This is a genomic window from Calditrichia bacterium (assembly GCA_020634975.1).
GTDB lineage: Bacteria > Calditrichota > Calditrichia > RBG-13-44-9 > J075 > JACKAQ01.
In genome coordinates this window covers 576715-634385 of the sequence record JACKAQ010000001.1, presented here as the reverse complement: position 1 = coordinate 634385, position 57671 = coordinate 576715, and the positions used below count along the sequence as shown (strand labels likewise).

41 protein-coding genes, 2 tRNA genes and 1 riboswitch (2 of these 44 only partly in view) are annotated in these 57671 nt (G+C 46.9%); of the genes, 22 read left to right on the top strand and 21 right to left on the bottom strand.

What is annotated here, in order from left to right; all coding sequences use genetic code 11:
- The 7 genes from H6629_02525 to H6629_02495 form a co-directional block, all read left to right on the top strand.
- Positions 1–525, top strand: partial view of an energy transducer TonB gene (locus H6629_02525; GenBank protein MCB9066672.1) — the 3' portion only. The gene continues 123 nt to the left of window position 1, outside the view; the window shows 525 of its 648 coding nt (coding positions 124–648); the start codon falls outside the window, past its left edge; the stop codon is at positions 523–525.
- A 101-nt stretch (positions 526–626) separates the two neighbouring features.
- The gene (locus H6629_02520; protein MCB9066671.1) at positions 627–1049 is read left to right on the top strand and encodes an energy transducer TonB; all 423 of its coding nucleotides are present in this window, start codon (positions 627–629) and stop codon (positions 1047–1049) included.
- A 245-nt stretch (positions 1050–1294) separates the two neighbouring features.
- On the top strand, positions 1295–2482 hold the full coding sequence (locus H6629_02515) for a hypothetical protein (protein MCB9066670.1): 1188 nt from the start codon (positions 1295–1297) through the stop codon (positions 2480–2482).
- Positions 2483–3252: 770 nt separating this feature from the next.
- Positions 3253–4758 carry a response regulator gene (locus tag H6629_02510; GenBank protein MCB9066669.1) on the top strand — a complete coding sequence of 502 codons (1506 nt, stop codon included), beginning with the start codon at positions 3253–3255 and terminating at the stop codon, positions 4756–4758.
- A gap of 19 nt (positions 4759–4777) precedes the next feature.
- Positions 4778–6514 carry a sigma 54-interacting transcriptional regulator gene (locus H6629_02505; GenBank protein ID MCB9066668.1) on the top strand — a complete coding sequence of 579 codons (1737 nt, stop codon included), beginning with the start codon at positions 4778–4780 and terminating at the stop codon, positions 6512–6514.
- 198 nt (positions 6515–6712) lie between these two features.
- Positions 6713–9199 (top strand): response regulator, encoded by a 2487-nt coding sequence (locus H6629_02500; GenBank protein ID MCB9066667.1) that lies wholly within the window; start codon positions 6713–6715, stop codon positions 9197–9199.
- On the top strand, positions 9192–9554 hold the full coding sequence (locus tag H6629_02495; protein ID MCB9066666.1) for a response regulator: 363 nt from the start codon (positions 9192–9194) through the stop codon (positions 9552–9554). Before H6629_02500 ends, H6629_02495 begins: the two co-directional genes overlap by 8 nt.
- A gap of 103 nt (positions 9555–9657) precedes the next feature.
- On the opposite strand, the gene H6629_02490 is transcribed toward H6629_02495, so the two are convergent.
- A complete protein-coding gene (locus H6629_02490) occupies positions 9658–10737 on the bottom strand; it encodes a P-loop NTPase (protein MCB9066665.1) in 1080 nt (359 codons plus the stop codon).
- A gap of 70 nt (positions 10738–10807) precedes the next feature.
- On the bottom strand, positions 10808–11926 hold the full coding sequence (locus H6629_02485) for a hypothetical protein (protein MCB9066664.1): 1119 nt from the start codon (positions 11924–11926) through the stop codon (positions 10808–10810).
- A gap of 380 nt (positions 11927–12306) precedes the next feature.
- Here H6629_02485 and H6629_02480 point away from each other — a divergent pair, with 380 nt between their 5' ends.
- From H6629_02480 to H6629_02465, 4 genes are all read left to right on the top strand, one after another.
- On the top strand, positions 12307–15885 hold the full coding sequence (locus H6629_02480) for a response regulator (protein ID MCB9066663.1): 3579 nt from the start codon (positions 12307–12309) through the stop codon (positions 15883–15885).
- Between the two features lie 395 nt (positions 15886–16280).
- On the top strand, positions 16281–17795 hold the full coding sequence (locus H6629_02475) for a PAS domain-containing protein (GenBank protein ID MCB9066662.1): 1515 nt from the start codon (positions 16281–16283) through the stop codon (positions 17793–17795).
- Between the two features lie 150 nt (positions 17796–17945).
- Positions 17946–19307 (top strand): sigma-54-dependent Fis family transcriptional regulator, encoded by a 1362-nt coding sequence (locus H6629_02470; protein MCB9066661.1) that lies wholly within the window; start codon positions 17946–17948, stop codon positions 19305–19307.
- A 108-nt stretch (positions 19308–19415) separates the two neighbouring features.
- Positions 19416–19490: transfer RNA gene (locus tag H6629_02465), tRNA-Asp, on the top strand.
- 51 nt (positions 19491–19541) lie between these two features.
- Here H6629_02465 and H6629_02460 read toward each other — a convergent pair.
- A complete protein-coding gene (locus tag H6629_02460) occupies positions 19542–20672 on the bottom strand; it encodes a glycosyltransferase family 4 protein (GenBank protein ID MCB9066660.1) in 1131 nt (376 codons plus the stop codon).
- Between the two features lie 268 nt (positions 20673–20940).
- Here H6629_02460 and H6629_02455 point away from each other — a divergent pair, with 268 nt between their 5' ends.
- The 4 genes from H6629_02455 to H6629_02440 are packed head-to-tail and all read left to right on the top strand — an operon-like array spanning position 20941 to position 27196.
- Positions 20941–21543: a TetR/AcrR family transcriptional regulator gene (locus tag H6629_02455; GenBank protein ID MCB9066659.1), complete on the top strand. Its 603-nt coding sequence runs from the start codon at positions 20941–20943 to the stop codon at positions 21541–21543.
- Entirely contained in the window at positions 21544–22863 is a 1320-nt protein-coding gene (locus H6629_02450; protein ID MCB9066658.1) for a TolC family protein, read from the top strand.
- 56 nt (positions 22864–22919) lie between these two features.
- Positions 22920–23963 carry an efflux RND transporter periplasmic adaptor subunit gene (locus H6629_02445; protein ID MCB9066657.1) on the top strand — a complete coding sequence of 348 codons (1044 nt, stop codon included), beginning with the start codon at positions 22920–22922 and terminating at the stop codon, positions 23961–23963.
- A 59-nt stretch (positions 23964–24022) separates the two neighbouring features.
- Positions 24023–27196: an efflux RND transporter permease subunit gene (locus H6629_02440; protein MCB9066656.1), complete on the top strand. Its 3174-nt coding sequence runs from the start codon at positions 24023–24025 to the stop codon at positions 27194–27196.
- Positions 27197–27267: 71 nt separating this feature from the next.
- Here the strand turns inward: H6629_02440 and H6629_02435 are convergent, their stop codons facing one another.
- The 5 genes from H6629_02435 to cysC form a co-directional block, all read right to left on the bottom strand.
- On the bottom strand, positions 27268–29718 hold the full coding sequence (locus H6629_02435) for a response regulator (GenBank protein MCB9066655.1): 2451 nt from the start codon (positions 29716–29718) through the stop codon (positions 27268–27270).
- A gap of 360 nt (positions 29719–30078) precedes the next feature.
- A complete protein-coding gene (locus H6629_02430) occupies positions 30079–31167 on the bottom strand; it encodes an alginate lyase family protein (GenBank protein MCB9066654.1) in 1089 nt (362 codons plus the stop codon).
- 196 nt (positions 31168–31363) lie between these two features.
- Positions 31364–33136, bottom strand: coding sequence for an SLC13 family permease (locus H6629_02425; protein MCB9066653.1), 1773 nt, complete (start codon positions 33134–33136; stop codon positions 31364–31366).
- 87 nt (positions 33137–33223) lie between these two features.
- Positions 33224–34384 (bottom strand): sulfate adenylyltransferase, encoded by a 1161-nt coding sequence (gene sat / locus H6629_02420; GenBank protein MCB9066652.1) that lies wholly within the window; start codon positions 34382–34384, stop codon positions 33224–33226.
- A 36-nt stretch (positions 34385–34420) separates the two neighbouring features.
- Positions 34421–35026 carry an adenylyl-sulfate kinase gene (gene cysC, locus H6629_02415; protein MCB9066651.1) on the bottom strand — a complete coding sequence of 202 codons (606 nt, stop codon included), beginning with the start codon at positions 35024–35026 and terminating at the stop codon, positions 34421–34423.
- Between the two features lie 310 nt (positions 35027–35336).
- Here cysC and H6629_02410 point away from each other — a divergent pair, with 310 nt between their 5' ends.
- Entirely contained in the window at positions 35337–37319 is a 1983-nt protein-coding gene (locus H6629_02410) for a tetratricopeptide repeat protein (GenBank protein MCB9066650.1), read from the top strand.
- A 38-nt stretch (positions 37320–37357) separates the two neighbouring features.
- A complete protein-coding gene (locus H6629_02405) occupies positions 37358–38548 on the top strand; it encodes an MFS transporter (GenBank protein ID MCB9066649.1) in 1191 nt (396 codons plus the stop codon).
- Here H6629_02405 and H6629_02400 read toward each other — a convergent pair whose 3' ends face one another.
- Together H6629_02400 and H6629_02395 are read right to left on the bottom strand one after the other, a co-directional pair.
- Positions 38549–40537, bottom strand: a complete 1989-nt coding sequence (locus H6629_02400; GenBank protein ID MCB9066648.1) for a DUF3857 domain-containing protein — start codon at positions 40535–40537, stop codon at positions 38549–38551.
- Between the two features lie 24 nt (positions 40538–40561).
- On the bottom strand, positions 40562–42484 hold the full coding sequence (locus H6629_02395) for a DUF3857 domain-containing protein (GenBank protein MCB9066647.1): 1923 nt from the start codon (positions 42482–42484) through the stop codon (positions 40562–40564).
- 238 nt (positions 42485–42722) lie between these two features.
- Between H6629_02395 and H6629_02390 the strand changes: the two genes are divergently transcribed.
- The 3 genes from H6629_02390 (at position 42723) to H6629_02380 (ending at position 44340) form a co-directional block, all read left to right on the top strand.
- Complete coding sequence (locus H6629_02390) at positions 42723–43835, top strand: phytase (GenBank protein ID MCB9066646.1); 1113 nt, start codon at positions 42723–42725, stop codon at positions 43833–43835.
- A gap of 112 nt (positions 43836–43947) precedes the next feature.
- Positions 43948–44033: transfer RNA gene (locus H6629_02385), tRNA-Ser, on the top strand.
- Between the two features lie 61 nt (positions 44034–44094).
- The gene (locus tag H6629_02380; protein MCB9066645.1) at positions 44095–44340 is read left to right on the top strand and encodes a GIY-YIG nuclease family protein; all 246 of its coding nucleotides are present in this window, start codon (positions 44095–44097) and stop codon (positions 44338–44340) included.
- Between the two features lie 649 nt (positions 44341–44989).
- Here the strand turns inward: H6629_02380 and H6629_02375 are convergent.
- From H6629_02375 to H6629_02325, 11 genes are all read right to left on the bottom strand, one after another.
- On the bottom strand, positions 44990–45385 hold the full coding sequence (locus tag H6629_02375) for a VOC family protein (GenBank protein MCB9066644.1): 396 nt from the start codon (positions 45383–45385) through the stop codon (positions 44990–44992).
- Between the two features lie 31 nt (positions 45386–45416).
- A complete protein-coding gene (locus tag H6629_02370; protein ID MCB9066643.1) occupies positions 45417–45989 on the bottom strand; it encodes a uracil-DNA glycosylase family protein in 573 nt (190 codons plus the stop codon).
- Entirely contained in the window at positions 45986–46546 is a 561-nt protein-coding gene (locus H6629_02365) for an adenylate kinase (GenBank protein ID MCB9066642.1), read from the bottom strand. The genes H6629_02370 and H6629_02365 overlap by 4 nt, the downstream gene beginning before the upstream one ends.
- A gap of 17 nt (positions 46547–46563) precedes the next feature.
- On the bottom strand, positions 46564–47109 hold the full coding sequence (locus H6629_02360) for a DUF1697 domain-containing protein (GenBank protein ID MCB9066641.1): 546 nt from the start codon (positions 47107–47109) through the stop codon (positions 46564–46566).
- Positions 47110–47241: 132 nt separating this feature from the next.
- Entirely contained in the window at positions 47242–48054 is an 813-nt protein-coding gene (locus tag H6629_02355) for an ankyrin repeat domain-containing protein (GenBank protein MCB9066640.1), read from the bottom strand.
- A 109-nt stretch (positions 48055–48163) separates the two neighbouring features.
- Positions 48164–48652: a hypothetical protein gene (locus H6629_02350; protein ID MCB9066639.1), complete on the bottom strand. Its 489-nt coding sequence runs from the start codon at positions 48650–48652 to the stop codon at positions 48164–48166.
- A 109-nt stretch (positions 48653–48761) separates the two neighbouring features.
- Positions 48762–49196 (bottom strand): GNAT family N-acetyltransferase, encoded by a 435-nt coding sequence (locus tag H6629_02345; GenBank protein MCB9066638.1) that lies wholly within the window; start codon positions 49194–49196, stop codon positions 48762–48764.
- 35 nt (positions 49197–49231) lie between these two features.
- On the bottom strand, positions 49232–51406 hold the full coding sequence (locus H6629_02340; GenBank protein MCB9066637.1) for a serine hydrolase: 2175 nt from the start codon (positions 51404–51406) through the stop codon (positions 49232–49234).
- A 237-nt stretch (positions 51407–51643) separates the two neighbouring features.
- Entirely contained in the window at positions 51644–52918 is a 1275-nt protein-coding gene (locus H6629_02335; GenBank protein ID MCB9066636.1) for a T9SS type A sorting domain-containing protein, read from the bottom strand.
- Between the two features lie 93 nt (positions 52919–53011).
- Positions 53012–53665 carry a response regulator transcription factor gene (locus H6629_02330; GenBank protein ID MCB9066635.1) on the bottom strand — a complete coding sequence of 218 codons (654 nt, stop codon included), beginning with the start codon at positions 53663–53665 and terminating at the stop codon, positions 53012–53014.
- Between the two features lie 111 nt (positions 53666–53776).
- Positions 53777–55522, bottom strand: coding sequence for a sensor histidine kinase (locus H6629_02325; GenBank protein MCB9066634.1), 1746 nt, complete (start codon positions 55520–55522; stop codon positions 53777–53779).
- A 242-nt stretch (positions 55523–55764) separates the two neighbouring features.
- A riboswitch (molybdenum cofactor riboswitch) is annotated at positions 55765–55919 on the top strand.
- 37 nt (positions 55920–55956) lie between these two features.
- Between H6629_02325 and moaA the strand changes: the two genes are divergently transcribed.
- Together moaA and H6629_02315 are read left to right on the top strand one after the other, a co-directional pair.
- Positions 55957–56943 carry a GTP 3',8-cyclase MoaA gene (moaA, locus tag H6629_02320; GenBank protein ID MCB9066633.1) on the top strand — a complete coding sequence of 329 codons (987 nt, stop codon included), beginning with the start codon at positions 55957–55959 and terminating at the stop codon, positions 56941–56943.
- Positions 56944–57002: 59 nt separating this feature from the next.
- Positions 57003–57671 carry the 5' portion of a bifunctional molybdenum cofactor biosynthesis protein MoaC/MoaB gene (locus H6629_02315; GenBank protein MCB9066632.1) on the top strand. 240 nt of this gene lie beyond the right edge of the window, so only the first 669 of its 909 coding nucleotides appear in the window; its start codon is at positions 57003–57005; its stop codon lies beyond the right edge, outside the window.

Here is a 57671-nt window from a genome sequence, read left to right as displayed (position 1 = left end):
CAGCGATTCGAAAACAGCGTTCCGGTGCAGAAAAAAATTGATATCGTGATAGAAGCGGTAGAAATCCCGCCGACAGAACAGCACAAACCGCCGCCAAAACCGCAGCGTCCGGTAATCCCTGTGGAATCGGACTCGGATGAAGATATCCCGGATGATTTGACCATCGAGGAAACGAGTTGGGTGGAAAATTCCGGTTTGGCTGATGTGCCGCCGCCACCGGCAGAAGATCCGGAACCGACCGTGCCGTTTTATGCACTTTCTGAACGACCGGAAGTGCTGCACCAGGTAACACCGGACTATCCGGAATTGGCCAAACGCGCCGGAATTGAAGGGCAGGTTGTGGTGAAAGTGTTGATAAATACGGTCGGTAACGTGGAGAAGGTCGAAATTCTAAAATCGCACCCGTTGCTGGATGAGGCTGCGCTGGCTGCTGCGCGACAATTCAAATTTTCGCCCGGCAAACAACGTGATCGGGTTGTAAAAGTGTGGACGCAAATCCCCTTCCATTTTCGATTAAAAAATTGAGAAACGCGCGAGGAGGCGCATTAACGGATCGTCGCAATTCGTTGCGGCGGTCCTTTTTTTAATTCAATAAAAACAACACTATAACGATTTTCGGAGGATAAATGAAACAGACAATCGTGAATGGGAAGTATCAAAAAATCAACAAAACTTTGCGACATTTCAAACCCGTTTTTGCCGGAATGCTGGCTGTTTTTGCCATCGTTTTTCTGATTGTTGCGCAAAATGCAGTCGCGTTTTCTGCGGCGTCGGAAGAAAAACCGATGCCGAAATTGATCAAACAAGTGGCACCCGAATACCCGGATTCGCTGCGCAAAGCGGGTATTTCCGGACGCGTCATCATCAAAGCAATGGTGGATACCACCGGGAAAGTGATTGAAACAGAAGTTGTGAAATCGGTATCGGGGCTGGACAAGCCCGCGCTGGATGCTGCACGTTTATTTCTGTTCGAGCCCGCAATTGATCGCGGAAAAAAAGTGCAATCAACTGTGATCATTCCATTCCAGTTTAAATTGAAAAATAAATAACGCATGCCAACAGTTGGCGATATTTGAATTGGCTCGACAAAACGAATGTCGAAAACGGGTCAGCTGTTAACCTGGTTAACAGTTGGTCCGTTGTTTTTTACCTGATTATCCCACATAAAAAATTTCATAAACTTATATTTATCAGCTGTTTACAATCTGCAATTTTCACCCGGATTCGGGTGATTGTCCAAAGTGGTACCAATTTTGAACAATACTGGCATGAAAGAAACTGAAAGGGATTTGTTATGAGTACGTTAACCAGATTTGCCGCAATCACAGGTGCCATTTTATTCTTCGTGCTGATCCAGACAAAAGTTCACGCGCAGGATTACGATACGGGCATTTATTACAGCGACGATTACGAATATCAAGATTATGATGATTATGATGAATATCCGCCAATTGTGGTTTACCGCTATGGCGTCTTTTTTAATTCGCCGGAAATGCTTGCGCTGCAATACCGCGATGACCGTTTGCCCATCAGCGTTTCGGTGTATTTCGGGGATCTGTTTTGGCATCCGCGTCGGGTGATTTACACACCGGTTCGCTATCGCTACGTCATTTACGATCCGTATGATTACGATCCGTATCCGGTGGTTGTTGTTCACAAAAAATACCGCCAGTGGTGTGAAGTGCCATATTGGCCGGGCTACCGTTTTGCCGGACATTATTACAAACATCCGCGCTATCACAACTATTATTATCCGCGCTACGGACATCATAAACACAAAAAATATTCTGATAACGGGCATCGCTATGGTTACGGTTATGGCAACAAAAACGGTAATCGTTACAACAAAAATCATCGCGATGACGATTACAATGACCGGAAGAATCGCAGCCAGAACAAACCGCGTGACTGGGATCGCCGGGACGGGAATCGCAACGACAATCGCAATCGCGGTCGCGGGGATAACCGGGCGGTTCGCATCGAGAACAGCAATGAAATCGCCGAACGTGCCATTCGCAAAGCGGATTCGCGCAACCGATTTGGCAACGATCGCGATGAAGCCAAACGTGAACGTAATGCGGATAGACGAACAGTGGTCCGCACAGTTGAAAAACGCAACGATCGCACCGAAATTCAGCGTCGCGAAAACGAAACCAAACGGAATACGACGGTAACGGCAAAGCGTAATGAAGCCGCAAAATCGCAGCGGAACGTTTTTAGCCGCAATGAACGCGAAACCCAAAACCGCGAAAACAGTCGCAAAACCGTTCAGCAAAACCGGGAAAGAACATCTCGCAGCGTGACTGAACGAAATAAAAAAGTGGATAATAGTACGGATGCCGAAGCAAAAAAACAGACCGTAAAGCAGGAGCGCACGGTTCGTAAATCATCCGCTCGCACGGCGTCGAACGCCAAAAGTACCAAATCGAATCAATCAAAATCTGCCAAACGAGAGAAAACAAAACGTTCTCGCGACGAGTAAATTCTGCGAAACGCATAACCTGTTTCTACATTTTTTCCGCACCCTCACCACACTCCCCGGTAGCTTCGGTTGCCGGGGATGTTTTTTGTAATAATTAACAAGCGAAATTTCCTACGCAGGAAAATTTTTAGATTCACAAAACCGGAAAAAATTAAAAAAATATAGAGCAAATAAATTCAACTGTTTACGTACTGAAAATTTTGGCTCACCGATTATCACAATCCTTATTTCCTCTCCAACATTTTTGGGTTTTTGCAGAAAAGCGAATCGTCGACCCGCATGTTCTGTAGTATAAAAGCGACACAAGAAAATGCTTTTTTATCGTATTGTGAATATTTGTTTGGATTTATCAATCGATTATCCTTACTTTCAAATGAATGGCCAGACAGGTATTTTGCGTTGTGATTCTACTTAACCAAACCGGTTACCCGTTATTTTTAAAATCCTGATTTCAATGTAGATTTTTTATAAAAAGATCTTTCGAATGAAGGTATGTTTCAATCCAAAATTCTCAAAAATAGCTGAGATTGTTGTGTGAAATGGGTTTTCTCCCTTTTCCGGTATCAACTACAATTAAGCATAAGTATTTGATTTAAATTAATTTGCACGAACAAAAAAACTGACGATTCCGACAATATTCGTCTATTCAATTTTCTGATTTATATTCGAATATTTTTTCTCACTGTTATGATCACTGTTACAACTATACTGAAGCGGACGCAGATTATTCTGAATCGATAAAAAGTATTATTCGAAAGCAGGGGTGCTTTATGAGCACAAATCGGGTGAGAACTAGCGAAAAACAATCCATCTTGATTGTGGATGATGATATCGATTTTGCTGAAGGCTTTAGCGAAATTCTGGAATCACGCGGTTATCGCGTTGCTCAGGCAAACAGTATCTCTGCCGCCCAAGCCCAATTGGAGGATGAAGAAATTGGGTTGGCACTGTTGGATATCCGACTCGGACGGCAAAGCGGGTTAGATTTGCTGTCGTATATCCGGGAAAATTATTCGGAAATTCCCTGTATTATGATGACCGCATACTCCGCTGAAGATGTGGCTGTACAGGCATTAAAAGAAGGTGCGTACGACTATCTCCGAAAGCCGATCAGCCCGCAGGAACTGCTTACCACGCTGGATCGTTGTTTTCAGAATGTGTTGTTACAGCGGGAGAAAGCAGCAGCAGAAGCCGCGCTGCGCGCCAGTGAAGAACGGTTGAAAGCTGTTTTGAATGCGCTGCCCGGAATTTTTCTTTTACTGGATGAAACCGGGGTATTTGAAGAGGTTTGGTGCTCTGAAACCGAGTTGCTTTTTGCACCCAAATCGGAAATTGTCGGTAAGAATGTTGCTGAAATGTTTTCGAAAGAAGAAGCTGAGCGGTTTATCGGGGTTGTTTTGAAAACGCTGGAAACCGGCGAAACCCAACAGATCGAATATTTTCTCAATGTCATAAAAGGGGAATGCTGGTTCGATGCACGGTGCACCCGTTTATACCTGCCAGATGGTCGTCGAAAAGTGTTGATTCTGGTTTTTGATGTCACAGAAAAGAAACGGTTTGAAGCGGAAGCCATGCGCAACAGCCAGCTATCCAGTCTTGGCGAGTTGGCATCTGGTGTGGCGCATGAAATCAATAATCCGATAACCGGCATCATTAATTACAGCCAAATACTCTGCGACCAGACGCCGGAAACCAGCGATGAACACGATATCGCCCGACGGATCAACCGGGAAGGCGAGCGAATCGCGGCAATCGTTAAAAACCTGCTCACTTTTGGCAGGGAAGCGCCAAAAGAATACACAACTGTTCATGTCCAGCAATTGGTGGATGATTGTTTTTCGTTGGCAAAACAACAGTTGCGGCAAGATGCTATAAAAATCGAAATCAATATTCCTAACGATTTGCCATTGGTTTTGGTTAACGTCAACGAAATGCAGCAAGTTTTGGTAAATCTGCTGAACAACGCCCGTTATGCATTAAACAGGAAATATCTTGGTTTCCATCCGGAAAAAAAGTTATCGATTACGGCGGAAAAATATATGGAAAATTCCCGGAAAATGATTCGTATTGTCTGCAAAGACAACGGCATCGGGATTCCGCAAAATATTTTGGATAAAATTATGCAGCCGTTTTACACCACAAAACCGCCCGGCGAAGGCACTGGATTAGGATTGAGCATCAGTTTTAATATCATCAAAACCCACGGCGGCGTGTTGCGTTTCGAAAGCGTTGAAGGGCAGTTTACCCGTGCAATCATCGAGCTGCCGGTTATTTGAAAATTTAACTTGACGGGATATGGAAGCAGTCAAAGGAAATATTTTGATCGTTGATGACGAAGAAAGCATTCGTCGAACGTTTATGATGTTTTTGAAACAGGAACAATACAATGTTTCGCTTGCGGCCAACTATTCGGAAGCGCTTGAACATATAAATAAAACACCTTTAGATGTTGTTTTTGCTGATATTATGCTCGGGGAAAAAAACGGTATCGATGTTCTTCACGCGGTTCGCCAATCCGGGCTGGATTGTCCGGTAATCATGATCACCGGTGACCCGAATGTAACCACAGCCTCTGCCGCATTACGGTTGGGCGCGTTCGATTATTTGCCCAAACCGATCCGGAAAGACCGGCTGCTGCAAACTACCCAACTGGCACTACAACACAAAAAACTGAACGAAGAGAAGCAACGGATCGTTGCTGAAAACGACAAATATCGCAAACATCTGGATGCGATATTTCGCAGCGTTAAGGACGGTATTTTAACAACGGATGAAAATTTTCGGATAACCGCAGCAAACGAGAAAGCGCGTTTGCTGTGCGAGCTCAACCCATTGGATATTGAAAATAACCTTCCGTTGACAGATGACAATCCGTTAAAAAAAACGTGTCTGGAGATATTGTCGGATGTTATCCGGCACAATAAAACCATGCCGGAATTGGACTACCGATATAAATCGCCGGACCGAAAGCTCTACTCTTTGCAGCTTTCCGGAATGCCATTACTGGATAATAAACATAAATCCATGGGCGCAGTGCTGTTAATTCGCGACCAAACCCGGTTGGTAGAGCTGGAAAACGCGTTGCTGGAACAGCACAAATTTTATCAGATAATCGGGAAATCGCCGCAAATGCAAAGCGTTTTCGAACTGATTAATTATCTTGCAGATGTTGATTCTACCGTTCTGATTCGCGGAGAAAGCGGTACCGGCAAAGAAATGGTTGCACGGGCGATTCATCAGGCCGGCTCGAAAAAAAACGAACCGTTTATTTCGGTAAATTGTGCGGCAATTCCGGAAACATTGCTGGAAAGCGAGCTGTTCGGTTATGTGAAAGGCGCATTTACCGGTGCGAACACGAATCGCATCGGGCGATTTGAAGCCGCAGATGGCGGCACACTATTTTTAGATGAAATAGGTGATATGCCACTGCAAATTCAGGCAAAACTGCTCCGTGTAATTCAGGAAAAAACCATCGAACGACTTGGTGAAAACCGGAAAATTGAAGTGGATGTCCGGATTTTGGCGGCAACTAACGCAAATTTGGAAGACTGTGTCGCCAAAAAAACATTTCGCGAGGATTTGTATTACCGGCTTCAGGTGATGGAAATAAATATCAGCCCATTGCGGGAACGAATGGAAGATATCCCACTACTGATTTCCCATTTCTGTGAGATATTTTCTGCAAAATTTGGAAAAGACATTCAGGGTGTAGCGCCTGAGGCGATGGAAAAATTAATAAATTATCAATGGCCCGGAAACGTTCGGGAGCTTAAACATGCGCTTGAACGAGCATTTATTGTATGCCAGGAAAACAGAATCCGTTTAGAGCATTTACCACCGGCAATCACTCGCAGCAAAAAAATACATCATCTAAATGATAGTTCTGGTGTGCAGGAAATACCGCCGGAAGTAATTGAAGATGCACTGCGAAAAACAGGTGGAAATAAAGCCAAAGCCGCGCGGTTACTCGGCATCAGCCGACAAACGGTTTATCGCAAAATTGAGAAAATGGATTTTTCTGACGAAGGATAGCGGTGCAGAATTTTTTGTAACATGTAACATGTTCGTAACATGATACATGTTACATGTTACAGTTTTTGTTGTAAATTGTCATTTAACAATCTCTCCTAAGTTCAATAAAAACAATGAGTTTTGCAGTGTCGTAAAAACTGGCATTGTTTTCGCATTCCCTTTGTGAACTAACGGATTTAATCCATGCTTGGAAGGGAAATGGGAACAACTGATAAGAATGTCAAACCAATCGCATCTGTCTTGGTTGTGGATGATGAAGAATCTATCCGGTTTTCATTGTCGCGGTTTTTGCAAATGGAAAATTATCAGGTTTTTACAGCTTCGAATATTGATGAGGCTGTGAAGATACTGCAAGAAGAAAACGTAAACCTTGCAATACTTGATCTTGCGTTGTCAAACGCCCAAAATGGCGAAGAACTTGTCCGGTATATTTACAGCACTCACCTGGACTGCGAAATTATTATGATGTCCGGGTATTGGTTTGCAACCAGCGAGTTGACCCGTGGAATATTGCGGCTGCAGAAACCGTTTACCCGAAAAGATATTATTGAGCTTGTCGAGCAATCGCTGACGTTACGAGATAACCGGCTCTCGAAAGTCCGGGAAAAAATTTTGCTGCAGGGCATTCATCTTGAATCTGAGGGCGGTAAGGCATTTTTGTCAAACGTGCTCAAGCTCATTATTAATATAACCCAGGCACAAGCCGGAATTATCACTTGCAAAAATAACGCGCAAAAAACGGCCACGGCTTTTTTACCTTTTTGTCAATCACCAGATGACGTTCAATTGCCAGATCCTGAATTTGTTCAATCCATTATCGAAACGACTTCAGAGCCGGGTTTTCATTTTGAACCGATTGTATCGGACAAAAACATGCCATTCAGCCGTTGGTGGAGTTCACAAATTTACGATTCGGGACAACAACCGATTGGACATTTAATTTTACTGATTAACGAAAATCATTTTGACAAAACGACAGCTACGGTTGTTTTCAATTATTTTGCAAAAAAAATCTCTGCGGAGTTGGATAAAGAGCAACATCGTGCTGGGAGAGTGAGCGGAGAAGCATTCCCCGAAACAGTAAAGTCGGAGGTTACATCGGGGATTTCGAATGCAACTGAGCAGTTTCAACTGTTTGAACATGCCCGCGATCTGGTTGTGATTCTTTCAGAAAACGGGCGGATTGAACAGTTGAATACTGCATTCGAAACGGTAACCGGGTTGCAACGCAACCGTTTTCTCAACAAATCTTTTGGGACAGTTGTTCACGAAGATGACCGGGAAACTGCGATGCAGCTTATCCGACAGACGGCAACCGGAATAAATCCCCCGACGCAGAATTTACGATTTATAACATCTGGCGATGCCGTTTGTTTTGGGGAATGCTGTTTTACACGGATCAAAAAGGGAGGGCAACACTCGCCCGTACTGGCAATTATCCGGGATGTTACGAACCGGCAGGAAATCGAATTGCAGCTTCGGGAAACGGAAGATAAATTGATGCATTCCCACAAATTAAAAGAGTTGGGACGGTTAGCCGGTGTTATCGCACATGATTTTAACAACATCCTGACGGCGATTAACGGGCACGCGGAATTGATGTTGCACCGGATGAACAAAACAACGGAAATTCGCGAAGGCATTTTGCAAATTAGCAAAGCCGGCAGAAAAGCTGCTGCGCTAACCCGCCAATTACTGTCTTTTAGCAGGCATCAATCCGCAGGGCCAAAATTTATGGATGTCAACCAGATGTTGGAAGATATTCACAAATTGCTGCAACGGTTGATCCGGGAAGATGTGCAGCAAATTTGGCGTTTGTATGACCAGCCGCTGACGATATTCGCGGATAGCAGCATGATTGAGCAAGTGGTAATGAACCTGATGGTTAATGCCCGGGATGCGGTTGGCAACAATGGCGTCATCGAAATTGATACGGGTTTGATGGTTATCACCAACGCCAATCAACCCAATGTGATACCGGTTTCACCGGGAAAATACGTCTATATTTCTGTAAAAGATAATGGTTCAGGCATTCCGGAAGAGATTCGCAAAAAAATATTTGATCCGTTTTTTACCACAAAATCGGACAATCAGGGTACCGGATTGGGGCTATCGATCATTTATGATGTCGCAAATCGGAATTCGGGTGGCATTCATTTGGAAACAGTTGAAGGCGAATTCACCCAATTGATGGTGTGTTTTCCATACATGAAAGCCCCACCGCTGCAAGTTCAGGACGAAATTACAGTGGAAAATATGCCCAAAGGCACAGAAACCATTTTGCTCGTTGAAGATGAAAGTTACGTCCGGAACCTGATTAGCGACATTTTATCGGTTTGTGGATACAATGTTTTGGTCAGTAACGATGTATATGACGCATTAAATATTTTCGAAGAAAATGCCCGGAAAATAGATTTGTTGATTACAGATATGGTTATGCCCGGCATGAACGGAAAGGAATTATCGCAGGTGTTGGCTAAAATACGCCCGGAATTGAAAATTTTATTTATCACAGGTTACTCTATCGATGATCCGGTTTTTTCCCGAAAAAACGACAACATAAATTTTTTACTGAAGCCTTTTTCTGCTAAAGATTTATCTGTAAGTGTCAGAAAAACAATAGATTCCGGCAGGTCCGGTAACAATATTAAAACTAATCATATAGAGGCAATGCAGCATGGCTAAAATATTGGTCGTGGATGATAGCGAATCAGCAAGAAGAGCCATTTGCAAAATGCTAATGCAGTACAATCATTCTGCGATGAATGCTGAAAATGGCAAAAGAGCGTTAGCAATTTTAGATGAAAATTTAGATATCGAATTAATTATTACCGATGTGCTGATGCCAGAGATGGATGGCATTGAATTGATTCGCGAGCTTACTGAAAAATACCCCGATGTGCCGGTTGTGGCAATGTCCGGTACAAACAATGTGCCGTATTTACAAATTGCCGAAAAACTGGGTGCAATTGAAACCCTGGAAAAACCTTTCGAAAGCGAACAGCTTTTTTCGCTGATCAACAAAATTTTATATGATTGAAAATAAAAACTGAAAACCCCCACTCATACATCCTACCAACTGCCGCATCGTTTTATACGATGCGGCTTTTTTTTTGTCAAACGCATAAGTTCAAAAATAACAATTATTTGGCAACGCGTTCCAGCAGTCCTTCGCCGATCAGTTGGCGGGCAACATCCCGGAATGCTTTTGTGGTTTCGCTGTCTGCGTTTCGGGCGACCAGCGGCGTTCCGGCGTCGCCGGCTTCGGCAACCGCGGGATCGATGGGAATTTCACCCAAAAACGGCGCACCCAGTTCGTATGCGGCTTTGGCGCCACCGCCTTTTCCAAAAATATACACCGGTTCGCCATTTGCCGGGTTCAAATAATAGCTCATGTTTTCAATAATGCCGAACGTATGGATGCTCAATTTTTTGAACATCTGGAAACCGCGGCGGGCGTCCACCAGCGCAACTTCCTGCGGCGTAGTGACCACAACTGCTCCGGTGATCGGTGTTTTCTGCACGAGGCTCAGCTGTGCGTCGCCGGTTCCGGGCGGTAAATCGATAATCAGCACATCCAGTTCGCCCCATTCTACATCATTCAAAAATTGATCCAGCGCTTTGATGACCATCGGTCCCCGCCAAATCACCGGTGTATCGCGATCCAGAATAAAGCCCATCGACATCATTTTGATGTTGAATTTTTCGATCGGCACCAGCTTTTGGTGTTCGCTAACCATCGGTTTGTCTTCTACACCCATCATGATGTGCACGCTGGGACCGTAAATATCGCTGTCCAGCAGCCCGATTTTCAGCCCTTCTTCAGCCAGCGCAATTGCCAGGTTGGTTGCCACGGTGGATTTTCCCACACCGCCTTTTCCGGAGGCGACCGCCAAAATGCTGCCGATGCCCGGGATTTCCGCCCGTCCCGCCCAGGGATCATTTTGTTTGGGCGCCGCGCCCAGTGGATTCATCGTGGGAATGCCTTCAACAACCATTATCTTGGTATCCGGCAAATCGGCTTTCAATTTTTCCTGAACTGCCTGTTTGACAGCCTGTTTTTTTTGGGGATCTTTCGTTTTGAATTTGAGGTTGACGGTAATCCGGTTCCCCTGAATTTTAATGTCATCCACAATGCCAAATTCTACAATATTTTTGGTAAACCCCGGATATTCAATTCGCTCCAAAAGAGCGCTCACCGAGGCTTCTGTCAGGTTTTCCATTATTAACCTTTCTATTTATACAAATCGAAAATACATCGTTTATGTTTAACAAAAACAACAGCTAAGGCGATTAGCTTTCCTGAATTTCTTCTTCAAATTCATTGCGGATATCTTCAATACATTCGAGCATCGGGGCGATGTCGTCAACCAGTTCCAACGCGTTCAAGAATGTCCAGAACTGTTTGAAGCCATCGAGCAAATAGGCATCGCTGTCTGCTGATCGCGAAACTTTACGAATGTAATAATCCATCAAATATTCTTCAAATTGATCGGGTTGAGTGTTCAGCAAACTGCTTTGGTGATATTCGCCCAAAAAATCCCGGTGGAACGGCGTGATACCGTTTTTCAGCGATTTTACGACTGCCGCCGGTGCACCGTTTTTGGCGATTGTATCCAAAAATTGTTTGCCGGCCTGCTGTTGAAATTCAGCCAGTTGTTTCAGCAACGGATTTTCTGAATCGATAAAATCGATTTTCTGATAATCCGCTTTCAGCGATTTGCCCAATGTTTGCAGCGTCTCGATGGCTTTCGCATCTGCTGTTGCAAAAATAACGTCGTGTGAAAGCGCGCTCTCCAACGGAATTTCACGGGAAAGCGGCTCGATATCGGATGTTGGTTTTTCGGCAGCAACCGTCTCGGTTTCGACGTCAACAACCTCGGCGATTTCAGCTTCCGTCGCATCTTCTGCTGTTTCATCGCTGAAAGAAATATTCATCGCAGCTTCCAGCTCTTCAGGCGAGAAACGGCTCAATTCTTCTTCTGTGTGCGATTTCGGCACCAGCGAAATGTGGCGTTTGAGCAAAATTTCGGTCAATTCATCAAATGGCAATTTTGCCCACGGCTGGCTGAGGTAAGCCGGTTCCAGGGTTGCCAGCATTTTGGCGCGTTCTTCGGTATCCTGCACCTCAAATGCCGCCCACCAGTTTTGGATAATAGCTGCCAGCGCATTGATTTGTCCGGGCGTTTGCGGCTGTGCCAATTCAAAAATCGGCATCGAAAATGTCATCAAATGTTCTGCAACAGCGCGCATTTGCGGTGGAATTCCGCCGGGAACGCCGGGCATCCCGGGCGTTTTGCGCTTCGCTTTCATCAGGTTGCTCACTTTTTTATTCTCTTTTTGAACAGCCCTGCGTTTTAATGCTTTTGCCTGCTGCTTTTTTTGCGTTTGTTTTTTATTCTTTTTTCCCATCGATGAATTTCCTCTGTTCGTTCTGCCCGGTTATTGGCGTTGTCGCTGAAAAATCAATTGTTAAACGGTAAATTTAAGCGAATTTCCATCTAAATCAAAGCTTCCAATAATTCCACATCCGCAATACAAACAGGTGTTTGGCAACTGGGAATCGCGAAATCATTCGCAGGGCATCTTGTCTGCGAAGCGGTTTTATTTCAAATGTTAATTTATTGTTATAAAAGTTAAGAAATTCAGGTTTTTAACGATGCTTTAGATATCCTGTAAGAGATGTTGCAGGTGTAAAGCTGGTTGTTATAAATGTATTCAGTGGTTCGATTGTGTTTAACAACTTTCTGTTTTTAATAACGATTACTTCAATAAGTTGATGAAATGATTTTATGAAAAAAATCAACGTAAATGTTTATAAATACAGCGTTTCCTTCACTGTGTTTCTGAGGCGGGCGATATTTTCTGTCATTTGCATTTCCGGTTTCAGTTCGTTGGTTGCGCAACAATATACATTTCGGCGTTTTGGTGGGGATGAAGGTCTTTCGCAAATGGTGGTGGAAAGCATCCTTCAGGATGATGACGGTTATTTATGGATTGGCACCCAGGCCGGATTGAACCGTTTTAACGGCAGGCATTTCAAAGCGTTTAACATTGCCGACGGGCTTCACAATGATTTTATTAATGCGCTTGCTAAAGGTGCAGACGGTAAAATTTGGATCGGCAATTTTATGGGGTTGGCTTCCTGGGATGCTACCAATGGTTTTGTTAACTATTCTGAGCCCAAATCATCACCAACAGTTATCGAATCGATTGTAGTGGATCGTGCCGGTCAGGTTTGGTTTGGCGGGTATAGCGGGCTGGCAATGTGGGACGGCAATCAATTTAAATATTACGATGAAAATGACGGCATTCCTAATTTGGGAATTCGGAAACTGATGCTGGACGAACACCAGCGAGTGTGGGTAGTCTGCAAATCCGGGTTGTATTATTTAAACTTCAATCGCTTTAAAAAATTCAAAAATGAGGCTATCCCGGATAGCGCGGTTATCAGCAATATTTGTCAGGATAAACAGCATAATTTCTGGATTAGTTTTGATGAAAAGATCGCGGTACTCAGCGAAGATTTTTCGGATAGCGAAAATCATAAACCCATTAAAATTATCACTTTAGATTCTGAAATAAATACAATGTATCCCGATAATCAAAGTGGGATTTGGGTGGGAACATACAATGGCATCGCTCATGCGACGATGGATTCAGTTTACCGCATCCGGCAGGAAAACGGATTTCCTTTTATGGATGTCCGGGCAATTTGGCAGGATATCGACGGGATAATGTGGTTCGGCGGATTTGGCGGTTTGGCACAATTTACCGGACGAGCGTTTACCAATTACACCATGAAAGATGGTTTGGGTGCGCAAATCGTTCGCCCGGTGTTGCGGGATAAAAATAATTTGTTGTGGGTGGGTACCATCGAAGGGCTAAACACTTTTGACGGAAACAACTGGCAAGTCTACGGCAAAAAAAACGGGCTGAACAACGAACGTATTTACGACCTTTACGAAGATGAAAAAGGGGTGATATGGATTGGCGCCCATCGAGGTGTCAGCCAGTTTGCAAATGGCAAATTTCAGAATCCGGAAATTTTTCAACATCTCGGGCGGGTAAACCGAATTGTAGGAGATCAATCCGGGAATATCTGGATTGCAAGTTTGCACAATGGCGTTGTCCGATATACCGGTTCGGAAGTTGAGAGAATCGAAGTGCCAAATCAGATTTTTACGAACAGTCGAATTTGTATCGATTATCTCGGGAATGTTTGGATCAGCGGCAAAAATGGCCTTTCCCGGTGGGATGGCAACCAATGGAAAACTTACACAGTCAACGATGGGCTGGCATCGGATAACGTTTATTTTATTGCAGAAGGCGCGCCCGGCGAAATTTGGTTTGGTTATCACGGCTCGTACGGCGTCACCCGATTCGACGGCGAAATTTTCAAAACATATTCAACCGCAAACGGGCTTAACAACAATGCCGTTTACTCGATCGGTCGCGATGCGAAAGGAAATATGTGGTTTGGCACTGCCCGTGGCGTCGATTGTTTTGATAGCACTAATTTCTTTAATTACAGTCCTTTAGAGGGATTTGCCAGTTATGAATCTAATGCCGGTGGGTTTTATCTGGATCACGATGGCAGCATTTGGATGGCAACCATAGAAGGGCTGAGCCATTATCATCCTGATTTGGATAATTGGCAAGATCCGACACCGCCAAATATCAAGATTGAATCTGCAACCTTGGGCGATCAGCCAATTTTTAGTGGCAAACCCAACGAAATTTTTTATCAGAATAATGAGCTGAATGTAAAAATTGCAGTGTTGACATTTGTGCACCAACGGCATTTCGAGATCCGTTACCGACTCGTCGGTTATGGTGACAAATGGAAACCGCTATTCGGATCGGAGTTGAAATATACCAATTTATCACCGGGAAAATATACGTTGGAAGTGCAGGCGCGCCGCAAAACCGGCGACTGGGCGAAAACCGAAACCGTCAACTTTGAGCTGATGCCGCCATTTTGGAAAACCGCATGGTTTAGCCTGGTGGTTTTGTTGCTCATAATTAGTGGTATTTATTCAATTTATCGCTATCGATTGTATTCCATTCAAACATTGAACAGCCGGTTGGAGAAGCTGGTTCATGCCCGCACGGCTATGCTGGAAAAGCAAAATCATGAGTTGGAAAAAGTAATTGATGAGCGCGATAAAAACGCCCACGAATTGGAAGAAGCACGAATAGCGGCGGAAAGTGCATCGCGATTGAAATCCGAATTTCTGGCAAATATGAGCCACGAAATCCGTACACCGATGAACGGTGTAATCGGGATGACAACCCTGCTTTCCGAAACGGATTTGTCCGAAGAACAGCACGAATATCTGCAAGTTATCCGCAGCAGCGGCGACAGCTTGCTGACGATCATCAACGATATTCTGGATTTTTCAAAAATAGAAGCCGGCAAATTGCGACTGGAAAAAATAACGTTCGATTTGTCCGAGCTGCTCAACAGCATCATGGCTATTTTTGAACCGATTACCCACAATAAAGAACTGGTTTTGATGCACCAGATGGCTGCGGAAGTGCCGTGGCAGCTTTCCGGCGATCCGGTCCGGCTTCGTCAAATCATCACCAACTTAATTGGAAATGCGGTAAAATTTACCGAAAAAGGCTACATCAGCCTCACCATCACGCGCTACCGGGAAGTGGAGAACTCCGTTACAATTAAATTTAGCATCTCCGATTCAGGTATCGGTATTTCAAAAGAAGTGCAGAGAAAGCTGTTTAGCGCATTTGTGCAGGCCGATGGCTCGACAACCCGTAAACACGGTGGAACAGGTTTGGGATTGTCCATTTCCAAATACCTTGTTGAAATGATGGGCGGAAAAATCGGGGTGACCAGCGAACCCGGAAAAGGCAGCACATTCTGGTTCACCGCAACTTTCGAAACGGTGAAGCAAGTCTCAGGTGGATCTGCGAAAACCGCTTCAGCTATTAAATCGTCTGAAGATTTGTTAACATCGGTATCGAGCCTGAAAATGTTGATTGTTGACGACAACGCCGTCAATCGCCGGGTTGCCCAGCGCATGCTTCAGAAAATGGGATTCCGGCCCGATTTGGTTAACAACGGCATGGAAGCTTTGGAAACTGTGCTAAATAACGATTACCGGATTATTTTTATGGATTGCCAAATGCCAGTAATGGATGGCTACGAAGCCACACGCCAGATTCGCACCGAGCTTTCACCGCAAAAGCAGCAGCCCACAATTATCGCGATGACAGCCAACGCCCTGCAGGGAGATCGCGAAAAATGCATCGCATCTGGAATGGATGACTACCTCAGCAAACCCCTCAATACAAACGATCTGAAAGATATTATCCTACGTTGGTTGCCTAACTCACTCCCCATATAATTTATTGACACTTGGTGTGCGATTTTCGACATTTTCTGAAAAAAAACGAAAGTTTTTATAACAAGTGTCGATAAATAAGATAAATGTTGATATTTTAGACACCTCAGCAGTTGGCGGGATTTTTTCATCAAAGATGATTTGAAAAAAGCTCCCGACACAGGAATTCCTTGGGTCTAGAATCAACAGATCTTTTTAAATTGTATAAATAGCAATATTCTGACACATAATAGTGTCGAAAAATTCTTCACCGTACAGGTTTTCTTGCGAGTTGGCGGCAATGGCAAAAATTAGGTTGTAACCGGAGTCATCATTCTTCGGTTTGCGTTGTATTGCATGGTTTTTGCTGCAAGCTCGTTGATTCAATTATTATTTCAGGATAGACTGTTGGAGGTTGTATGATTTCAAAAACGCTGATGCTGATAGACAGCGATACCAGTCAGCATCAAATGCTTGAGGAGCAGCTCTCGGAACGTCATTATCAATTTCTGAACTGTGCATCTTTGCAGGAAGCTGTTGTCAAAAGCCGCCATTTTAGTGTTGATATTTTGTTTATTTCCAGTGAATGGCTAACGGAAAGCAGTCTGCCGACATTCTACCAGTTAAAAACGCATCTGCCGGATTTATTTACAGTACTGATGATTCCCGCGACACAATCTACAGAAAGTCTGAACATACCTGTCGAAGATATCGACAGTTATATTGGTAAGCCGCTGCTACCGGAAATGGTAAAAATAACCCTTCGGCAAGCCGAAACGCTGCTGCGCAGACAGCAGGATGCCGATCGCGCCGTGCGAGAATTGCGTCGCCAGAAATCATTTTATCAACACCTGCTGAACGGATTCCCTGAAGCAGTGGTCGTTATCGACGAAAACTCATCAATTTTGTACTGTAACAACGCGTTTGAAAGTTTGATCGAGCAACCTTCTGAAGTGTTGTTTGATCAGCATTTATACGATTTTTTAGAAGATGGCTATAAAATTTTGCACCATTTGCGCCAGCAACTCAAAAGCCAGCCTTCCGTTGATGGCTACATGGTAACCATCCGGACGAATGACGGCGATGACGGGATTGCCGCAAATATGAACGCCAGTGTGTTGCCGGTCGATTCGGATAATAACACCCTGATTTTGGTGAAACTTGAACATTATTCCATCTCGCAGGAGCGATTTATGCTTTCTGTGCGAAAGGAAAAATTGAGCACAATTCAATATTTGTCCAATGCGCTGGCGCATGAAATCCAGAATCCCATGAATATTTTATCCGGCAGGGTGCAATTGCTGGAGCAACAATATTCGGATCCCGGCGCTGCCAAATCGATTTCGATTATTAATCAACAGTTGGAGCGGATTTCCGGAATTATCGGGCAGTTGCGCAAATTTAATGTCAACAAATCCGATACCGTGCCGGAATCATTCCCGCTGATCCCGTTTCTGGAAGCATACATCGCGCAAAACGAAGGCGAAAACGCTGCTCAGTTTCAGTTGCACTATCTTCCGGAATACGGAAATTTGCGCGTAAAAGGCAACCGGCTGCAAATCGGCGATGCGTTGGGATATCTGTTTCGCACGGTCAAACGGCTGGTCGATCCAAAATCACCGTTATCGATCGATTTTCAGTTGTTGAATGCGCCGTCACAATCGCCACATCTCGAATTGCAAATCGATTTGCCCAAATCGAACATCCCGGAAACGCTGTTTCGCGATTTCAACAGTCTGGATCTGGAGCCGAATGACCGCTATTCGGTGTTGGATATTGCCTTGCTGCACTCCATTCTCACATCGCACAGCGGCGAAATTTCCATCGCCCGGCGATCCAATCAGCAAACCCGGATCAGAATTTTATTTACCGTTGCCAGCTCACCGGTAGTTGACGAAACGGAGTCACGAAAAAAAGTCAAAAAGAAATCATGATCGCGCCATTTTCCGGTAAAAAAACAGGTTGACCGGAAATGGTGTTTGATGAAATCCAATAAATTATTTTTTTTAACCAGTTATAATTACCGCAGCTCTGCTGTGGAGCAGGTTTCTGAGTTACGGAGGTATTGAATGATGGAAAAGTCAATGGGTAAAAATGTACTGGTTGTTGATGATGAGTCCGAAGCGCTCGATTTGATGGAAGAGCTGTTCGTCAAAAACGGTTACGAAACCATTACCGCAGAAGATGGAGAGCAGGCGCTGGAATCGGTACATGAACATTCGCCGGACATTATTGTTTCGGATATTATTATGCCCAAAATGGATGGGATGGAGCTGTTAGAACGGGTTCGAAAGGATTTCCCGGATATTGCCGTGATAATGGTAACGGCGCACGGCACCATCGAAACCGCCGTCGAAGCGATGAAAATGGGTGCAAAAGATTACATTTTAAAACCCTTCCGGCTGGACGAAGTGTTGACCAAAGTGCATAATCTGGCGCGACTGCGCTCACTGGAACGCGAAAATCATGAGTTGCGCAGGGAAGTGCGCAAAAAATATAATTTCGATAAAATCATCGGCAAAACTGCCGTGATGACAGAAATGTTTGACCGGATTAACGCGGTTGCCCAAACGTCCTCAACCGTGCTCATCCGGGGCGATAACGGCACCGGAAAAGAGCTGATTGCCCATGCCATTCACTATAATTCCGATCGCAGCAAAGGCCCGTTTGTTAAAGTGAATTGCGGTGTGCTCTCCGATAGTTTACTGGAAAGCGAATTGTTCGGGCATGTGAAAGGTGCATACACCGGCGCAATTAAAGATAAAATGGGGCGATTTGAATTAGCCAATGGCGGCACGCTGTTTTTGGATGAAATTGGTGACATTACACCGAATATGCAAATCAAGTTATTGCGTGTCTTGCAAGAAAAGGAATTTGAGCGGGTTGGCGGAAATGATACCATCAAAGTTGATGTGCGGATTATTGCTGCAACCAACCGCAACCTCGAAGAAGCCATTTTGTTAAAAGAATTCCGGCAGGATTTGTATTACCGGTTAAATGTTATTCCGGTGCTCGTACCGCCATTAAAAGATCGGAAAGATGATATTCCACTGCTGATCAGTCATTTTATCAATAAATTTAACACTGAATTCGGCAAAAAAATTGTTGGTGTGGATGATGATGCAATGAGCGCACTAATGAATTACGAATGGCCGGGAAATATCCGTGAATTGGAAAATGTGCTGGAGCGGGCAACGGTGTTGAGCCGTACGGAGATGCTCACGATTAAAGATTTCCCGGAAACAATTGGAATGAATAATGACAAATTTCCGACAGTTGATATCAACGAAGATGATACATTGGTAGAATTAGTTGAAGAATTTGAAAAAGCATTAATATTGAAAGCATTGAGCGATTTCGGCCATAACAAATTGCGAACAGCCGAAAAACTGGGAATCCATCGGAGTACATTTATGTCTAAATTGAAGAAATACGGGATAAATTAATTGGCATTAAAAGTAGTTCAAATTTTTTTAAAATTATCTTGATTTGCCACATCTGAAAATCTATATTAAGCCCGCTTTGATGATGACAGCATCAAACACAAAACATACGGGGTCGTAGTTCAGCCCGGTTAGAACGCCGGCCTGTCACGCCGGAGGTCGCGAGTTCGATTCTCGTCGGCCCCGCAAGTTGAAAAGGGAAGCCAAAAGCTTCCCTTTTGTGTTTTCGGGCAAATGTTATTTTTCTGCCAATTTACTTTTTGGAACATCGGACTCATATATTTTTGCCAAATTGGCAATATAATTTTTAAGATCAAACTGCTGCTCAACCCGAATTCGCCCGCTCAGCCCGTAATGCTGGCGCAGCCTTTGGTTGTGAACCAGTTTAATTACGGCATCCGCCAAATTGTCAAAATCTCCCGGCAACACCCACAAACCGGTTTGGTGATTTTCCATTATATCCGGAATTCCCGCAAAGTTGTAAGCAACAACCGGTAAGCGCATTGCCATTGCCGCCAAAACCGTCATTTCGTTGCCGGTTTGGTGGGTCGGGACCATCAGGATGTCGCTGGCTTTCATCAACTCTGGCGTATTTTCCCGGTAACCTGCCCAAATAATATCCTGCTCCAAATCCAGTTCTGTCAGCGTTTGCCTGTGCAATTCTTTTTCGTAATCTGCATTTTTGGGGTTTGCTGCTCCGACAATCAAAAACATGACTTTTTTTCGGGATTTCCTTTTGATGATTGCTGCCGCTTTCAAAAAATCCAACTGTCCGTTTGCCGGACAAATTTCACCAAAAATGCTGATAAGTAAAGTTTCGGGGTCCAGCAGCAGCGTCTCACGGATATCCAATCTGCGATAAAAATCGGGGTTAAATCTTTGTAAATCAACGCTATGTGGAAGCACTTCGACAGGGCAGGGGAGCGTGGGGCCGTTCGCTTGCAAATTTTGCCGGTGCATGTGCGAAATCGCAAAAACCCGGTTTAGCGGTGCAACTACTCGTCGCCAAATCGTATCGGTCATCCGTTCCTGAAACAAGGTTTGGTGCGTATAAAACAGTTTTCCCTGCCATTTATTTAATTTTATCGCCAGCGAAAGATGGTTCAAATCTGTCCAGGAATAGGCGTGAATTACCGCAAAATCGGTTGAATTGAGCAACCGGGCAATTTTTAGCGGTGCCCGCCACCGGGAATCGGGAAATGAAACTACGGTTAGCGGCAGCTCTCTGGCTTTCTTTTCCAGAATGGATTCTGCGCGACACAGCAGGGTTACACCACAGCCATGCTTTTCCTGCTCAAGTGATATTTTGAGCACTTGCCGTTCCAGGTCGCTCCAATCCGATGAATCGCATATGTTCAATAAGTTCATTGTTATCATATGTTTAGTTGTAAAAACAAACCGATGAATCGAACCGAATTTGAGATATTCAATAGTTGTTATCGGCAAAATCGGTATTCAATTAACATATTGAACCTAAAGCATTTCATTTTTCTTTGATTAAAGACTCGTAAAAAAATAAATTTTTGAGTAACAAAAAAATTATAGTTGCGTTTAAAATAATTCGAGGTTATAATTTCGACCGATTTCGAAATTAGTCGAAAATAATAATTGTGAAAAAAGTGGTAAATCTGTAAAAATGAAAGATGCAATGCACAACAACGGCGATAACGATAAAAAAAATTATATCAAAAAAGCTGCAAGAGAGCTTTTTTTTCGGTTCGGATTCAGCAAAACATCGATGAGTGATATTGCCAGACAATGCGATATCGCAAAACCAACGTTGTATTACTATTATAAAAGTAAAGAAGATATTTTCAATGAAATCGTGCTCGATGAAGCCATCGAATTTGTTGATCTTATTGAATCTAAAATTCCCAAAGAAATCCCGGCGGATCAACGTATTCTGAGATTTTTCGAGGCGATTTATGAAGGGAAAAAAATGTATGCCGAAAAGCTGGCGGATTGTCCGCAATACATGTGGGAGCATTCGCCGTTGGGGCATCCGATTATCGGGAAAATCAGAACGATTGTAATGGAAAAACTGAAAACGATTTTGGTGGACGGTCAAAACGAAGGTATTTTCGAATTCGAAAATGTGGATACAGTGGTTTCTGCTATCGCGCTGATGCGGGAATTTGTGAATCTCAACTGGATTGAAGTGTTTAATCCCGACGAGCGCGAAGCGATTATGCATACAGTTAACGAAATTATTATCAAAGGAATTTCAAGGAGAATATAGATGGCAAGCCGTACCTGGAGCCTGTTGATTGCGGCGATCGTTTTGATCGGCGGTGCACAGGCGGAATCATACGATCTGACCCAAATTTTGAAATTGGCAGAACAAAACAATAAACAAATACAGTTAGCCAAAGCTGATTTGAAAACAGCTTCTGCTGAAAAACTGGGCGCTTTTTCCCGCGCATTGCCGGAAATTAGCCTGAATGCCGGATACAATCGCAATTTACAGGAAAATCTGTTCTTCTTTGAAGCACCTGATCCGCTAACCGGCGAAACAGTCCGTCAGAGTTTTAAGGCGTCGTTTCGCAACGAATTTCAGATGAACGCAGTGTTGCGGCAAACCTTGTTCAGCTTTGAAGTTGGTATGGCAATTCAGGCGGCGCGATACTTCGACCGGATGACGGAATTGAGCTACGAACGCACCCGGCAAGAGGTGATGATGCAGGTGAAAACCGCATTTTACGGCGTGCTGCTGGCGAAAAATGTTCTGGAAGTTGCCAAAGATTCCGAAGTGAGCGCCCGGGAAAATTACGAAAACCTGAAAACGAAATTTGATGCCGGCGTATTATCGGAATACGATTTGTTGCAGGCTGAAGTGCGTTGGCAAATCAGCATTCCCCAAACATATCGCGCAAGCCAGGAATACGAATCTGCACTTAATGGATTGAAAGTGCTCGTTGGTGTGCCGATTAACGAGGAATTGACGCTGGATGGCGGGCTTGCTACTTATCCGGCAATGCCGGCGGAATTTTCCGTGGAAAACGCCAAAGAAAAACGGACGGATTACAACGCAATGCTGTGGGAAAAAAAGCTCCGAGAGAAAAATGTATCTGCCCAAAAAGCGGATTTTTTCCCATCGCTGGAAGGTTCGTTCACTTACACATATTCTGCAGCGTCAGATCAGTTTAAATTGGAGCAGGATAATGATAACTACATTATCGGTTTATCGCTGAACATTCCCATATTTTCCGGTGGCAATCGCGTGGCAAATGTACGACGCGCCAGTGCAGATGTGGATCGGGTAACCACCCGCATCCAATTGGCGGAGGACAATATTGAGGTGGAGCTGGAAAATCTGGCGTTGCGCCTCAAAGAGGCGATGCAGCGAATTCGTGCCAACGAAGTTGCCGTAAGCACCGCCCGGCGCACATTCGAAATTGCCCAAACCCGGGTGGATAACGGGCTTTCCACGCAGGTGGAATTGAAAGACAGCCGGGTGGCGCTGGATCAGGCACAGGTCAATTATTATTCGGCAATTTACGATTATCTGCGGGCCTATTTTGAATGGGAACTGGCAACAGGCAGCGAATCTGTTAATTAGTAAAAAAAAGTAAATCAATGAAAAACAACTATTTAATTCTTCAAAGGATGGCAATTATGAAGCGATGGATTATCCTCAGCGCTCTTGTAGTGATAGCAGTTGTGTTGAACAGTTGCTCCGGTGAAGGCGAAGCCAGCGAAGCCGGTGCATCAACTATTTCTGCGAAAACAACACCGGTAAAAGTGATGAAGCTGGCACCTGCTTCATTCGCAAATTATCTGCAGATTACCGGTACAGTGGAAGCCCGCAACCATGTAAAAATCATGGTTGAAGAAGGCGGCACGCTATTGAAAGTTCTGAAAGACAAAGGCAGCTACGCCAAAGCCGGCGAAACCCTTGCGGTGTTGGAAAATAATATCATTAAAGCTCAATATGAGCAGGCGGAAGCAGCGCTACGACAGGCGGAACTGGACCACAAAAGTAAAAACGTGCTGTATGAAAAACGGGCGATTTCGGAAAATGAATATCTGAATGCGGCATACACGATGCAATCCGCGCAGGCAGCTTACAATCTGGCGAAAGCCCGTTACGATAAGCTGTTTATCAAAGCGCCGTTGAACGGATTGGTCAACGACCGGTATTACGATTTGGGTGCATACGCAAACCCGATGTCCCCGATGTTCGAATTTATCGATAACGAAGTGATGCGGGTTCGCGCCGGTGTCGCGGAGCGGTTTATGAGCGACATCAAAGTGGGAACGCCGGTTGAAGTATCGTTCGATGCCTATCCGGAAATGAAAATCGATGCAAAAGTGACCTTTGTTTCCCGCAGCATCGAGGCAAATAACCGGACGTTTACGGTGGAAGTAACGATGCAAAATAAAGAGCGCAAACTAGCGCCGGCGATGATTGCCAATTTGCGCATTCTTCGTGAATCGCATGAAAACCAGATTGTTGTGCCGCTGGATGCATTGGTAGAATCGGAAAAAGGGTGGTATGTTTTCGTGAAAGATGGCGCGGTTGCAAAACGCGTTGCCGTTCAGCAGGAAGCAATCAACCAGAATAACGTAATGGTTAACGGACTGAAATCCGGACAACAATTGATTTACGTCGGGCATCGCGAATTGACCGACGGCGACTCGATCGAAGTGATCAACTAAATCCCCATTACTATGGCTAAGTTGAATATTGTAAAACACTTAAAGTATCAGGATTTGTTATGCTAATAACCAACACAGCGCTGAAAACCAAAAACAGCGTTTATGTGCTGCTGTTCATCATCACCATTATGGGGCTGGTTTCTTACATCAGTTTGCCGCTGGAATCCTTTCCGGATATCAAACAGCCGCTGGTGTTTGTGGCAGCACCGTATCCTGGGGTTTCTCCGGCAGATATGGAAACGCTGGTGATTCAGCCGATTGAAGAAAAACTGAAAGAAATCAATAAAATAAAAAAATTAACGTCCTCTGCCAGTGAGGGGTACGCCAGTGTTCAGGCGGAATTTGAGCCCGATATGGAAGTGGACGAAGCGCTGCGAAAGGTTCGCGAAAAAGTGGATCTGGCAAAGCCGGATTTACCGTCCGATCTGGAAGACCCGATTGTGCAGGAATTCAGCTTCGAATCGGTTCCGATCATGATTGTCAGCATCAGCGGTGAGCAATCGCTGGTCCGGTTGAAGGATATCGCGGAAGATCTGGAAGATAAATTCAAAGATATTCCCGGCGTGCTGGACGTAACCATTTCCGGCGGACTGGAACGCGAAGTGAAAATTGATGTAGACCCGACACGGTTGCAATATTACAATTTGGGTGTGGACGATGTTATCAAAGCCATCCAAAATGAAAATATGACCTTGCCGGGCGGATCAACCAAAAGCACCTCGCTAAAATGGACAGTGCGCGTTCCGGGCGAATTCAGCTCGGTGGATGAAATTCGCAACATCGTTGTGAAAGCCAAAGACGGCTCGCCGATTTATCTGTACGACATCGCCGATGTATTTTTCGGATTTAAGGAAGAAAGCAGCTTTTCGCGATTGAATACCCATCCGAGCGTTACGCTTTCCATCTCCAAACGCAGCGGCGAAAACATTATTTATATTACAGATAAAGCCAAAGAAATTCTGGAAAAAGCCAAACCGCATTTTCCCGGAAAAACCAATTACACGGTTGTGCTGGACCAATCCGAAGACATTCGCGATATGGTGCGGGATTTGGAAAACAACATCATCGCGGGATTGTTGCTGGTGGTTTTTGTGCTCTACTTTTTTATGGGCACCCGCAACGGTTTGCTGGTGGGCATCGCCATTCCGCTATCGATGCTGATTTCGTTTGTGGTGATCAGCCTGATGGGTTACACCCTGAATATGATGGTGCTGTTCAGCCTCATTTTGGCGCTGGGGATGTTGGTGGATAACGCCATTGTGATCATCGAAAATATATATCGACACCACGATGAGGGCAAAACCCTGATGCGCGCCGCAAAAGACGGCACCGCAGAAGTGGGAATGGCAGTGGTCGTTTCCACCGCAACAACGCTGATGGCATTTTTGCCGCTACTGTTTTGGCCGGGAATTATCGGCGAATTTATGAGCCTGATTCCCATTACCTTAATTATTACGCTGGCGTGTTCGCTGTTTGTCGGGCTGATTTTTAACCCGGTTCTCGCCTCATCTTATATAAAAATAGATGAAAAAATGAACCGTCTGCCCGGTGACCGGTTATTGCGGATGCTGATTACCGAATACGAAAAAACATTGCGCTGGGCGCTGCAATATCGCAAAACAACAGTGAGTTTGGCTGTCATCGGTTATTTTGCGATGATTGCTATTTTCATCATGTTCAACAGCGGGACGGAATATTTCCCGGCATCAGAACCGCGCCAGGTGCTGGTAGATGTGGAAGCGCCGTTGGGAACGCGGCTGGAAACCACCGACGAAATCGTCAAGATCATCGAAAAACGCATTGCCGACACTCCGGATTTGGAAACATACGTTGCCGATGTCGGGCAGGTGAGCGATGTGGTTAGCTTTGGCGGCGGCGGAACCACTTCGCATAAAGCCAGAGTAACCATAGACTTAAAGGATAAATGGGAACGCAGCCAAAGTTCATATTTAACATTGGATCAGGTTGCCCAGAAAGTAAAGGGAATTCCCGGCGCATCCATCGATGTTATTCAGCCGGAAGATGGCCCGCCAACCGGAAAACCGGTTGAAGTGCAAATAAAGGGCGACGATTTCAACGAACTGGCAAAAATTTCTGCTCAAATGATTCGCGAAATTCAGGACGTGCCCAACATTACCCAATTGAAAGACGATTACGAAAAAGGTAAGCCGGAGCTCCAGATTCGTATCGATCGGGAAAAAGCGGCGCTGGCCGGGCTGAACACCGCCAAAATCGCCAGCACCATCCGTACGGCGGTCAACGGAACGGAAGCCTCCGATTATCGCATTGGCACGGATGAATACGACATCACGGTTCGCTTCGGTGAGAATTTCCGCAATAATTACAACGATCTTCTCAATCTGACCATTTTTGAGGAAGGTGTTCACTATCCACTGGCCAATTTTGCGACCATCGAACTGGCATCCGGATTGAGCAGCATCAACCACGTTGGTGGCGACCGGGTGGTAACGATTACCGCAGAAGCACTCGGCGGTAAAGATCAGGAAGTACTGCAGGAAGTAAAAGAGCGCCTTTCCAAATTTGAAATGCCGGAAGGCTACACGGTTACTTTTGCGGGGCAAAACGAAGAGCAAATGAAGGATATGATATTTCTTGTGAAAGCGTTGGGCGTTGCGCTGCTGCTGATTTTTCTATTGCTGGTGGCGGAATTCAACTCCATAACGCTGCCGTTTGTAATCATGATGTCTGTGGTGCTCTCGCTGTTTGGCGTGTTCGCCGGACTGCTGATCACCGGTCGTCCGTTTGGCATCATTATGACCGGCATCGGTGTGATTTCACTGGCGGGTGTGGTAGTAAACAACGCCATCGTGCTCATCGATTATGTGCAAAAACTACGGGAACGCGGTTTCTCCAAACTGGAAGCCATTATCGAAGGCGGCAAAACCCGTTTGCGTCCGGTTATTTTAACTGCAATTACAACCATTCTCGGGCTGGTGCCGTTGACGATGGGTATCAATATTGATTTTATTGGATTGATGACCGGAAATATCGATAAATTCATCCAGTTTGGTGCGGAAAGCTCGCAATGGTGGAGCGGAATGGGTATCGCAGTGATTTTCGGATTGATGTTTGCCACAGCCCTTACGCTGGTGATTGTGCCTGTGCTCTACTTTATTTTCAGCGATATGCTGGTTAGTGCAGAAGAAGATGAAACAGAACCTGCTGCAGTAGCGGATGAAAAAGACCTGAATTTGGGTGGCGCAACTTCCTGAAAAATATAAAATTAGAAAAATTAATTCTGTAAGACAAAAGGTGGCGGTTCCTGTAATCGCTGCCTTTTTTTTTATTCGGTGCCGGGCGCAACGTTACCGGCATCGGGATACAGTGCTTCGCGGATTGCCGCGCCCAATTTTTCAACCGTGTACGGTTTGAAAACGTAGTGCTGAACGCCGGATATTTGCATATTTGTAACACTTTTGGCATCTGAACTGCCAGTGAGCATAATAATTTTAATCTCCGGGCTGAGTTGTTGAATTTTCCGGAATACCGTTAATCCGCTTTCGCTGTTGCTCAGCACCAAATCCAGTAGCACCAAATCCACAGTGTTGTCGGCAATTTGTTGCAGGGCACTGTCGCCATTTTTGGCAATTAACGGACGATAGTGCAGTTGCTTGATAATCAACTGCGCCATTTGCCGCTGTTCGGGCAAATCGTCCACAATCAAAATGGTTTCGCCGTTACCACGGTAAAATTCGAACGGCTCGGTGATCCAGTTTTCGGTGGTTTCCGGCTGCTCTCCGGTTGCCGGAAAAAACAGTGAAAACGTTGATCCTTTATTTGGCGAGCTTTCAACTTTGACGAACCCGTGATGATCCTGCATAGTGCCCCAAACCACGCTCATTCCCAAACCCGTGCCACTTTTGCCGAGGTTTTTGGTTGAGTAAAACGGTTCAAAAATATGCGGCAAATCTTTTGCGGAAATTCCCACGCCTTCATCGCGGATGCGCAATACCGCATAAGTGCCTTCGGGAATATTCAGGTGTTTTGCGGCGGACGCATCCGCATGCAAATTGTGGGTGGTAATGCGAATTGCGCCGCCATTTTCCTGTGCTTCTGCGGCATTACGGATCAAATTCATCAGTGTTTTTTTGAGATGAATTTCCGATCCGAGAATGTTTACCAGCTTCTTCTCCTGTAAAAAAAAGCAGTCAATATCAGGGCGTTCTTTTTTTAATACCTGATGCTCCGGCGAGCCGATATAATCGGTTACCACGTCGTTGAGGTTCAGCGGTTTCAGCGTCATCACGCTCCGGCGCGCCAAAGTGAGCAAATCCTGAATGATCGCCGATGCCCGCAATCCGGCTTCTTTTATCCGGGAAAGTGCTGTCCGGGTGTCCGCGTCTTTTCCCACCCGCAGTCGAACAATTTCGGGATAAATAACCATCGCGGAGAGAATATTGTTCAAATCGTGTGCGACAGTGCTGGCTAAAACGCCCAGCGCCTCCAGCTTTTGCGAACGGGTTAGTTTTTCCTGCAGAATCCGTTTTTCTTCCAGCGTTTTTTGTTTTTCGTGCAGCTCGTTGATGTAGCGTTGGTTGGACAGCTTGAGCGCCTCCCGTTGTTTTTCTACCATTTTTATCGCACGCGAATAGCGTCCCGCTAACAAAAATGATTGCAGTAAAATGAAGAAAAACAGCCCGACAGCAACTGATTCACCGTTGTGTAAAACATTGTTAACATTCAATATATCGTTGATAACCGAAATAAAAATGATGCTGTAACCGAACAACATTGCCAGCGCACTTTCGCGCTGGTGAAGCGTGCTGCGAACGAGAACCAGAAAACCATACAGCAACGCAAAAAACATAAATATTTGATAAAGCGGGCTGGTAAACGAAAAATAATACACCGGAAAAAAGAGCACAATGATGACGCAAATGCCAACAAAAATATCGCAAAATATCATGAAATAGCGATGAAATTCCTCCCGAAACAGTGATCGCAAAAATCGCGCAAACACAGGTACAGCAAAATAAAGCGAGAGATATTCCAGCCGCACCACATTGCTCCACGATAGATTTGGCAACAGTTGGACAATATAAATTTCCTCGGTGGAAAGCAGGCGAATGGAAATGAGAAAACAGAATATCCCGAAAAACATGAGCGAACGGGCTTCCCGCCGCAGCGCAAATAACCCGCAATGATACAGTGCCATAATAAAAATACTACCGAGCAGAAAAAAATCCCAAAAATACTGCTTCACCTGCATCGCAGCCAGTTGATCGGTTGTTCCTATTTGCAGAACTTCCCAAATGCCGCCGCGCCGGTGGTGAAAATTGGAAACGTGAAATACCAAATCCAATTGTGTTTCGCCGGATGGCATTGCCACAGTTTGCGGCTGATAGCGCGGAACGCTGGTTTCCGGCGATGTGCCGGCTTCCCCGATGGCGAGCAGCTTTTTGCCATTTACAAATAACCGATAGGCGTTGGAAATATCGTAACATTTGAGGGATAAATTCGGTGGATTGGGTGGCAATAAAATGCGCAGCCGATAGGTCGCAAAGCCGCGTCCTTCAACAAAATCCGTAAGACTTCTCCGGGAGTTCCAATCGTCGGGAACGGATACATATTCCGGTTCAGTCGTCACGCTGTCGATTTTGTCGGGGGGCACAAACTGTTGCCAGTAAAAGGCATATTCGCCGTTGAGATTCAGCGCAGGATTTTCGGCGAAATTCCAGTGTCGCAGATCAAGTATGCCATTTGCTGCTTCCGGTGAATCGTCATTCGGTAGCATTCTCGAGCAGCATAAAAGCAGTATTCCCCCCAAAAAGATGGAAAGAATTGGCAACATTTGCCGCAAAAATGTCTGGTTTTGATTCACCGGTTGACCGTGATGGTTATTGATTTTATCTGTACCCGATCAAAAGCTGGGAGAAAAGATTCAGAAGAGCAAGTTGAGTTTGTCATCGGATGTCGTTTTCGAAGACCAATTATATCAATAACATTGCTGTAAATCAATAGCTATGAATAGAAATGCCACGATAAAATTTGAAAACTGCGACTCGTTTCGTAGGATAGTTGTTACAAAAAAATGCCCCGCCAAAAATGGCGGAGCAATGTGGCTGATATTAGGGATGGGATGAAGTTTCGGTTATCAATTAACAACGCGGACATTTTGCGGCGGCGAAGGTGGTAAATTGCCGTTTCCGCTCCCGGAGCCGCTGTGCGTCCAGTCTGTCCAACCGACATTTTTACCGGGGTTGGTGGGGGACTGTGTCGGAAAATTTTCATTATAATAATAATTTACGATATATGGTTCCCAGTTATCATCGCCGGTTGCAGGAAAATCAGCTTGTTCGTGCAGCCATTTGACAGCGCGCAACAACGCCTGATTTTCCCAGTTCCATACATCGTAACCGGCGCGATGCAGGATAACCGCCATTGCCATAGCGCCCTGCAAACCTTCCCACACATAGTTTTCTTTGGGCGGCGGCCACGAAAATCCGCCCCCGCGACGCTGGTCATCCGGCAACACGCCGTCGATGGAATGCCCGTTTTTGGTTGCACCGGCAGGGTTGATGCCCACCGGATTGGACGGATTTGCCTGCCATGCAAGATCGCCATATGAAAATTCTGCATAGCTTGTGCGATCGCCGAGCCAGCCTTTCATCACCTGTGCTGCGCGATCCATTTCTGCAGTATCGCCGAGATAGGCAGCAATGGCGGCACGGGTTGCGCCGCAGTGGGTGCCCCAATTATTCGGGCGATCCTCATGAGTAGAAATCAGGGTTTTGCCATCGAGCGTTTCGGTCAACATATCGCGGATATACGCCCGGAATGTCTGGTTATCTGCAGATGGTAGCCCGACCAGATCAGCAGCGAGCACATATGCAATCAGTTCGCGACCGAGCGCCAATGTGCGCCCGCCCTGCTCCGTGCCGATGGCAGCCATGCAGGCAGTAATTACATCGTTGCGATAGCTGGCTTCGCCGGTTCGGGCGTAAACCAACGCTTTTGCCAGCACCCGAACATTCACATCGTCGTCCTGATTGGAAATATTCGGCGATCCGGTGGATTTGTCAGCTTCGTTTTTCAGATTGTTCCACGCTGCGCCGCTGGTGGGCAATTCCTGTAATTCCGCAGCGCTGATCCAAATGCCATAGCTGGTTTGTGCCATCGCCGAAGCCAGCCAAAACAGCGATATCAGCGATGCAAATCCGCAATATTTGATAATCAGTTTCATTCTTTCCTCTCTGTTTTTCCCAACTTGCCTTTCTGAAAACTGTTCGCGAATGCGATTGTTCCAGACATGTCCGTCAGTTGCAAATGGTTTGCCAAAACTGTATCTGTTGAAATTAGCGGGATTTGCGTTAAATATCAGCGGGAAATCGTGGGGATTTGTGAAGTTTCTTTACAACAAAACTGCCGTTGGCGAACGGTTACAACCAGTGTAGCCAGATCATCGTAATGGCGGTAATCCCGACGAGCAGGTTAACGATGATGCCGCTTTTGATAAAATCCGAGAATCGATAACCGCCAGCGGAAAGCACCATCAAATTGGTTTGATAACCGATTGGCGTCATAAAACTGGCGGATGCGGCGATTGCCACTGCCAGCGCAAATGCTGCCGGAGGTGCGCCCAATTGTTGCGCGGCAGCCAGCCCAACGCCGGTCATCAGCGCGGCTGCGGCATTATTTGTGATCAATTCAGTTAACAAACTGGTAACCAGATACACCGCTATCAGCACGCCAACCGTACCCAAAATAGCTGTCTGGCTGGTCACCAAAAGCGCAAATGCGCTGGCCAATCCGGTAACTTCGATGGCTTTGCCGAGACCGATTGCCGCAGCAATAACTGTTAAAACGGGAATGTCCACTGCCGTGCGGAGATCGTCGGTGCGCAGGCATCCGGAAATGAGCATCGCCAGTGCGCCGATAAACGCGGTCGTCACAATATCCGCAATGCCAAATGCTGCGATCAACACGACACCCAGCAAAATTGCCAAAGCATGCGGGGCTTTGCCCACCAACGGTTTGTGTTTTTTTTCGCGCCGTGCGGCGACCAGATAAAATTCTGCGCGATTCTGGTTCCAGCGTTTGTCGAAACCGTCGCGGGCTTCCACCAACAGCAAATCGCCAGCCTGAATCGGCACCCGGCTGATCGAGCCTTCAATCGGCGAATCCTGGCGATAAATGCCCAACACAACGCCGTGAAAGCGTTCCCGGAATCCGGCATCCCGCAGGCTTTTGCCGACCAGGCTCGATGTTGTCGACACAACCGCCTCAAATAGTGGTAGCGTGATGTGCTCTGGCGATTCGATGCGGGTTTCCAGCCGTTCCAGCCCCGGCCGTTCCAGCAGTCGGTCCAAAACCACCGCACTGCCGAGAAATGTGAGAACGTCGAATGCGTGTAAAATTGTATCGGGAGATGATGGAATAATATCGTCGTTGCGCTGCAAGTGAACGAGGTAGGCATCTTTCAGCGCGCGCAAACCGGCTTCTTCGATCGACTGGCCAACCAACACCGATCCCAGCGCAATCCGGAATTCGAAGCTGCAGTTCCGCAGCCCTTCTTCAAAGCGAACCACGGTTTTCCGGCGATCCGGCAATATTCGATGCCCGATCAACGAAAAATAGATAATCGCCAGTAACGCGGCGGGCACGCCAACCCATGCAAAATCGAACAAATGTAACGCTTCGTAACCGGAAGATTCCATTAATCCGGCAACGAGCAAATTGGTGGACGTGCCGATGAGCGTGGTCATGCCGCCAACAATGGCGCCAAAAGAAAGGGGGATCATTAATTTGGATGCGGGATTGCCGGTTTTTTCGCACCAGCTCCGAACGGAAGGAATAAGCATCGCAACGATGGGTGTGTTATTCAGGAATGCCGAAAATGTGGCAGTGGTAAACATCAGCCGGAATGTGGTTATTTGCAGGTTTCCCGATGGCGAAAACAGCAATCGTTCGGCAAATTGCAGCGCGCCGGTTTTTTGAACCCCGGCAGCAACGACAAACAACGCGCCGACCGCCAGCACCGCTTTATTGGAAAATCCACCAAACGCTTGTTCCGGTGTCAAAATGCCAAACACCAACAGTATCGCCAGCGCGCCCAAAATTACCAAATCTGTCCGGGCGATATCCCGGATCAGCGCGACCAGCATCAACAAAATAACCCCGACAGTAACCCAGGCTTCCCAACCCGCTTCCATTGCTCAAATCCTTGTTTTTATTACAGATGCCTGCAAAAAAGAAATGCGGGAAAGCATCGCACTCTCCCGCATTGTTTGTGGTCGAAATTAGCCGTTGTTTTCTTTCATCGCATCGATCAACAATTGCGCAACTTCCGGACGGGTGAATTCCTTCGGGGGAATTTGGCCGTTGGTGAGCATTTCGCGCACTTTGGTGCCGCTCAAAAACACATGCGATTCTTTGCCATGCGGACAGGTTTTGGCGGATGCCATGTTGCCGCAATCCCGGCAGAAAAAGGAGTGTTCAAAAAACAGCGGGGTGATGTCCAGCTCTTCCGCTGTAAAATCGTGGAAGATGGTTTGGGCATCGTAAGTGCCGTAATAGTTGCCGACACCCGCATGGTCGCGACCGATGATGATGTGCGTGCAGCCATAATTTTTACGAACCAGCGCGTGAAAAATCGCTTCGCGCGGGCCGGCGTAGCGCATCGCCGCGGGAAAAACGGAGAGGAAATAGCGGTTTTCGGGATAATATTTGTCGAGCAAAATTTCGTAGCTGCGCATGCGAACTTCTGCGGAAATGTCGTCGGATTTGGTGCGACCGACCAACGGGTGGATCAGCAACCCGTCCACAATTTCCATTGCGCATTTTTGCAGATATTCGTGCGCCCGGTGAATCGGGTTACGGGTCTGGAATGCCACAACCGTTTCCCAGCCTTTGTCTGCAAAGGCTTTGCGGGTTTGTGCGGGGTCCAGCCGGTAATCCTGAAAATCTTCATGCGCGGGGCGATTGATCATGGCTATTTCGCCGCCGACCAGATACTCGCCCTGATCGTACACATACGCAACGCCGGGATGCGCGCCGTCATCGGTACGATAGACATTTTCAGCTTCAACTTTTTTATCGTAAGTATAAATTTCTTCAACAGTTAAAACAGCCAGCAAGGCATCGTTTTCGCCGAAAAGCGCGGCGTGGGATTTGCCTTTCAATTCTGCTGCTTTGGCTGCATCCACCGCTAAAGTGATGGGAATGCTCCACACCAAACCGCTGTTCAAACGCATATTTTTGACAACGCTGTGATAATCTTTGCTGGTCATAAATCCGGTGAGCGGGCTCATTGCGCCGCTGGCGATCATTTCCAGATCGGACACGTTTTTGTCATCCAGCTGAATTTTGGGCATCGATGCCGCTTTGGTGAGCAAGGTTTCCCGGTCGCCGCCGGTTACATATCGATTTACTAACGTTCCACCATGGGGTTGAATCACAATTTTCTCCTTTAAAAATGACGAATTCCTGTTCAAAAATTACTTCAAATAACCATTTGATTTTAAATAACTTATCACTTCTTCTGCGCTTTCATCAACGGATTTGCTGGAGGTGTTGACCACCAGTTCTGCTTTTTCCGGCGCTTCGTACGGAGCGGAAATGCCGGTAAATTCCGGAATTACGCCGGCGCGGGCTTTTTTATACAAACCTTTGGGATCGCGTTCTTCGCAAACCGCCAAATCGCAATCAACAAACACTTCGATAAAATCGCCATCAGCCATAATTTCGCGAACGTTGTCGCGATCATCGCGATAGGGGGAAATAAACGCGGTAAGCACCACCATTCCCGCATCAATAAACAATTTGGCAACTTCACCGATCCGGCGAATATTTTCGGTGCGGTCTTCCGGTGAAAAGCCCAGATTTTTGTTCAATCCGAAACGGATGTTGTCGCCATCCAGCACGTAAGTGCGGATGCCTTTTTCAAATAATTTTTCTTCGACGGCGTTTGCCAAAGTGGATTTTCCGCTGCCGGAAAGCCCGGTAAACCAGATGCACGCGCCGCGGTGATCGTTCACGCGTTCCCGGTCGCTGCGTTTAATTTGCCCTTCGTGCCAGTAAATATTGCTTGATTTTTGGGTCATTTGTCTTCCTAACCTTTCGCTGAAATTAAGTTTATTAGTCATTCCCTTTTGTGGTCGAAAAGATATTCGCTGAACATACAGAAGCGGTGACATTACTGTTAAAACCAGATTACATTTTGAAACAAGACTCAATATATAATTGATAAATTATCGGAAGGCAATCTGTAAAATAAAGAGTTAACGCGTTTTAAACCGGTGTAACCGGTTGGCGATCTGTTGCCGCGATTCTTTCTCGCTTTCGATTTGATAATAGAAAAAATAATGCGTACACTAACGCCGCTTTTCGCAACTGATGTCCGGAAAAAACCTGATGACCAAACATTCGAACACAACTTCAACTGCCAAACGTCCCTTTTTTTGGGTACTGATGCTGCTCATTCCGGTTGCTGCAATTGTGCTGCCGGAACTGGTGCTGCGCGCCGCCGGATATGGCGAAACGATTGCGCTGTTCCAAACGTTCGAATCGAATCCCGATTATTATTCGATCAATCCAAAACTGGGTGAGCGCTATTTTCCCGGCAAAAACACCCGTCCGGAAGTCGCCGTAACCGATATTTTTTTGAAACAAAAACCGGCGGATGCGTTCCGGATTTTTGTGTTGGGCGCCTCCACAACTGCGGGATATCCTTATTTATACAACGCATCATTTCCATCGATGTTGAAAATAATGTTGCGGGAATATTATCCGGATCGCCGGATTGAGGTGATCAACCTGGCGATGCCTGCCGTCACCAGTTACGCTGTTCGGGAGATCGCGCTGCAACTGGACGATTACCAACCCGATATGCTGCTGATCTACGCCGGACACAACGAATTTTACGGCGGATTGGGCGTTGCATCGACCGCATCGCTGGGCGGTTCGCGCTGGCTGGTGAACACCTATTTGCGGCTGCGCGATTTCCGGTTGGTGCAATTGATCAGCAACGGATTGGCGGGTGTTCGCCAGATGTTTGCCGGCAGTGCAGCGGGTGAATCCGGCACGCTGATGCAGCGGATGGTGCAGGATCGCGCCATCGCTTATCGCAGCGATTTGTTCGATCGCGCCGGCGAAATTTTTCGCGGGAATATCGGCGATGTGCTGGATCACTGCCGCGATCGCAATCTGCCGGTGATGATCGGGACGCTGGTGAGCAACATTCGCGACCAGCAACCGTTTGTGGATGTTTTTAGCGAAGAACAGCGCAAAATTGAGTGGCAGCAACAAATTGCTGTGGCAAAACAACTTTATGAAAAACAGCAATTTAGCGAAGCCGCAATTGCTGTGAAATCGGCAATTGCCATCGATTCGCTGCCCGCATCGCAATATTTTTTGCAGGGGCAAATTTTGGAAGCATCCGGTGATTCTGCTGCAGCATACGCCGCATTCTATCGCGCCAAAGAATTTGACGGATTGCGCTTTCGCGCCAGCGAGGTGCTCAACCAGATTATCGAAAAATTTGGCGAATCCTCCGGCGTTGGAATTGTGCCGATTCGGGAAATGTTCGAAGCGCAATCGCCGGGAAATTTGCCCGGAAAAGCGCTGTTGCTGGAGCATCTGCATCCGAATGTGGATGGCTATTTGCTGATGGCAACAACGTTTGCCGAATCGATTATTCAATCCGGTGCACTCGGCGAGCCAGTCGTGGCGACGCTGCCGGATTCGCTGTGGCGGCAGCGCATCGGCGTTAGCGAACTGGACAAAATGGTGGGCGATTTGCGCATCGATTATCTGAAATCCGGCTGGCCGTTTCAACCGGACGCGCCGTTGCCGCAAGCGGAATTTCCGGTTCCCAACGCTGCAGATCCTGTGGTGCAACTGGTTCGCCAATTCTGGCTCGGCGAAATCAATTGGGAAGCCATGCACGTGAAAGCAGCGGAGCTGTTCCGCAGTCGCGAGCAGTGGGAAAAAGCCGCAGCGGAATATCGCGTGCTGGCGATTGCCTCGGAAATCAATCCGTCGCCGTATATTTTTTTGGCGGATATGCTCATCCGGCTGCAACAATTTGACGAAGCGCTGGCTGCGCTAAAAAAAGCGGTGGCGATCGAACCGAATGCCGCGGCGTATCAGCAAATCGGGCGAATCTTGCTGCTGCAGAAACAACCGTCGCTGGCGCTGCCGTATTTGCAGCAGGCGTTGCAATTGCAACCCGATAACCCGGGTCTGTATTTCGATTTGGCGCGAACCTGGTTTTTGCAGGGCGATTTACCGCGCGCCAATCAAGCCATTCAGTTTGTGTTGCAGAACGCACCGGATTTTCCCAACGCGCAACAGTTGGCACATATCATCACATCGGCGATAAAACAGCAGCCGTAATCTGTTGAACCAAACGCATATTCGAAAGCGAAACACACGTGTTCAAAAATATATACCATCACTACATTGCGTCCTTTACTGGATTGCCCCGGGCGGCGTGGCTGCTCTCGTTTGTTATTTTGGTGAACCGCAGCGGCTCGATGATTTTAGCATTTATGACGCTTTATCTCACCACAGAGCGTGGTTTCTCCGTTCCGGACGCAGGAAAACTAGTGAGCCTGTACGGGCTTGGTGCGTTAACCGGCGCAATGTTGGGCGGCTGGTTAACCGACCGTTTCGATGCGATAAAAGTGCAGGTGTTCAGTTTGTTTTTTGGCGGATTGAGCATTTTTGCGCTCGGGTACGCCGAAAATATCTGGTTTATCGGGCTGTTGCTGTTTCTGGTTTCGATGATCAGCGAATCGTATCGCCCGGCGCACATGTCTGCGATGGCGCTGGTTTGCCCGCCGGAAAAACGGGTTCGCGGATTTGCGCTGAGCCGGTTGGCAATCAATTTAGGAATGAGTATCGGACCCGCAGCCGGTGGATTTCTGGCGCGTGTCGACTATCATTTGCTGTTTTGGGTGGATGGCATCACCTGTATTCTCGCCGGTTTTCTGGTGATATTTTTCTTTCGCAAAAGCCCGTTGGTTGCGGGCGAATCTGCCAATCCGGTGGTTGCCAGCACCATCTCGCCGTGGCGCGACACCATTTTTCTGATCGTAATGGCGTTCATGATTTTGGTCGGTGCAACTTTCAATCAGGCATTCAACACCTGGCCTATTTATCTAAAAGAATTTCATACATTTATCGAAAGTGATATCGGTTTGATGATGGCGCTCAACGCATTCCTGATCGTCATTTTCGAAATGCCCATCATCCACCGGTTGGAGCATATTCGCCCGATGCGGTTGATGGCAGTCGGTGTTGTATTTTTTTATCTGGGATTTGCTTTGTTGCCGTTGGGCAGTGGTATCGTTTTTATCGCATTTACAGTTGTAATGTGGACAATTGGCGAAATGCTCATTTTCCCGGTTGTTGCTGGATTTGTGGCGCAACGGGCATCGGAGCGCCATCGCGGTAAATATATGGGATTATTTTCGTTGGGATTTGGCGTGTCCTTTGTCATCGGTCCCACATTGGGCACCTGGGCGTATGCCGTTGTCGGCGCCAACGAATTCTGGTATTGCGTTGGCGCTGTCGGGTTCATAACGCTGACCGGTTTTATGCTGGTCGACCGGCGGATTTGATTATTCGCTGACTTCGCTCAAAATAATCGTTTTTTCTTCCAGCAGTTGCTGCACATTGAATAATTCCCGGACATCGCTGTAAAACTCCGGTTTGATCATCGGGTATTTGAGCTTGAATACCCGCTGGAGCGAAAGCAATTTGCCGTTGTTAAAATTGCGAAACTGGATGAGGCATTCACCAACGCGATTGCCAAACCGCTGATCTTCCGGCACAGCTTCGACTATCCAGCCTTCCGGCATGACAATGCTGATCGTTTCAAAAATTTCATGTGCAAATTCAAAAACAATCGGATATTTGCGCGTTTCGGTTTGGAACGGGTTTTCCTGCCGGGAGAAAAAATGGCTCGGTTTGATGAGAATGCGGTTGCCCATCAATTGTCCGGCAGATTCCATTGCAATTTGGCATTTCATCCGGACGGATGTTCGCCAGTCATCGGCAATGATATTTTGGGTCATGATGGAATCGATCTCGATCTGAACGTAATTTTCCTTTGCCCGTTCTTTGTAATATTCAATCTGTTCATCTTCAGTCAGATCGTCCAGTTTGAAACGAATATCGCGTCCGAAATGCCCCTTATATTCCTCTAATAACCGTCCGGTAATTTCGGCGTCATCCGACATTCGCAAATCCAGCGTTCGTCGCATGATGTTATCTCTGGAAAATGATGAATGAATGGTAGCAAAATTAGCGGTCAAATCGCTGACGACAAGACCGATCGAGCCTTCGTTATACCATGCAACACTTTCCGGCGGAAGATATTTGGCGGCGGGATTGTAAAAAGTGAATTTGTTGCCACTGTTTTGAATACCCACCATTGATCGGTCGAATTGCCAGTATTTTGCCTGACGATTAAACGAGTTATCATCCCGGTCAACCGCATAAACAAATTTGGCATCGATGCCCATTAGCTGGAGCATATCCAGAAATGTCATATTGATATTGGTCGATGAACCGTAGCCATATTTGATCACATCATCAACCGCTTCAATGGGTTTGTATTTCTTCTCTTCGTCCTCGTCGTCCTTATAACTCGTGTTGTCAATGTTTTTTTGAAGCCAGTTATATGCGGCATATATTTTTTCATCGCGGGTAGCAAGGGTATCAAATTGTTCAACAACTTTTTTGGCCTTTTTGTTATATTCCGTAAATTTTTTGACCATTTTGTTGATATTATTGCCCAAATCGCCCCAATAATCGGTTGCCGATGAACTTGTGCTGTAATAGAACCGGATATTTCCTTTGATAGCTTCATCCGGCTGAGTGTGGCTTTCCGCCGTAAATGGCGGAACATCTTTGACCCGAAAAATGATTTTTTCCGCTTTTTTTTCGTTCGGCAGGCTTTCCATTTCGGGGGGAATTGCCATATTTTCCCAAAGATAATTCGGTGAGAAATAATCGGAAAGTACGCCATAAAAATAGTTGGACATCCCGCGACCCCTGTAAAAAAGCCAGGTTAATTCCCCTTCTTTCAGGTATATTTCCTTTTCTGTGACCCATTGGTTTTCGCTGTCCGGCAACCGCAACTTCAAATAATATTCAACAATGCAATCGTCTGTCATTCCGGGCAAAGAAAACGATTTTTGTTTAATTTTGACATCTTTTGTTTTAATAATTTCCTTCTCATAAATATCATCTTTGTTTAACAGAAAAATTTGGCCGTCCCGCAAAATGGTGCGGGCTTCGATTTTCTCAATCTTTTGTTTTTTATTCACATATGGAATTTCAACATCACCCCATTCACGCCCCTCCGGACTGAGGATGCGCACCCGCCGATACAGCGTGTAATATGTTTTGCCATCCACCATTTTCTGGTCGTCCACTTCCAGTTTTTCGAACAGCATAACCGCATTGCGGATATTGTTTGCGGAATCGGCGGTTACTTCCCAGTCGGCATCGCTGATTGTTGCCCACTCAAAATCCTTTGCGAACAGCCCGCCGCCCAATAAAATACCCATCAACACAACGAAAAAGATTTGCCCCTTTTGCATCTCTGTTTCCTCTCTGATTCGGAATTATTGCTTTATTAGAATCGTAAGCCCCTTTATAAATTGATGTTTTTTCAGAAGTTTTCTCACGGCTGAATATTCATCCGGCGGAAGCAAAATGCCGTGAGTGCGGTAACCGGTTTCAATTGAAAAACCGTTTGCGGTTTTTTGCATTTGGGAAAATACAGTTGCAGCCGGTAAATCTTCGAAGTGATAGCTGCTGTCAATGTCGATCTGCCAGCTTTCCGGCAGTTGCCATTCGATAAATGAATCGGTTCGTTTGGGTGAGCCCATCCAGATGGAATGGTGCCGCTTTTCATTTTTCAACTTCGGTATGTCGGAATATTCCAGAAAATTGGCGGGGAGCAGCAAATAATCGCCGCTGTGCTGCAAATATCCCTTCGCGCTCAGCGTAAAACTGACCCATGCGGAATCTGCGGCAAAACCGCTCTGCCAATTGCTGATGGTTCCGCCGCTGATGTTCGAGCCAAAACGGTTTTGCCAAATCTCAATTAACTCCGTTTCGCTGCTGTTTCGCAATTCGTATTTGGTGAACGCGGACCATCCGCTAAAATCAACAATGCGGATATCCGCCGATAAATCGCCGTCCGGCGAAACGGTTGCGCGGGCGGTTTGCCAGCGTCTGAAATTTTCGGGATCGGGATACGGCAATTTGATCAGTGTCGAAGAATCCGCAATTTGCTGACCGACGAGCACATGCCTGCCGCGCAACGTCCAGGGAATTTCGCCGAGTGGTGTGGTTTCATCGGTTGGATCAAAAAACAGCCAGTTTTCGACGGTTGCATCCGAGTAGCTGGCCTGTAATTCTGCGGTTTCGTCGGGTATTCCCAAAATGCAGTGGTCAAACTGGAACGGGGAAGGCAGCGCCGGATTAACAGCTGTATTTATGCCAGCCAACACCGGTGCGGATGGAATATCCAGTGCGGCTAACATCGCCCGCATCAGGGTTGTTTTATCTTTGCAATCGCCAAAACGGTTGTACAGGGTTTGTTCCGCCAGTCGCGGTTGCCAGCGACCTTTGCCGATTTCCACAGCCACATAGCGAATATCATTTTGGCAAAAATTAGCGATAGCCTGAATTTTTTCGCGGACAGTGCCAAGCCCTTCGGTGATCTCCAGGGTTTTTTGGCGTATATTTTCGCTGGCGAACGCCGGTTGGCGATAAGCTTCCTCCATCCATCCAGCAACCGATTGCCAATCCTGAAAATGCGTTTCGTCAATTCCCAGCGTATCAAAACAGGTGAAGGAAATTCTCCGGTTCAGATAATACCACGGCGGCGAAAGGGGTTCATCCGGTTGATACGCCAAATCTTTTAATTTCCAGACATAGCGATTTTCAGTCTGACTGAAAACGACATCGCTGAGGTTCCATTCTGCAGCGTTAATATCCCAGCTTTCGGGCAGTTCAACGGATAAAATAGCCGTGACAACCGGTTGCTGCGATTGAAACGTAAAAGAATTAAATTGGGTTGTCCACCCTTTCTCCTCAGCTTCCACCTCAAAAGCCGCGACATCACCCGGCTGGATATTCGGCAAAACGGCCACTTGCGAATATTCATCATCATAATAACCGCTGCTTTCCGTCATCCCGATTTTGATAATGTTCTCTTTGGAAAGCGTTTCAACATCACCATTTTTACGGACAGCCCAACCTTTCATCGATTTGATTTTGTAAAACGGCGATTCCGGTGATTTAAACGTGCCCCAATTTGTGCCGTCTTTGGTTAAAATCCGGTTGGCAACCCTTAAAAAAATTTTGGCGTCGCCTTTTTTGCTGATTGTTACGGACATCTCATTGTGGAGTGTCAGTACGCTCGCTTCTTTTTCAGTGGATGCTTTTTTGCCGTAATGGATGGCAGAATTCACCCATGCCGGCTGAGCCAAAATGGCGCCGGTCAACATCAGAAGAACCCATACAAGCTGAATCACTTGTAACCCCTTGTGCAATTATTTAGATAAATTCCTGGTAAGTCATTTCTGTTAAAAAAGTATGAATTTCACAAATAAATAGCAACAGTCATTTACATTTTTGGGTAAATTGAATTGAACAGGAATGCGTTTCCGCACATGTAATTCGGGATTTCCCCATATTTTTTGTTGTGTTTAAATGACAAAATTTGCACCGGAATCCAAAATTTATTTATCGAAACGAAAACTGAAAACATCGATGCTGACAAATACTGACACTTATAATAATCGAACCAATCGCGATAGCCTGAAGACGGAATGGATTGTTTTGGTCGTGCTGATTTTTATGGCTGCTGCGGTCATGGGCTGGTCGTATTTCTATTTCAAAAAAATTGCGCCGGCAGTCGTCACCGAAAAAACCGCAATCGACAGCGATGATCCGGCAATCTGGATCAATCCCGCAGATCCGTCCAAAAGCTTGATCATCGGAACGGACAAAGGCAAAAACGACGGCAGCCGAACCGGCAGTTTATTTGTGTTTGATCTGGAAGGAAAAATCCAACAACAGCTTACCGTAAAGCATCTGAAGCGCCCCAACAATGTGGATGTGGAATATGGCTTTGCGTTTGGCGATTCGCTGATCGATATCGCCGTATGCACCGAGCGATATGCCAACGAAATCCGCGTTTTTCGCTTGCCGGATATGCAAAACATCGATGGCGAAGGCATCAAGGTTTTCGAAGGCGAAAAGCCCACCAAACGACTGCCGATGGGCATCGGATTGTATAAACGCCCGCACGACGGCGCCATTTTCGCTATTGTTAGCCGGAAAGATGGCGAGTCCGGCAGCTATTTGTGGCAATATCAATTGATCGAAGAAAACGGGCAGGTGGTCGGCAAAAAAGTGCGCGAATTTGGCGAGTTTTTTGATCACGATGGTGAAATTGAAGCCGTTGCCGTGGACGACGAATTGGGCTACGTCTATTACAGTGATGAATATTTTGGTGTTCGCAAATATCACGCAGACCCGGATCATCCCGATGCCGCGATGCAGCTTGGCGTGTTGGCAACCGAATATTATCGCCGCGATCGTGAGGGGATTGCCGTCATCGCGCCGCCGGGCAAACCAGGCTATATTGTTGTTTCCGATCAGCAGGCGAATCTGTTCCATTTTTATCCGCGAGAGGGTGCGCCGGAGAATATGCATTATCAACCGCGCATCAAAACTGTGCGGCTATCCACCAAACAAACCGATGGCATCGATGCAACGCATATCGCATTGGGCAGCCGTTTTCCCAATGGATTGTTTGTGGCGATGTCCGATAATCGCACGTTCCAGTTTTACGATCTTGCGGATTTGCTGAACAATTAATGCTTTGGACAATGCGTCCGTCGAAATACCGTGCTGAAAGATATTTAAATTTTTTACTTTTGGAACCTGCAAAAATCTGTTATCTTTGCCGTGCTAAAAATATGTAGTTGCCGGAGAGGTGCCGGAGTGGTCGAACGGGGCGGTCTCGAAAACCGTTGTGCGCTTTGCGTACCCAGGGTTCGAATCCCTGCCTCTCCGCAAATGAATAGAAGACTCCCAATAACCGGGAGTCTTTTTTTTATCTGTTCAGGTATCCCGCATGAAATATTATGCATATATCCTGCAAAGTGAAAAAGACAATCGTTATTATTACGGCAGCACCGGCAATTTGGCGGAACGTTTGAAACAGCACAATTTAGGTAAAGTGCCATCGACTAAACATCGCCGCCCATTACGGTTGGTCTATCAGGAATCGTTTGCAGAAAAAAGAGAAGCCATACAGCGGGAACGGTTTTTTAAGACGATAGCTGGCTATTTGTGGTTAAAATCGGAAGGTATTATTTGAAAACCGTTGTGCGCTTTGCGTACCCAGGGTTCTCCCGAAGGGACTCCTTCGGAGGAATCCCTGCCTCTCCGCAAGAAGCAAGGAAAAAGGATTAAGGTTAAAGGATAAATATCCCGCCTTGATCCTTTTTTGTTATGATCCATTGCCCAAATTTGTGAAAGCTGTCATTCTGAGCCGCAGGCGAAGAATCTCAAAATTTGCATAAATCCCACAAATTTGTGGTTCGCTTTTCTGAAATTGAAAAAGGATTAAGGTTAAAGGATAAATATCCCGCCTTGATCCTTTTTTGTTATGATCCATTGCCCAAATTTGTGAAAGCTGTCATTGTGAGCCGCAGGCGAAGAATCTCAAAATTTGCATAAATCCCACAAATTTGTGGTTCGCTTTTCTGAAATTGAAAAAGGATTAAGGTTAACGGATAAAATATCCCGCCTTAATCCTTTTTTTGTTTTACATCAGCTTAAAACGCAGTTTATTCGCTGTTTGAATAATGAAAAGCAGAAATTGCGGATGGATTATGGCATTGTGCGAATGAACAATGGGGTAAATCCATGGAAACATGGCATCGTGCAAATGGACAATGGGGTAAATCCAAGGAAATATGGCATTGTGCAAATAAACAACGGGGTAAAACGATTGGATGACGCCATCACACCGAAGCCGGTTCGATCAAATCCCAGAGATTGCCGTAAAGATCAGCAAATACGGCAACTTGTCCCCAAGTTTCCCGCACCGGTTGCCGGACGATGGTAACCTGCTGATCAACCAGGTTTTGGTAATCCCGCGCAAAATTATCCGTATTCAAAAATAAAAACACCCGTCCGCCGGTTTGATTGCCGATCCGGCTGCGTTGCTCATCGTTGGCGGCTTTGGCGAGCAGCAGGCGGCAACCGTCCGATCCGGGTGGCGCGATAATCACCCAGCGTTTGGTTTCGCTGAGCTGTGTATCTTCGATGAGCGTGAAATGCAGTTTTTTGGTGTAAAAATCAATCGCTTCGTCATAATCATTGACGACCAGCGCGATTTGAGCAAGGGTTTGGCGCATGTTCTTTTCCTTTTTTTCGTGGATGGGGGCATCACCCCAAAATCACGGCGACACGGCGTTGCAATTCGGGAATCACTTCCGTTGCAAACCAGGGATTTTTCGCCAGCCAAAAGCGATTCCGGGGCGATGGGTGGGGGAGCGGCAAATATTCCGACAGATAATCCCGGAAATGCCGGACGGTTTCAGTGAGATTTTTGTGCGGGTTTTCCGGCAGATATCGCCCCTGGGCGTATTGTCCGATCAGCAGAGTGAGCTGAACATTTGGCATCTGTTCGAACAATCGATCGTGCCACAGCGGGGCACATTCCGGGCGCGGCGGCAAATCGCCGGAGCTGCCTTTGCCGGGATAACAAAATCCCATTGGAATGATAGCAATTTTTGTGGCATCGTAAAACGATATTTTGTCGATGTTCAGCCATTTGCGGAGTTGGTCTCCGCTGGGATCGTCCCACGGAACGCCGGATTCGTGCACCTTTTTGCCGGGCGCCTGCCCGATAATCACGATGCGCGATTGCGGATGCGCCGCCAGCACCGGATTGGCGCCGAGCGGTAAATGTGCCGCACAAACATCGCAACTGCGTATTTCATTGAGTAAATTTTTCATCGGTTTATGTCCGATTTAGAGGTTTCTGGAATCCGTTCGATCGTGTTCAGAAAATGCGCTGCGGCTTTCGGCGTTGTAAATTCGATTTTGTTCAGCCGGACAAATTCATCTGCCGCAAATAATCTGCGATAGCGTTGTTTCCGCTGCTGATGCGTGGTTATTACCCAAAACAAGATTGATTCCCGGCTAAAAAAGGATCTGACAAACGTTTCCCGGTTTCCCGAATACAACTGTTCCCGAAAAGCAATTCGTTTGATGGTTCGGAACAGTGCCCTTTTGAAAACGACCGGAAAAGAATAATTGAGCCAGATGATCGTATCTGCTTTGCCCCAGGTGATCTGCCGGACTTTCTGATAATTTCCGTCGATCACCCAAAATGGTTGATCGATTGCCGTTTTCACCAATTGTACAAATTCGTCCGGTGGTCTTTCCTGCCAATTTTCCAGCCAAAACAATTCGTCCAACTGGATGTACGGATAACCCAGTTTTTTGGCAAGCTGATTGGCAAACGTCGATTTGCCGGAGCAACTGGTGCCAACAATCACGATACGATTCATTGCCGTAAATTCCCGTTTTATTGCGCAATCTCTTCGGCGATTGCCATGATCTGGCAGACGGATCGCCAGTTCCGGGCAGTTGCGGGAACGCCCAACGCTCGTTCAACTTTCTCCGCCAGTTTGGAACGACCGATGCCGTCCGGTGCGTGGAGATAAAACACAGAGCCGATTAGTTTGTAGTTTTCGGTATCGGATTTCAGGGATTCAATTTTGGCGATATCCGGGTTTTCCGGCGGCGCTGCCAGAAAAAAAAGATGCAGTGATTTGGGTTCGCTTTCGCCTTCGGGAAAGGGATTTGCGGCGATAGCCTGCCGCAGCGATCCGGCAGTGAGCAGAATGATGCGCGGTGCAAAACCGTGGCTGTTTTGAATGGCTGCGGTGATTGATTCGGACAATTTGCCCATATCTGCAGTGTCGCTGCGGAAGACAACATTGCCACTCTGGATGTAGGTTTGCACGTCTTTCAACCCCATTTTTGTCAGCACTTCCCGCAATTCTTTCATCGGCAATTTGTTATTTCCGCCAACGTTGATGCCCCGCAACAGCGCGATGATTGTGTTCATAGTGTATCCCTTTTTTTGATTCCTGAGTATAATAAAATATCTCCCGGGCGTCAAGAAATTGGATGGGTTGAATGGATTTGAGCCGATTGCGATATGGTATTTTTTTCTGCAACCCAAAAGTGATGCAATTTATTACCGGTTGATTCGAAGGATTTTAGCAACACCCGGGCTGGCATCAGTTAACAAACGATGGTAATAATCGTCGTTATCCGGTGTGCCGGGATAATGCAGTTTTGCTCCGGCATCCAGCAACATCCGCACGATGGCGATGTAATCAGCTTCGCGTTGTGCGGCATCGCCGGAATAGCGGGAGCCGTGCACCGCCCATCCGAGCGGCGAGCTGGTGTGCACCCCATCAAAAATTTCCAGCGGAGCGCCGGCATCGATCAACAAACGGGCGTTTTCCGGCTGACCAAACCATGCTGCCTGATGCAGCGCTGTGCCGTCATCCAATCCCGGAGCGGAAAGATTTGCCCCGGCAGCAATCAATAGCGTTACCGGTTCGGTGGGATTTCGTCCGGCGACATCCGCCAGCAGGCGATCTTCTTCCGGGTTTCCGGTTTTTACGACGCCGGGATTTGCCGCAAGTATCTGTCGCGCCTCGTCCAGCTTTCCGTTGACAACGGCTACGGCAAACTGATCCGCAAGATTGAGCGTGGTATCCGCACCGCGATCCGCAAACAGCGTAACCATTTCCGTGAACCGGCGGCGAATGGCGTGGGCATAAGCCGTTTTTCCGCCCGCAGTTTTTGCGTTGATATCTGCACCGTTATCGAGCAAAATGGTTGCGGCAGAGAGTCGCCGGCGCCGCGTGGCAACATGCAACGGCGTTTCCCGTTGCAGACCGTCAACCGCGTTAATAGCTGCACCATCCGCCAGCAGTTGACGCAGTTTGTCATCGCCGTCGGCACCGTAGTTGATATCCAGTAATTCGTGAAGGGTCATTCATTTACCTCGGTTGTGTCAATAATATTATCCAAACGGAAGTGGGGGAGGATTTGTTGCGGATGAATAACCGGAGGTAGTTGGAAAGTTGAAATGGTCGCAGCGCAACTTATTTGCCCGGCGGCGGTGTGCCCAGAAATGGATCGCTATTGGATACCGGAAAACCGGCGATACGCCGCAACATGGCTATTTGTCCGATATGGGTCAGCACGTCGGATAATGGCCCGTTGATAAGCGGCCAAAACGGTTGTTTCAACAGCTTTATTTCAGCCAGGGTTTGCACATCCATTGTTGAAAAGGAGTGTTCCAGCGTTTCAATTAATGCCAGCGTGCCCGTGCGCAGTGGATGCAATCCTTCCGGCTTGGCAACGGTTTCTGGATGAATCGCGGCATGAACCCACTGCAATATATCCCAGATGTGCGCCATGTTTTCTGCGATGCTGCGTGCATCATTTTCGGGCTGAAACGCTGCCACCGTTTCCGGTAAATCATCTGTTGCCCAATAATACCGGAAGCCGATGCTGGCGAGTAATCTGCTAATAACGGTTCCGGCTGTTATGTTTTCCGGGTTTGCCGGAAGGGTGTGGTATTTGTTCATTGGGTTTTTCTGTTCTGTTTTTTTAGTGTTATTCAATTGGATTTCTTTTCTGTTTCTTTCAAAAAGCGTTCCCTCGTTTGGCTAAAAATTCAAAATCCATTCTTTCGATTCACGCATTCGGTTTCCCGTCCGCGGTTTTTTCCATAAATAACAGATCCGGGCGAGGTTTCCAGCCGGTGTGTTTCCAGAAATCTGCACCGGAAAAATTATCCGCGTTTACAGCAATCATCACTTTAAAAATGCCCTGCTGTTCGATGGCGGTGAGCGCCAATTCCACCAATTTTTTCCCGATATGTTGCTTCCGGTGCGTTTTAGCGACCGCCAAATGATACAGATATCCGCGTCTGCCATCGTGCCCGCAGAGCACCGCGCCGACAATTTCGCTGTCGATTTCGGCAACAAAGCTGGTTCCAGGGTTTCTGGCAAGATACGCGCCCAGCGACGGGCGGGAATCCGAATCGCGCAGGCGCACACCTTCGGTTTGCTGCCAAAGGGCTGTCACCGCGTCGTAATCGGCAATGGTCATTTTTCGGTAGTTGATCATCGTTGTTGCAACGCCTCCGTGGGAGAGAAATGATGTTACCGGATCAACACCATTTTGCGAATCTGGCTGAATTTTCCGGCAGATAATCGATAAAAATAAATCCCGCTGGACATTCCCGATGCATCCCAATCGATCGAATAGCTCCCGGCTGCAATTTTTTGCGAAATCAATGTTTTGACGCTTTCGCCAATGCTGTTGTAAATCGTGAGCGTCGTAAAACCCGCTGACGGCAATTCGAAGCGGATGGTCGTTGCCGGATTGAACGGGTTGGGATAATTTTGATCCAGCGAAAAGGTTGCCGGAACTGCGCCGCCATCGCTGTGCAATCCGGTTGGCGGTTCGATGATAAAACTGTCATCCCAGAAAATGTTGTTATCAATCGCGATGTGAATATTTATGGTAACCGGCGCGGAAAAATCGGGAATATTCAACAGGGAATACGCCGGTGTTTGTTTTACTTCCCCCGGTAAAAAACTGCCGAATACTGGGTTGGCATTTAAGATTTGGGTGACGGCGGTATCGGCGGTTTCTATTTGCAACGATACATTGGGCACGACGGATGTTGCGCTTTCATTTTTTAAAGAAATTTTTAATGCGTACAGCGTGCCGGCTGTGCTTTGTAATGAAAAATCCTGAAAAGTGATGGGTCCCTGGGTCGTGAAAATGGTCGATGTGAAGTGAGTAAATGCGCTATCGGTATCGGTGGTTTGAATACGGACATCGTAATTACTTTCGTCGCTCAACGGACCCAGAATTGCACCATACAGATTGTCGCCGGCCAGGCTGTCGCCGTGCAAGCCGTCGTCAAACATCGCCAGCGTATCGATGACGGTGCTGTCTGTATTGGCGTAAATGGCGGTTACGGTAAACTGGTGGTTTTCGGGATTGTGGATTTTTGCAGTTACCGCTGCGGTGTCCGATTGCGGTTGCAAAAAGCGCGGATTAACCGCCGCGTTGATCGCATAGGGATGATCGTGCGGTTGTTCGTAATATTTCAATACCACCCGGAATAATTCTCTCAATATTTCTGCGGAACTGGCCGTGCCGCCGCGTTGGTTCATAATCACCGCAATGCTGACCCCGCGTTCCCGGTAAAACAGTGCCTGGGAATTGAACCCGAGTCCGCCCCCGTCGTGCCCCCAAAGGGTTTTGCCGAGCACCGGAAAGGCATAAATCCCAAGTCCGTATCGGACCGGAGTGCCGGTGATTGGCACAGTATTGCGCATTTCATGCATGGCTGTCGGGCTGAGCACCTGATCGCCGTGCAGCAGATACACCCATTTCGCCAGATCTTCCGCAGTGGAGACGATTGCGCCGGCTGTCCACAGCGAACTCATCCATGCGGTACGCGGGATAAGAGTGAGGTCGTCGAGAATGCCATCGCCGGTGAGATCGTTCCAGTTATGTGCCAGTTCACCGACCAGCGGTTCTTCGATATCCACAAAGGTATGTTGCAAGTTGAACGGTTCCAGTAATCGCTGATGCAACGGCACCGTAAATGAATCGGCGCCGCTGATTTCCCGAATGATCATCCCCGCCAAAGTATAGCCCGTGTTGGAATAACGCCATGCCGCACCGGGCGGAAAATTGGGTGGCAACACATACGTTAATGTGAATTCCGGTGTCCAGAACTGGGTGGGATTGTTGAGAATTGCCAAAACTGTCGCGGGATTGTCATTGAAATAATCGCTGACGCCGCCGGTGTGTTGCAAAATTTGCCGGATGGTCATGGTGCTGTCCACATTTGCAAATGTCGGCAGCCATTGGCTGATCGGATCTTCCAGCGATAAACTGCCTTCTTCCGCCATTTGCAGGATGATCGCCGCGACAAACGATTTCGTGTTGCTGTCGATTTCCAACAGCATATCCGTGCGCATGGAATCGTTGGTTACCGGATTGGAAAATCCCCCGGCGCCGAGCCACGTTCCCTTTTCCGGCAAAATGATGGCAGCGGATGCGCCCATCAAATTGTGGGTAAACAACATGGAATCCAGAACAAACTGGAAACGTGCTGCCAGCAATCCCTCAAATCCATTGTCACTGTTGTATGTTTGCGGCGATGTCCGCATTTGCGGCGGTGAATGGCGCAATGCCGGATGGCTAACGATGGTTAGCGTATCGCGTTCCTGAAATTCAAACTGCGCAAAAATTGTGCTGCTAAACAAAATAAAAGCAGAAAAAGTAATCGCAAAAATCGTATATCGCTTCATCTGTTGATGTCCCCGTTTATCCGAAAATCCGGATTGAAAAATGTTCTGTAAAATTTACCTCTCAAAAAGATACGTATTTAAGTTGCTATTTACGATCAATTTTCAAAACAATGAAGCTGAACAGATTCTCCCAATTCGCAATCGCCGGTGATTGCGGTGCATTTTTGCCCAAAAAGAAAACCCTCAGGCAAATCATCGCCTGAGGGTTTTTCAGCTCACTCCTGATAGAGGATTGTATTATTCAATCAACAGCATTTTGCGTGTTGCCTGAAAATTTCCCGCATTGATGTTATAAAAATACACGCCGCTCGGTAGTTGTTGCGCATCGAATCGGATCGTATGCTGACCGGCGTTTTGCTGCTCGTTCACCAGCGTTTGGATTTCCCTGCCCAGCATATCGTAAACGGATAGTTTAACGCGGTTGGCGTTGGGCAATTGATAGGAAATAGTAGTGGATGGGTTAAACGGGTTGGGATAATTTTGTGCCAGATTAAATTTACCCGGCAGTGCTGTTTCGTCGTCTGCGATGGCTGTCGGGCTGAGCAACGCCCGGTAAATCCCGAACTCGGCCGCGTTCAACGAGCGATAGTAGCAATACGCATAATGTTGATCGGCTACCAAAAAATCATCCAAACCCAATGTGCCGCTGGTTGGCAATCCGGTTGCAACCGTGCTCCAGGAATTTCCGGCGTCATTCGATTGATAAACGGATGCCTCAAACAATCCCTGCGCATAGGCAAATACGGTTTGCCCGTTGCTGGCGATGGATTTTCCGGTTGCCCAAAACGGTGCGCTGCCCGGCCAGCCGTTGTTATACAGCACCCATTGATTTGTGGCGTCCAGTTTATACATACCGTACGTGGCACCGTAAAATTCCCCGTTGATAACGCTGACAGAGCCGATGGCAAATTGGGGATTGTTCGCAGCCCAGGTTGCACCGCCGTCCGTGCTGATTACGGCACCAAGGTTCAACCCGATGTAAACCCAGATATCGCCGATAGCAGCAAAATCCAGCCCTACTCGCTGCGGAGCGCCATCGTAACTCACGACAAATTCTGTCCAGGTTGCGCCGTTATCGGTGGAGCGAAATATTTTTTCGCGATTGGAAAGCGCGTATAAAATGGTACCGTCGGAATGCAGGCTGAGCACCGCACCGCCATCGATGGAAAAGCTGCTGCGGGTTGTCCAGCTTTCGCCGTTATCCGCAGAAACCATCAGCGCATTGCCAACATTCGAACCGAAAAACATGCCCATCAATTCGCCATTGTGTTCGTGCAGATAAAACAGTTCATCGGGCATACTTGCGGAAAAATCATCCCAGGTGTTGCCCTGATCGCCGGAGCGCAAAAACACAGTTGTCGTGCCGACAGAATCGCCATAGGCATACACAAACCCATTGTAAATAGCCATTTTGCCGAGCGTGCCGGTGTATCGGGTGCTCACCCGTTCCCATTGGGCAAACGATATATTGATGAATATTATGATTGCGAGCAGCGTAACTTTCCGTATCATCAAACAACCTCCTTATAAATTTTGTTTGAACAATATGGAAAGTGGGTAGGGGGAGATCAATACGGCAGATGCCGTATTTTTGCAGATTGCCGGTTAAATAATATTGTGCCGGATGGCTTTGTTAACCGCGCGCATCTTGTTGTTTACCTGTAACTTACGATAAATATTTTCGATGTGCTTGCGAACGGTTGCGGGTGAAATAAACAGGTTTTCCGCGATTTTCTGATAATCCAGCCCCTGGCTGAGTTGCTCAAGCACTTCAACCTCGCGTTTGCCGAGATTGAAATCCTCGCCGGTGGTTTCGCTTTCGGCACGACTGGGATTGCGCAATAATTTCAGCGATTTTGCCGCGATGGTCGGTGACATCGGCGCACCGCCGTCCATTATCATTTTGATGGATTCGTGCAGTTTCTGCGGCGGTTCATCTTTGAGCAAATAACCCATCGCGCCAGCCTGAATAGCGTTGAAAATCCGCTGTTCATCGTCAAAAACGGTCAGCATAATTATTTTGATATGCGGATATTGCGCGACAATTTCTGCCGTGGCTTCGATGCCGTCCATTTCCGGCATTTCGATATCCATTAAAATCGCGTCGATCGCATGATTTTCTGCGAGTTTTTCCAGCATGACTTTACCGTTGTTCGCCCAAAACCGGAACTCGATATCATCAGCAAATAACGCCAGTTTTTCCTGAATGGATGTTGCCAAAAACGGTTTGTCTTCTGCCAGTGCAATTCGGATTTTCATCAATTCCCTTTTGTTATTTTCCCAAAATCATGTCAAACATAATCTGTATCGGCGATGCGTTCAATACGGCAAATGCCCTAATTTGGCGATGTGCGTATCGTGCAACCGCTGTTATACCGGAATGGCGCAACGGATTTCCGTTCCGGCATCGCCGGATTGTATCGCAAAACTCCCGCCGATTTCCACACAGCGATGCTGCATATTTTGCAATCCGCTGCCGATGCTGCCGTTGGTTGCGGTAAATCCGCGACCGTTGTCGGAAATGCGCATCTGCAACTCGCCATTGTTTTTACTGAACTTGAGCTGAATAGCCGTTGCGCCGGAATGTTTGATCGCATTCTGCAACCCTTCCTGGGCAATGCGATACAAATTGAGCATCTGTGCAGATGACAACCGCAATTCGCCATCGATCGCGTTGGTAATTTCCAACGCATAATCGCCGCCGCTCAAGCGCCGTTTGATGTCGTTGAGTTTCAACATCAGCGTGTCGATGTTGCCGTCTTCGTGTTTCATCGCCCAAACGGTGTTGCGCAAATCATCCAGCGTGCTGCGCCCGAAATCGCTCAATTCCGCCAGTTTGTTTTGCACGACGGCTTCATCTTTGATGTATGCCAGATTATCTGTGGAGCTGATCAGCAGGGTTAATTGCGACCCGATGTTATCGTGCAAATCGCGGGAAATGCGCAGCTTTTCATCGGAAATTTTCTGTTCGTATTCCGCCTGTTTCAGTTGGTTTTTCAGCGCCATTTCGCTGCGAAGCTGTTCTTTTTTCAAATGCTGGTATTTCCAGATGCCAAAACTGGCAAACAAGAGCACCAAAATGGCGATACCGAGGATGCCCAATAATTCGTTGCGATCTTTTATTTTTAACTGATTTTCGGCGATCAGCCGGTCTTTTTTCTCCGCTTCAAATTCGATTTCCAATTCGGCAATCCGGCTGTTGGTTTGGATATTCAGCAAACTATCGTTGTGCGCCGCAAAATTTTTCTGGTTGACGTATGCGTTATAATAATCCTTTTTTTGTTCGTAAAGCGTTGCCAGTTGGTTGTAACAATAGCTGACCAGATAACCCTGCTCGAACGCGCCGGGCATTCCGATCGCGGTTTGATAGCGGTAAATCGCAGAATCGAGAGCACCCTTTTTCAAAAATAAATCGCCCCACAGCAGCATGTTTACAATTCTGCCGTAATTGCCTGTTTCTCGGCTGCGGTATTCATCGGAGCGTTTCAGCAATTCTTCCGCTTTCGCGAAATCGCCTTTTGTAGTATAAATGCCGGCTAAATTGTTCAGGCTGAACGGAATGCCAACAGTATCTTTCAATTCGGTTTTCAACGTTAGTGATTTTTGGTAGAAATATTGCGAGCTGTCAATTTCGCTGCTCATTTCCTGAATCACGCCGTAATTATCATACAACGCACACAACGCCTGGTTAAATGCATGCGCCTCGGCAATGCGAATGGCTTGCTGCATAAACGATTTGCCTTTCGGCAGATCGCGCCGTTTCATCTGATACCCCAAATCGCCGTAGGCATATGCCAGATCTTCGAGCAAATTCAGTGATTCGTAGATGCGAATAGCCTGCAAATATGCCGCAACGCTTTCATCGTATTCACCTTTCATATACAGCGCAACACCCAGGTTTTGCGCCGCTTTCGCTTCGCCAGCGGGATAATCGATGGCTTTGGCATCCTCCATATTTTGCCGGAAAACGCTGATGCAGTGGTTAACGTTGGAATAAATATAGTCGCGACCCAATGCGTTTATCGAATCGATTGCCGTTGGATCGGGCATCGCAATTGCGGGTAAAGTGTTAAAAATAATGAAAATAAATGTGATGATTCTGAAATGTTTTTTCATCGCGGTTGTGTGTTTTTTTGAGAAACGGATTCGACCGCTGCATGCAGTCTGGTGCAAATTTTTTAGTGATTACAATAAATACGATATCGACAAAATGAATGTGATCTGTAAAATATGGATGAAAATGAATAATTTTTCAATTCGCAGCGGATGCGAATGATTTTCACCGGAACTGCAACATCAGACTTCCATTTTATTTTTGGCAAATAGGAATTATATTGAACATCAACGAATGAATGGTTCATTCGTCAAAACTCCGAGCCGGATAGCCTGTGTTTCCCGCGAAATATGGCAAACCGGCCGATGGCAAATTGCCACTCCGGTAACCGCCGGAGCAGGGTGAAACCGGAAACAGTTTCGCCTCCCGTGTTTGGAAAGGAGTAATTATGAACACTGCCGTTGCCCATCGGCACGCGGTTGATTCGCAGGAAAAAATGCTGATCGATAATCACGGTCGCCGCATCAATTATGTGCGGCTGGCGGTGACGGATGTGTGCAATTTGCGCTGCGTTTATTGCATGCCGGAGCACATGAAATTCCTGCCCCGCAACGAAACCCTGACATTTTCTGAAAATATCCGATTGCTCAATTTGCTGTCGCAAATGGGCATCACCAAAGTGCGCATCACCGGCGGCGAGCCGTTCGTGCGTCCGGATTTGCCGGATTTGCTGCGGGAAATCCGCCGGATTCCCGGCATTCGCAACGTGCACATCACCACCAACGGGGTGCTCACCGCGCCGCATTTACCGCTGCTGAAATCGTTGGGGATTGCGGGCATCAACCTCAGTCTGGATTCGCTCGATCGCGAGCGGTTTCGGCAAATCACCCGCCGCGATGTGTTCGCCAAAGTGATGGACACGTTTCACGGCGCTATCGCCGCAAATATTCCCCTGCGAGTGAACATGGTTGTGATGGACGGTGTGAACACCAACGATATTTTACCGATGGCGAAACTCTCCCAAAATTATCCGGTTTCGGTGCGCTTTATCGAAGAAATGCCGTTCGACGGATCGGGCAAAATCAAGCCGCACATCGAATGGGATCACCGGAAAATTTTAGCGCTGCTCCAATCGGAATTTCCGGAAATCCACCCGTTGCCCGGCGAAGCTGCGGCGACTGCGCAGCATTTCAATATTCCCGGTTTTGCCGGAAGTGTGGGCATTATTGCGGGATTTACGCGGACATTTTGCGGAAGCTGCAACCGCATCCGCATCAACGCGCGGGGCGGATTGCAAACCTGCTTGTATGGCGCGGATGATTTGAATGTGCGCGATTTGCTGCGCAGCTCCGCGAGTGATCAGGAAATTCAGCAGGCATTCCGCAAGCGCATCGGCAATCGTTTCAAAGATGGTTGGGAAGCGCAACAGCATCGCCAGAAATCCGGCGAAACCAATGAATCGATGTCGCTGATCGGCGGATAAACAGTAGGAAACGGTCGCGACCGTTTCGCAACAATAAATGAAAAACAAAAGAAAAACCCATGATCGACGTTAGCCCAAAATTCAACACACTGCGATACGCCAAAGCCCGTGGCGTGCTGAACGCTGCACCGGAAACCATTTTACGGGTTCGCGAAAACACCGTGCCGAAAGGCGATGTGCTGGCAACTGCCCGCGCCGCCGGTATCAGTTCCGCCAAAAAATGTGCGGAATGGATGATTTTTTGCCACAGCATCCCGCTCGATTGGGTGGATGTTTCTTTCGAAATTGAAGAATCGCAAATTCGGGTGTTTTGCGAAGCGCGAACCGTCTGGAAAACCGGCGTGGAAATGGAAGCGCTCACAGGCGTCACCGGTGCGTTGCTGAATATGTATGACATGCTCAAACCGCTGGACAAACACCTCTCGTTTGGCGATGTGAAAATCATCAAAAAGAAGGGCGGCAAAAGCGATTTTCGCGATACGTTCAAACAACCGTTGAAAGCGGGTGTGCTGGTGATTTCCGATTCCACATTTGCCGGTGAACGGGAAGATCGTTCCGGTAAAATTATCACCGAATTTTTGGCAAGCCAGCCGGTGGATGTTGCCGCATACGACATTCTGCCGGACGAGCAGGATCAGATACGCGAGCGATTGACGGAAATGGCGGATGCGCAACAGTTCGACCTGATTTTCACCACCGGCGGCACCGGTCCGGGTCCGCGCGATGTG

Excerpts from the sequence above, each read along its gene's own strand:
- H6629_02520 (MCB9066671.1), top strand. The coding sequence starts at position 627 with ATGAAACAGACAATCGTGAATGGGAAGTATCAAAAAATCAACAAAACT.
- H6629_02515 (MCB9066670.1), top strand. The coding sequence starts at position 1,295 with ATGAGTACGTTAACCAGATTTGCCGCAATCACAGGTGCCATTTTATTC.
- H6629_02510 (MCB9066669.1), top strand. The coding sequence starts at position 3,253 with ATGAGCACAAATCGGGTGAGAACTAGCGAAAAACAATCCATCTTGATT.
- H6629_02505 (MCB9066668.1), top strand. The coding sequence starts at position 4,778 with ATGGAAGCAGTCAAAGGAAATATTTTGATCGTTGATGACGAAGAAAGC.
- H6629_02500 (MCB9066667.1), top strand. The coding sequence starts at position 6,713 with ATGGGAACAACTGATAAGAATGTCAAACCAATCGCATCTGTCTTGGTT.
- H6629_02495 (MCB9066666.1), top strand. The coding sequence starts at position 9,192 with ATGGCTAAAATATTGGTCGTGGATGATAGCGAATCAGCAAGAAGAGCC.
- H6629_02490 (MCB9066665.1), bottom strand. The coding sequence starts at position 10,737 with ATGGAAAACCTGACAGAAGCCTCGGTGAGCGCTCTTTTGGAGCGAATT.
- H6629_02485 (MCB9066664.1), bottom strand. The coding sequence starts at position 11,926 with ATGGGAAAAAAGAATAAAAAACAAACGCAAAAAAAGCAGCAGGCAAAA.
- H6629_02480 (MCB9066663.1), top strand. The coding sequence starts at position 12,307 with ATGAAAAAAATCAACGTAAATGTTTATAAATACAGCGTTTCCTTCACT.
- H6629_02475 (MCB9066662.1), top strand. The coding sequence starts at position 16,281 with ATGATTTCAAAAACGCTGATGCTGATAGACAGCGATACCAGTCAGCAT.
- H6629_02470 (MCB9066661.1), top strand. The coding sequence starts at position 17,946 with ATGGGTAAAAATGTACTGGTTGTTGATGATGAGTCCGAAGCGCTCGAT.
- H6629_02460 (MCB9066660.1), bottom strand. The coding sequence starts at position 20,672 with ATGAACTTATTGAACATATGCGATTCATCGGATTGGAGCGACCTGGAA.
- H6629_02455 (MCB9066659.1), top strand. The coding sequence starts at position 20,941 with ATGAAAGATGCAATGCACAACAACGGCGATAACGATAAAAAAAATTAT.
- H6629_02450 (MCB9066658.1), top strand. The coding sequence starts at position 21,544 with ATGGCAAGCCGTACCTGGAGCCTGTTGATTGCGGCGATCGTTTTGATC.
- H6629_02445 (MCB9066657.1), top strand. The coding sequence starts at position 22,920 with ATGAAGCGATGGATTATCCTCAGCGCTCTTGTAGTGATAGCAGTTGTG.
- H6629_02440 (MCB9066656.1), top strand. The coding sequence starts at position 24,023 with ATGCTAATAACCAACACAGCGCTGAAAACCAAAAACAGCGTTTATGTG.
- H6629_02435 (MCB9066655.1), bottom strand. The coding sequence starts at position 29,718 with ATGCTACCGAATGACGATTCACCGGAAGCAGCAAATGGCATACTTGAT.
- H6629_02430 (MCB9066654.1), bottom strand. The coding sequence starts at position 31,167 with ATGAAACTGATTATCAAATATTGCGGATTTGCATCGCTGATATCGCTG.
- H6629_02425 (MCB9066653.1), bottom strand. The coding sequence starts at position 33,136 with ATGGAAGCGGGTTGGGAAGCCTGGGTTACTGTCGGGGTTATTTTGTTG.
- cysC (MCB9066651.1), bottom strand. The coding sequence starts at position 35,026 with ATGACCCAAAAATCAAGCAATATTTACTGGCACGAAGGGCAAATTAAA.
- H6629_02410 (MCB9066650.1), top strand. The coding sequence starts at position 35,337 with ATGACCAAACATTCGAACACAACTTCAACTGCCAAACGTCCCTTTTTT.
- H6629_02400 (MCB9066648.1), bottom strand. The coding sequence starts at position 40,537 with ATGCAAAAGGGGCAAATCTTTTTCGTTGTGTTGATGGGTATTTTATTG.
- H6629_02390 (MCB9066646.1), top strand. The coding sequence starts at position 42,723 with ATGCTGACAAATACTGACACTTATAATAATCGAACCAATCGCGATAGC.
- H6629_02380 (MCB9066645.1), top strand. The coding sequence starts at position 44,095 with ATGAAATATTATGCATATATCCTGCAAAGTGAAAAAGACAATCGTTAT.
- H6629_02375 (MCB9066644.1), bottom strand. The coding sequence starts at position 45,385 with ATGCGCCAAACCCTTGCTCAAATCGCGCTGGTCGTCAATGATTATGAC.
- H6629_02370 (MCB9066643.1), bottom strand. The coding sequence starts at position 45,989 with ATGAAAAATTTACTCAATGAAATACGCAGTTGCGATGTTTGTGCGGCA.
- H6629_02365 (MCB9066642.1), bottom strand. The coding sequence starts at position 46,546 with ATGAATCGTATCGTGATTGTTGGCACCAGTTGCTCCGGCAAATCGACG.
- H6629_02360 (MCB9066641.1), bottom strand. The coding sequence starts at position 47,109 with ATGAACACAATCATCGCGCTGTTGCGGGGCATCAACGTTGGCGGAAAT.
- H6629_02355 (MCB9066640.1), bottom strand. The coding sequence starts at position 48,054 with ATGACCCTTCACGAATTACTGGATATCAACTACGGTGCCGACGGCGAT.
- H6629_02350 (MCB9066639.1), bottom strand. The coding sequence starts at position 48,652 with ATGAACAAATACCACACCCTTCCGGCAAACCCGGAAAACATAACAGCC.
- H6629_02345 (MCB9066638.1), bottom strand. The coding sequence starts at position 49,196 with ATGATCAACTACCGAAAAATGACCATTGCCGATTACGACGCGGTGACA.
- H6629_02340 (MCB9066637.1), bottom strand. The coding sequence starts at position 51,406 with ATGAAGCGATATACGATTTTTGCGATTACTTTTTCTGCTTTTATTTTG.
- H6629_02335 (MCB9066636.1), bottom strand. The coding sequence starts at position 52,918 with ATGATACGGAAAGTTACGCTGCTCGCAATCATAATATTCATCAATATA.
- H6629_02330 (MCB9066635.1), bottom strand. The coding sequence starts at position 53,665 with ATGAAAATCCGAATTGCACTGGCAGAAGACAAACCGTTTTTGGCAACA.
- H6629_02325 (MCB9066634.1), bottom strand. The coding sequence starts at position 55,522 with ATGAAAAAACATTTCAGAATCATCACATTTATTTTCATTATTTTTAAC.
- moaA (MCB9066633.1), top strand. The coding sequence starts at position 55,957 with ATGCTGATCGATAATCACGGTCGCCGCATCAATTATGTGCGGCTGGCG.